Here is a 57671-nt window from a genome sequence, read left to right on the forward strand (position 1 = left end):
GTGGCACCCTTAAAACATGTTGTGATATATTACAAGCAGGCGTAAGAATCCCGAACCTCTGCGGCATGCTGCAGTGCGGAATGAACAAGACCGGCGCGAAGCGCCTGCGATGGGAGGACAGTTGTTGTGAAGATCACGTCGATCGAGACGCTGCGCACCGAGGAATTCTCCAACGTCATCTGGGTGCGCGTTCACACCGACACAGGCATGATCGGTCTCGGCGAGACTTTCTACGGCGCTGGCGCAGTCGAAGCGCAGATCCACGACACCTTTGCCGGCCGCCTGCTCGGCCGCAATCCCCTGCATATCGAGGCGATCCATCGCGACATGCTGAACCTGCCGATGGCGCAGTCGTCCACCGGCGTCGAATATCGCGCGGCCTCCGCGATCGACATCGCGCTGTGGGATCTGTTCGGCAAGGTCTGCAATCAGCCGGTGCACCAGATGCTCGGCGGCCTCTGCCGCGACAAGCAGCGCATCTACAACACCTGCGCCGGCACGCAGTACGTCCGCTCCACCAATATCAGCCCCGTGGCGAACTGGAATCTGGGCGCCAACAAGGGTCCCTATGAAGACCTCGACGGCTTCATGAACCGCGCCGATGCGCTCGCCGAAAGCCTGCTCGAAAGCGGCATCTCGGCGATGAAGATCTGGCCGTTCGATCCGGCCGCACAGGAGAACAAGGGTCTCTACATCACCGCCGCTCAGATGAAGCAGGCGATCGAGCCGTTCGAGAAGATCCGCAAAGCGGTCGGCGACAAGATGGAGATCATGGTTGAGCTCCACTCGCTGTGGAATCTGCCGACCGCAAAACAAATCGCGCGCGCGCTCGAGCCGTACAAGCCGACCTGGTACGAAGATCCGATCCGCATGAACTCGCCGCAGGCGCTGGCCGAATACGCCCGCTCGACCGACGTCTGGGTCTGCGCCAGCGAGACGCTGGGCTCGCGCTTCCCCTACAAGGACATGCTCGACCGCGATGCCATGCATGTCGTGATGGCCGACCTGTGCTGGACCGGCGGCCTCACCGAGGGCCGCAAGATCGCGGCGATGGCCGAGACCTATCACCGGCCCTTTGCGCCTCACGACTGCATCGGCCCGATCGGCTTCATCGCAGCCATCCACATGTCGTTCAGCCAGCCCAACACGCTGATCCAGGAATCGGTGCGCGCTTTCTACAAAGGCTGGTACAATGAACTCGTCACCACGATGCCTACGATCAAGGACGGTTACGTCTTCCCGATGGAAGGCCCTGGCCTCGGCGTCGATCTTCTGCCCGCCGTCTTCGAGCGCTCCGATCTGATCGTGCGCCGTTCCAACGTCTGAGGATTATTTGAGATGAGCACCGCCCTCTTCGACCTTTCCGGCCGCACCGCGCTCGTGACCGGCTCTTCCCGCGGGCTCGGCCGCGCCATCGCCGAAGGCATGGCCAAGGCCGGCGCCAGGATCATCATCAACGGCGTCGATCCCAAGCGCGTTGAGCAGGCCGTCGCCGAATTCCGCGCCGCCGGCCATCAGGCCGAGGGCGCCGCCTTCAACGTGACCGACGAGCCCGCGATCGTCGCAGCCTTCGACGACTTCGACAGACAAGGCATTGCCGTCGACATCCTCGTCAACAATGCCGGCATCCAGCATCGCAAGCCGCTGGTCGAGTTCACCACCGACGAATGGCGCAAGGTGATCGAGACCGACCTCACCAGCGCCTTTGTGATCGGCCGCGAGGCCGGCAAGCGCATGATCCCGCGCAGGCGCGGCAAGATCATCAATATCGGCTCGCTCGGCAGCGAGCTCGCCCGCCCGACCATCGCGCCTTACACCGCAGCCAAGGGCGGCATCAAGAACCTGACCCGATCGATGGCGGTGGAGTGGGCCCAGCACGGAATCCAGGCCAATGCGATCGGCCCTGGATACATGCTCACCGACATGAACGAGGCGCTGGTCAACAACGCCGACTTCAACAACTGGCTGATGGGCCGCATCCCCTCCAAGCGCTGGGGCAAGCCGGACGAGCTGGTGGGCGCGGCGATCTTCCTCGCCTCGGATGCTTCCACCTATGTCAACGGCCAGATCATCTATGTCGATGGCGGCATGATCGCCGCGATGTAATTGGGAACACCGAGGAACACCTATGCGCGCCGTCGTCATCCACGCCCCGAAAGACCTCCGGATCGACAACTACCCCGACACCGAGCCCGGCCCGGGCGCGGTCCGCGTCAAGATCGCCAACGGCGGTATCTGCGGCTCCGACCTGCACTATTACCATCACGGCGGCTTCGGCGTCGTGCGCATCCAGCAGCCGATGGCGCTGGGGCACGAGATCGCCGGCGTGGTCGCGGCGGTCGGCGACGGCGTCACCAGCGTCAAGGCCGGCACGCGCGTCGCGGTCAATCCGAGCAAGCCGTGTGGCCAGTGCCATCATTGCCAGGAAGGCATGCGCAACCAGTGCCTCGACATGCGCTTCCTCGGCAGCGCGATGCGCTTCCCCCATGTGCAAGGCGGTTTTCGCGAGTTCATCACGGTCGATGCGGCGCAGGCGGTGCCGATCTCCGACAAGCTGTCGCTGGCGGAAGCTGCGGTCGCCGAACCGCTGGCGGTGTGTCTGCATGCCGGCAAGCAGGCCGGCCCCCTGCTCGGCAAGCGCGTCCTGATCACCGGCTGCGGACCGATCGGCGCGCTGATGATCCTGGTCGCGCGCTTTGGCGGTGCTTCCGAGATCGTCGTCACTGACGTCGCCGACGCGCCGCTGGCCGTTGCCAAGAAGCTCGGCGCCACGCACGCCATCAATGTCGCGACCAATGCCACCGCGCTCGATCCCTGGCGCGCCGGCAAAGGCGTGTTCGACACGCTGTTCGAAGCCTCGGGCAATCAGGCCGCGCTGCGCACCGCGCTCGACGTGCTCCGTCCCGGCGCGACGATGGTGCAACTCGGCCTCGGCGGCGAGATGACGCTGCCGATCAATTCCATCGTCGCCAAGGAATTGCAGCTTCGCGGCACCTTCCGCTTCGACCCGGAATTCGAGCTCGCGGTGCGGCTGATGGGCGAAGGCCTGATCGACGTCAAGCCGCTGATCACGGCGACCATGCCGTTCGAGAACGCGGTCGCCGCGTTTGAATTGGCCACCGACCGCTCGCAATCGATGAAGGTGCAGCTGACGTTCTAAAGCGCGATGAGATTTGGATGAATCGTCACCGCGCTTTAGCTTGTTGTTTGCGCATGATCTTTCCGGAAAACCGCTTCGCACTTTTCCGGATCATGCTTTAGGGCGCTCTCATTCGCGCGCGATCACCTGGTCCAGCCAGGCGCAGTTCAGCGGCGGCACGCGCGGATCGGGGACGCGTACGCCGCGCGCGGCCGCATCCATCCGCATCTCGCGCAAGCGCTTGCGCTGCTCCTCCGGCATGTTGAGACGCTCGTGGCCCCACAGCGACGGACCATCGAAGGTCTCGTGCGGCTGCCAGGTCGCGGGGTCGATGATGCGCCCGCCCCAGCCATATTCGATGAAGAAGCCGGACGGCGTGTTCACATAGAACGAGGTCATGTGGTCGTTGGTGTGCCGTCCCAGCGTATAGACGATGCGGCCGTCTTCGAGCTGCGCGAGGTCGTAGCCCTGCCCGACATCGTCGAGGCTGCCGAGCTCGACCATGAAATGATGCAACGCCTTGCGCCCGGAGCCCACCATCGCAAAGGAGTGATGGCGGCCGTTGACGTGGAAGAAATAGAGCCCATACGGCTTCAGCCCGAAATCCGACACGTGAAAGCCGAGCACGTCGCGGTAGAACGGCAGCAGCGGCTCGACATCCTCGACGTTCAACACGACGTGACCCATGCCGAGCGCGCCGGTTCTGAAGCCCGAGATGGGGCGGCCTGGCTGGAACGGCTCGGTCGCAAGCTCCGGCTTGCAGAACGCCTCCAGCCGGTTGCCGGCGGGATCAGCGAACGCGATCAGCTCGCCGACATGCCGCTCATCGGCGAGCGCGCGCGAGCCGCGCGCGACCTTGACGCCGCGGCTCTCCAATCGCCCCGCGAGTTGATCCAGTTCGGCAGTCGATGGAACTTCCCAGCCCATCACCGCAAGGCCGGCATCGCTACTGCCATCGACGATCAGCCTCTGCTTGCGATCGTCCATGCGGAACGCGCGCATCTTGCCGCCGCGATCGACCTGCTGCATGCCGAGCAGCCCGGTTGCCATCCGGCTCCACTGTTCGAGCTGCGATGAATTGATGCCGACATAGCCGAGCGCGGTGATTTCCATCGAATTCCTCCCGAAGGCACCGCACTCGCCGCAGTGCGGCGAACTTGATACCGGCCGCGCGCGCTCTTACGGTGCGTTCCGCAATCGCCTCGCGTTCGCAAAGACGATAATAGCGAGACCGTCGGCCACAAGGGAGGAAATACGAGGTGTCCAAGGAGCGGACGCGGAACGGCCAGCCGCGGCAGTCGGAAGGCGTCCGCGCCTTCAAGCGCGGGCTGGACGTGCTGCAGGAGGTCAACCGCTCCGGCGGCATCCGCGCCGGCGATGTGGCCCGGGCGCTCGACCTGCCCCGCCCCACCGTCTACCGCCTGCTCGAAACGCTGGAGGAGCTCGGCTACGTCGCCCGCAGCGCCAGCGACGACCGCTTTCGCGTCACCCGGCTCGCCCTCAGCCTCGGCGATGGTTACGACCCCGGCGTGGTGATCTGCCAGGCGGCGGCGCCCTATCTCGCCGAGCTCAGCAAGGCCCTGGTCTGGCCGGTCGATCTCTCGACTTACGAGAACGCCGCCATGGTGGTGCAGGAAACCACCCATTCCCGCAGCCCGCTCTCGATCGACCGTGGCATGATCGGCAAGCGCCTCCCGATGCTGCGCACCTCGGCGGGCCGCGCCTATCTCGCCGCCTGCCCGGTGCGCGAGCGCGACCTCATCGTCAGCCATCTCCGCCGCATCGACGAGGCCGACGACCGCCCCTTCCTCGATCAGGGCCGCCTCGACCGGATGATCGCCGAGACCGCCGCGCGGGGTTACGCCATTCGCAGCGAAGGCGAATACAATCCGAAGACGGCATCGATCGCCGTGCCGATCGTGCGCGAAGGTGTTGTCTATGGCTGCATCTCCATCATCTGGATCCGCTCAGCGCTGGGCGTAGAAGAGGCCGTGGCGCAGTTCGTCGGCCCGATGCGCGAGACGTCCGAAGCGATTCCGGTCAGCCCCTAAAGCGCGATGAGATTTCCATGAATCGTCATCGCGCTTTGACTGTTGTTTGCGCATGATCTTTCCGGAAAACCGCTTCGCACTTTTACGGATCATGCTTTAGCTCACCCGCACGGGCAAGGATGTGAGCCCCCGCAACACGTTGTTGAGCGCCAGCACGGGTTCGCCGATATCGAAGTGACGGACCTTCTCGACCAGAACTTCGAGAAGCGCGGTCATCTCCAGCCGGGCCAGATGCAGGCCCGCGCACATATGGGTGCCATTGCCGAACCCGAGATGATCGCTGGCACGACGGCGCACTTCGAAGCGCTCCGGCTCCTGCCACTTCCGCTCGTCGCGATTGGCTGATGCATAGAGCAGCAGCACGCGGCTTGCTTTTGGGATGGTGACGTTCCCGATCGTCGCCTGATCGGTCAGATGGCGGGTAAATCCGCGAATAGGAGATTCAAGGCGCAATGCTTCGTTGATCGCCCCCGGAATCAGGGCGGGGTCTTTGCGCACCAAATCCCATTGATCGGGGTATTTTCCGAACAACAGGATCAGATTCGCCGTCGCAAAGATCGTGGTATCGAGGCTCGGTCCCAGATAATCGCGCATCAGAACCGGACAGCGTTCCGGTTCGACGTCTCCACGGTCCGCGGCCTCGAAAATCCGGTCGCCCCAACTGCCCGGCCGCAAGCGCTCGCGGATCGCGGAACCGCCAAGGTACTGACGCATGTCCTGCACGTCAGCCATGGCCGCGCAGCCGCGATCATTCATCGCACCGAGGACGTTGAACGTCGCCGACGCCCATCGCAGCATGCTGCCGCGTCCGTAATCCTCGAGACCCACGAGCTTGGATACGATCGTCAGCGGCAGGTGCTGCGCCAGATCTGTCACGGCGTCGAACCGCCCCCGGCTCACGAGATCCTCAACGAGGCGCCGTGCTTCGGCCCTGATCTCCGGCCCGATCTGCTCCAGGGCTCTCGGCAGCAAGGGAGCTGCTATGATCGCACGCAACCGGTCGTGCAGCGGCGCATCGCTTGCGAGTGTCGTGCCTTTCGAGATCTCGTTGACGCGATCGTTGGCGGCAACGCCTTGCGCCGAGGAAAACAGGCCGGGGTTGCGCAAGGCCGCGCGGACATCCTCGAAACGGCCGATCGCGTAGAGCCCGTTGCGCGGGAGCCAGACGGCCGCACCCAGATCGCGCAAAGCGCGATAGTGCTGATAGGGTTGGCGCAGGACGTCGTCGCCGTACAGGTCGACGTCATAGACTGGACATTCCGTTACGGGCATCGTCCCGCTCCTTCCTGCCGCTCAGCGCACTGCAATCCATTCGCCCTTGTCGAGCTTGCCGAGCATCAAGGCGCTCTGGTCCAGCCCCGTGTGGTCGTTCGGCCCGTAATTGTAGACACCGCGCGATCCCGCGACGCCCCTGAGCCCCTCGATCGCGCTTCGCAGCCCCTCTCGAAACTCCGCGGTTCCGGGCTCTCCCGCCTTCAATGCCGCAGGCACCGCACGCTCGATCAGAATCAATGCGTCATAGGCAGAACCCGCAAAGATGTTGCGGCTGCCGGGTCCGAATTTGGCCTCATAGCGCTGGATGAAGTCGAGCGCCGCTGTCTTCGCCGGATAGTCGTCCGGGAATGACGCAGCGCCCACTGCCGGGCTCAGCGGCACGAGAATGCCGTCACCCTGCGCGCCGGTCAGCTTGCGGAAATCGCCGAATGTGGCGCCGAGCGTGCCGTAAATCTGCCCCTCATATCCCTTCTCCCGCAATTGCAGCAGCGGAAGCGCGGCCGGTGCGCCCGAGGCCGCAATCAGCACCGCATCCGGCTGGGCCGCGATCACCTTGAGGATCTGGCCAACGACCGTGGTATCCGTCCGTGCATATTTCTCGTCGGCGACGAGCTCGATCCCGGCGGCCGCGCACATGTCGGCGCTGACCTTGCTCCAGGCATCGCCATAGGAGTCGCCAAAGCCGATCAGCGCAAGCTTCCTGACGCCGGTCTTCTTCATGTTCGCAAACAGCGGAGCCGCCTCGTGATCGTCGTTTGTCGTGGTCTTGAAGATCCAGCGCCGCCTGGCATCGACCGGGGCGACCAGCGCGTTGACAGGCGCAAGCGTGATCATCGGCAACTTGTACTCGACCGCCGGATCGATCGTAGCGAATGAGCCCGGCGTCGAGGTCGGTCCGACGAGGATATCGATCTTGCTCTCTTGGTAGAGCTTCCGCAGCGCGGCCACCGCTGCGGTACTGTCCGACGCCTCGTCGAGGAAGAGATAGTTGACCTTCTTCCCGGCAATCTCTTTCGGACCGAAAATCGTGCCGTTCCGCTCGGCATTGCCGATGGCTGCAGCTGGTCCGGTTGCCGAGAGGATGATCCCGACATTGATATCGGCAGCGAGCCCCTGCGCTGCGTAGAGTTGCATCGCAAGGCACACGCCCAGCATGGATCGCAGCATCGCCGTCTCCTCCGGTCGGCTGCGCACGGGCAGCCTGCACTTTATTGCCGTTGCCTTTGACTTAGCCCCAACGAGCCTGTCACGCTTAGCGCTATCATCGAATTGTCCGGCTGGTGGACAGCCCGCTAACATGCGTGCGGTCGTCCGCTGGGCGGACACTTGGCGCGGCGGCATTGATGCTGCGGCGCGGGTTGGGGGAGAGATAGCCCCATGCAAGATAAATCTGTCCCGGAAGAGTTTGACGTCGTAATCGTCGGCCGTGGCCCGGTCGGCGCCACGCTGGCCAACCTGCTCGGCCTCTGCGGCGTACGGACGCTGGTGCTGGAGCGCGAGGCGCGGACCTACCATCTGCCGCGCGCGGTGCATTTCGACGACGAATGCATGCGGGTGTTCCAGACCATTGGCCTTGCCGATGCGGTCCTACCCCGCGTCATCCTCAGTCCCGGGATGCGGTTCCTCGACGCCGACGGCAAGATGCTGCTGGACTGGTCACGGCCGCAGACGCTGACGCCGATGGGCTGGAATCTCAGCTACCGCTTTCACCAGCCGGATCTGGAGGACGTGCTGATCGGCGGCCTCGCGCGCTGGCCACACGTCACCATGCGCAATCGCTGCGACGTCTTCGCCCTCGATCAGGACGAGCATGGCGTGCGCGTCCGCTACGAAGACCTCTCCAACGGCAGGCTCAGCGAGGTCCGCGCCGGCTATGTTATCGGCTGCGATGGCGCGCGCTCTCTCGTGCGCCGCTTCATCGGCTCCGGCATGGACGACCTCGGCTTCCACGAGCGCTGGCTGGTGATCGACGTGCTGCTCAAGCGCGCGCGTGACGATCTCGGCGATTACAGCCTGCAGTATTGCGATGTCAGACGTCCCGCGACCTATGTCCGCGGCACCGGCACGCGCCGGCGCTGGGAGATCACGGTCCTCCCCAATGAGGATTCGAACGACGTCGCTCAACCCGCAAAGGTCTGGGAGCTGCTGTCGCGCTGGATCACACCTGAGGACGCCGAACTCGAGCGCGCCGCGGTCTACACTTTTCACTCCGTCATCGCCCAACAATGGCGGAACCGCCGGCTGCTGCTTGCGGGCGATTCAGCGCACCAGACCCCGCCGTTTCTCGGCCAGGGCATGTGCGCCGGCATCCGCGATGCCGCCAATCTTGCCTGGAAGCTCGCGAACGTCATTCGCGACGGCGCCGATGCCAGCCTCCTCGACACCTATCAGAGCGAACGCCAGCCGCATGTGCGCGCGTTCATCGAGCTTGCCATTCGTCTCGGCGGCGTCATCAACACCACGGCGATCGAAGCGGGTCTCGCAGCCGGCCAGGCCCGCGAGAATGCGCCGGTCAAGCTCGAGGTGAAAAAGCCCCTGCTCGGCCCGGGGCTTGCGCTCGACGACCTGCCCCTCGCCGGACATCTCGCACCGCAGTTCACGCTGAAGGACGGCAGCCGCGGCGACGACTTCGTGGGCTACAGCCATGTCCTGCTTGTCGAGAGCGCGGTGCGTCCGGCATTTTCGCCAGCGGGGATCAGGGTTCTGACCAGCGACGATGCCCAGGACATCGGCCCGTGGCTGCGTGAGCACGGCATCGCTGCCGCGCTGGTCCGCCCGGACCGTTACATCCGCGGCACCGCCCGCAACGATGCCGAGTTCGACCGCCTCATCGCCACCGTCACGTCTCCAACCCATGTGCCGTCCGCGGCCTGACTGAACACATCTCAAGGATCTCTCATGAAGTTTCTCTCGTTCATCGCCAACGGCCACGCCTCGTTCGGGGCCGTCAAGGACAACGGCGTCGTCGATGTCGGCACGCGCATGGCGCCCTGCTCCACGCTGCGGCAGTTGCTCGAAGCGGGCCGCATCGCGGAGGCGGCAAAGCTGGTCGCTTCCACCGCGCCCGATCATCGGCTCGATGCCATCAGCTTCGCGCCTGTCATCCCCGATCCCGGCAAGATCATCTGCGTCGGCCTGAATTATCGCGACCACGTCGCTGAAACCGGCCGCACCGTCACCGAGAAGCCGGCGCTGTTCGTCCGCTTCCCCTGCAGCCAGGTCGGCCATCTCCAGCCCATCGTGAAACCGAAAGTGAGCGACGATTTCGACTATGAAGGCGAACTCGCGCTTGTGATCGGCAAGCAGGGTCGCCACATTCCCGCGCGCGGCGCGCTCGATCATGTCGCCGGCTATGCCTGCTACAACGAAGGCAGCATCCGTGACTGGCAGCGCCACACCAGCCAGTTCCTCTCCGGCAAGACCTTTGCGGAGAGCGGCAGCTTTGGCCCGTGGCTGGTGACGGCGGACGAGATCCCAGACCCGTCGAAGCTCACGCTTCAGACCCGCCTCAACGGCGCCGTGGTGCAGAACACGACGACGGATCTCCTGATCACAGGCATCCCCGACCTGATCGCCTACATCTCGACGATCTGCCCACTCGACCCCGGCGACGTCATCGTGACGGGCACGCCCGGCGGCGTCGGCCTCAAGCGCACGCCGCCCCTGTGGATGCGCCCCGGTGACACCGTCGAGGTCGAGATCTCCGGCATCGGCACCCTGCGCAACAAGGTCATTGCCGAGGCAGCGTGACGTTCGCAAGGCGACGCCCGCGCTTTCAAGCGAACTGGGCACCGGTTCGCATGAAGAAAACGCGTCAAACTGAAGTCTCAGGCCAGATAGCGGGTGAGATAGCCTTCCATGGCGTAGAGCGCGCAGAGCGCAAGGCTCGACCACACGGCGGCACTGAAATAGAGGAACATCCAGGTCAGCTCGCCCTTCCAATGCGCGATGTCGTGGGTCACCACCCATCGCGTCGAGACATCGTGCAGGCCCTCGAGGAAACCGAGGAACCTGCCGCCCTCGGCATGCCCGGCCCGCCAGCGGCTGAGATACATGGGAACGTCGACGGTGACGAGGAAGGCGAGGAAGCAGGCGATGCCGACAACGCCTGACATCAGCGCCCAGCGCACCGGCCCCTGGAATTCCGGCACCAGGCGGCACAGCGCGAGTCCCGCGAGGAAGAACGTCACCGCCCAGAGCGAGTTCTCGATCGCGTTGAACAGGAAGTTGGTCGTCACCACCGCGTACCAGGAGAAGCATTCCGCGATGATGATAACAGGCACGATCACGAGCGCGATGTTCACCGCGGTCCCAGCGCCGGTCATGTTGCCGAGCTGATGCAGGATGATCGCCCATTGCGCGGCGAAGCAGACTTCGGCCACGGTCGCGACCGTGCGGCCGACGAAGACGCTCGACAGCCAGGTGTCGAACAGGCAGATGCGCTGCACGTCGGCGCGCGGTAGCACCGAGCGGAAGGCGCAGCCGAACACATACCCCGCGCAGAGCAGGAACATCAGCCCGATATCCGAGCCGCCGCCGATGCTCCCGGCCACGCTCGGATAAAACTCGCGGTACAGCATGAACCAGACGAGAATGTTCGCAGCGCTGACCAGCGTCAGGGAGCCCCACCACCACGCCAGGGGATTAGACCGTGCCTGCCACTGCAACATGAACCGCTCCGTCGTAGTCATACTGACATTCAACAGTAGCAATTCTGTCATAAATCTGTCGTTCCGTGCGACAAAAATTTGCGTGACGGCACTGTCATAATTCGCCCCGCGCGCGGTCATATTCGCGCAGGCGCCCGGTTTTTTTGGGCTTTTTTCGGGGGCGCCATTCCGTCGGCGCCCCCGAATCGCGCAGCGCCCTACTTCCTCAGCCCGCCAACATAGGCCGCGAGCTTGTCCAGCGTCTGGTAGCCGTACTCGACGGCGCCGAAGCCGATCATGCCGTCGCGCTGCTCGGTGCTTGCAGCCAGCTGGCGCATCATCAGCACGGTCTTGCCATTGGCCTGCTCGGCGAAGGTGATGGTGAAGCGGAACATGCCTGGATCCTCGTCCCGATCGTCTCCGTGGTCCATCTCCATGAAGGACGGCCGCTCGATGCGGAGGAAACGCATGCGGTTCGGATAGACGGTGCCGTCAGGGCCGATCATGTTGAAGCGCCAGACGCCGCCGACCCGAACGTCGATCTCGAAAGTCTCGATCTTGAACCCCTTCGGCCCGAACCATTGCGGCAGGTGTTTTGGATCGGACCACGCCTCGAACACCAGATCGCGCGGCGCGTCGATGACGCGCGACATCACGATCTCGCGGTCGATCGACCATTGCGACAGGGCAGCGTTGGCGGCATTCGTCATCGTCAGGCACCTTTCCGTTTGCTTGGCTTGATGGTTGTCTTCCCTGCCGTTTTGGACGGCCGCTTGGCGGCCGCCCTCTCCTTCTTGAGCTTCATCACGTAAGCCTCGAAGCGGTCGAGCCGCGCTTCCCAGATCGCGCGCTGATGCTGGAACCAGTCTTCCGCACCGACGAGCGCTTCGGGAATGAGCCGGCAGGTGCGCACGCGGCCCTCCTTCTCAGACTGCACGAGCCCACACGTCTCCAGCACGTGGATGTGCTTCATGAAGCTCGGCAGTGCCATCTCGAAGGGCTCGGCGAGCTCGCCGACCGAGGCCTCGTCGGTGCACAGCCGCATCACGATCGCCCGCCGCGTCGGATCGGCAAGCGCCGCGAAGACCTGGTCGAGCTGGGATAATTGGTTAGCCATGAAGCTAACTATAAGGCGACGCCGGCCCTGCGTCAACAATTGTTAGCCTACGGGCTAAGTTTTTCGTCGAGAGGCAAAAGTGGAAACTTGGCGGATGGCTCAAGCGAGGCCAATGCCCCGGATCGAGCGCCTCACACCGAGCGCGTCAGCCCGCCGTCGACGCGGATGTTCTGGCCGGTGATATAGGCCGCTCCGTCGGACGCAAGGAACGACACCGTCGCGGCGATCTCCTCGACCTTGCCGTAGCGCTTCAGCGGCACGCTGTCGCGGCGTGCGTCCGTCTGCGGCAGGCTGTCGATCCAGCCGGGCAGCACGTTGTTCATGCGGATGTTGTCGGCCGCATGGGTGTCGGTGAAGATCTTCGTGAAGGCGGCAAGGCCCGCGCGGAACACGGCCGAGGTCGGAAACATCGCGCTCGGCTCGAACGCCCAGGCGGTCGAGATGTTGATGATGGCACCGGCCTTCTGCGCCTGCATCACCGGCGTCACCAGCCGGGTCGGACGGATCACGTTGAGCAGATATGTATCGAGGCCGATGTGCCACTGCTCATCGGTAATCTCGGTGATGGCCGCACGCGGGCCGTGGCCTGCGCTGTTGACGAGCACGTCGATGCGACCCCATTTCGCCAGCGCGCCGTCGACGAGACGCTTCAGATCGTCATTGGACTTGTTCGAGCCCGTGACGCCGAAGCCGCCGAGCTCGGCCGCGAGCGCTTCGCCCTTGCCGGAGGACGACAGGATGGCGAGGCGAAAGCCGTCGGCCGCAAGCCGCCGCGCGGCCCCTGCTCCCATGCCGCTGCCGCCTGCGGTGACGAGTGCGACCTTCTCTGCTGCCATGATCAGATATCCCCGTGATAGCGTTGCGGCGAGCCCGAGGTTCAGTCGGGGCTCAGCCGGTCAACGGGCCTTCTACAGCCAGACAAGCCAACAGGTCCATCGTCACGAGGTCACGCCACATGAGCGATCTGCAGATCCGCAATTTGCGCATCCATCGCTCTGCGGCAGCGGCCGTTGTCCAGGCTTTGCTGGCGAGTCCCGGAAGCAACGAGATTGTGCTCGACATCCCCGCGGTGAACCGCGAAGCTATTGCGTTGGCGGAACAAGCTGGGCTTGACGCCGACATTCGAAACGGCGCGAATGTACACTGGATCGGCCCCGTCACTGCGGCTCGACCGCGTGTTCGGCCTCACCAGTTTTGAACTGGGTTAGTACCGATTTTGAGCAGGCCTGCCTGAAATTTGTAATCTGCTTCACGTTCCCGCTGCGATGCGGCGTGTATGGGTGTTCGATCCGCCGATTTTCCGGACGGCTCGAACGTGATTTTTCCGACCATCGATATTTTGATGAAGAGGGATTTATGACCGAAGCCAGAACCAAGGCTCGCTTTTCCCAGTACACGGCCGAAGAGACGCACCGCCTCGGGATCGCGGCTGCGTTGGTGCTTGCCGTTGTCACGGCCCTCGGGCTGCACACGCTCGCCTCCGCGCCCGCCATGCGGGAGGCGGCCCAGGCAGAGCTGGCACGGATCATTGCCGATGAGGATCGGGATGTGTGCGGCCAGTTCGGACTGCGTCCGGGAACGGATGCGTTTGCGGCCTGCAGCCGCGAGCTCGCCAATGTCAGGCGGAAACAATCCGACCGCGACCAGGCGGCCGCGGCGGGAATGCTCTGAAATAGAATCCGGTCATGCCAGGAGCTGCGCAGCTCAGTAGCAGCGCATGACGTTGACGGTCTGCTCGCCGCCGCCGCGGCCGGGCACCGTCACCTGTTCCGTCGGACAGCTCGGCACATAGGGCCGGTCCGACGGCACGACGTTCGGCGGGAAGCGATGCGCCCAGTCCCAGGGTACGTCGTAAGTGTAGGTATAGCGAACGTCGTTTGTGACCGGCTGCCCGGCATCGACGAACGGCTCATTATAGCCCGCGCTGTCGTTGTAGAAGGCGCCGCCACCCGGCCAATAGACCCAGGGATTGTTGAAGCGGTTGCCGCGGCCGTGGAACCGCGCGCCAGGCGCGATCGGCGGTCGCGCCGAAGCCACCATGCCGTGCGGAGCAGCGCCGCCCGGTCGTGCAAAACTGTCAGCAGCAGTCAGGAGCAGCGCGGCTGCGCTGAGCGAGGCAAGCAAAGCCCCATATGATCTGGATATCATGATACGCACCAACTCGTTTGGCTTCGCAGATAGCGGCTCCCCACCGCACGCTAGGCCGGTCCATGACCCGCCCGCAAACCTATAATTAATTATTGGTTAAGACACGGGATTAACGAGGAATCGGGTGCGGCGGAACGCCCGGAATGTCCGGGGCCGTAGCCTCTACCCCTCGCGTTGCCCGACAGGCAAAACACCCAGCTAAGGGTCATCTCGTATGTCTCGCGGCAACCTGGCCCAAGGAAGAGGGGCGTATCGCGATCGTCACGAACGCGGACCGGGCGGCGGTGGACGCAGGCCACATCGGCGCGAAGGGTTTTGCAGGGCGGGCAACCATGCGAGCTACGGAAGCGCGGCGCCACCCACATACTCCGTCATTGCGGAAGCAGCCGCGACCCCGCAATGACAAAACCGCGGATGCCGACCCTCCCCGTCACTTCTTCATGCCGATCAGTCCTTGTAACAAAACCGTCACACAGCAAAACTAAACGATTGCCGGGGGCCGCGGTTCGGCGGCCAAGCCGCCTCACCGTTAGGAGAATTTGATGCGACGTTCACTGGTGTTGCTGTCCGCCGGGCTGACAGTCCTTTCGACCGGACTCGCCTCCGCCCAGAACAACACGCCCCGCAACCTGATCCTGTTCATTCCCGACGGGCTGCGCGCGCTGAAGGTCACCCCCGCGACGGCACCCGCCATGGCCGAGGTCCGCGACAAGGGCGTCAACTTCAAGAACTCGCACTCGCTGTTCCCGACCTTCACCATGGCCAACGGTTCGGCGATGTCGACCGGTCATTATCTCGGCGACACCGGCGTGTTCTCCAACACGATCTGGACCAACTACACCTCGGCGCCCGCCGGCGACACCGTGGTCCCCTTCATCGAGAACGACGCCGTGCTCGGCGACATCGACGAGCATTTCAAGGGCGATTATCTCAACGAAGAGACCGTCTTGAAGATGGCGCGCGACAAGGGCCTCAGCACGGCGGCGATCGGCAAAGTCGGCCCGACCTACCAGTTCGACCACACCGACAAGCCCGAGAAGCCGGGCCAGCATTCGATCGTGATCGACGATGCCACCGGCGGCAAGGCCGGCGTCGCGCTGTCTGACGAGATGAAGGACGCGCTGACCAAGGCTGGTCTTGCCCTCACCGCGCCCGGCCGCGGCGACAACGGCAAGGCGGGCGATGCCAAGACGCCCGGCACGACAACGGCCAACGTCACGCAGCAGGCCTATTTCGCCGACGTCGCCACCAAAGTCGTGCTGCCGATGTTCAAGGCGCGCAACAAGCCTTTCGTGCTGGTGTTCTGGTCGCGCGATCCTGACGGCACCCAGCATAACCAGGGCGACAGCCTCAACCAGATCATGCCGGGCATCAACGGCCCGAGCACGATGGCGAGCATCAAGAACGTCGACAACAACCTCGCCCAAATCCGCAAGGCGCTGGACGAGCTCGGGCTTGCCGCGAGCACCAACATCATGATCCAGGCTGACCACGGCTTCTCGACCATCTCCAAGGAGAGCAAGACCAGTCCCTCGGCCAAGGTCAGCTATGACGACACGCCGAAGGACTTTTTGCCGATGGGCTTCCTGGCGATCGACCTTGCCAAGGCGCTCGACCTGCCGCTGTTCGACCCCAACGACAAGAACGCGGCCATCACCGGCAATGCCCATCCGAAGGCCGGCAACGGCGTGCTCGGCAAGGACCCGACCAAACCCGACCTCGTCGTCGCCACCAACGGCGGCTCAGACCTGATCTATCTGCCGAACAAGGACAAGAAGCTCGCAGCCAAGACGATCAGCGCCCTGATGGAGCAGGACTACATCTCCGGCCTGTTCGTCGACGACTCCCTCGGCCGCTTCCCCGGCACCCTGCCCCTGTCGAGCATCAACCTGCGCGGCAAAGCCGCGACGCCGACGCCGGCGATCGTGGTCAATTTCCGTTCCTATGCCAGCGAATGCGGCGAGGCGCCGACCAACTGCTCAGTGCAGGTGGCCGACACCGTGCTGCGTCAGGGCCAGGGCATGCATGGCAGCTTCAGCCGCGGCGACACCTACAACTTCATGGCCGCGATTGGTCCGGACTTCAAAGCGGGCTATGTCGACGAGCTGCCGGTCAGCAATGCCGACGTCGGCATGACTGCGGCCCAGCTCCTCGGCCTGCGCGGTTCGGAGAATGGCGGCCTGGTCGGCCGCGTGATGTCGGAGGCACTGCCCAACGGCATCGTGCCGAAGGCATTCAAGGCCGTCGAGAAGTCGAAGAAGAAGTCGGAGAACGGCCTCGAGACCGTGCTCAACGTCCAGCGCGTCGGCAGCCAGCGCTATTTCGACGCCGCCGGATTCCCCGGTCGCACGCTAGGTCTCGAACCGGAGGCCGGCAAACAAAAAACGGCGGGGAAATAGCCCCGCCGCTTCATTCGCGCCCTCAATGAGGGCGCGAAATCTCCTGGTTACATGCCGATGTCGAAAACAGCAGGCAATTGGCCCGCCAGAGGCAGCGCGGTGGCGCCCAGGAAGGTCGCCACCATCGCCATCAGGCGACGGTTGTTGTGGCGCTTGCCGCGCATCTGGCCGGCGATCCACTCCAGCATCTCGCTCTTGACCTTCGAGGCATAGGACGGCGCCCAGCTCTCGATGTCGGTGTCCTGCGCCAGCGCGACGCTGCGTGAGGGAACCTTCAGGCCCGAGGCGCTCGCGGCGTAGTGCGCGACGGCCTTGGCCAGCAGATCGTCGAACCGGCCACCATCTGCACGCTCGGTTGCGGCTTCGTTGATCTCGAACAACGCCTCGGCTTCGGCGCGGCTGACCGGCTGATCGTTGACGGCCACGGCCGTCAGGATCCGCACACACCAGGCGGTGTCATCAGCATCGAGGGAGCGAGAGAAGTGCACCCGGCCCTTCGTGGTCGGGCCTTCGCCCGTGATCACGCCGTCGCGCACGATGGTGAGGGCGTGGGCCGCAGTATCGCGGCAGGACGGTTCGAGGGACGGCGACTCAATGGATTTTTCAGCGGACTTGGGCAACGCGGCAGACATAGGTCACTTCCAGATTTCTACTGATCGACCAGCATTTTCATGCCGGCGTAAAGGGGTGGTTAACGATTCGATATGGGGATCGCGACTTTTCTCAATGGTTGCCGATTGGTCGCTATGAGGACCGTTTCGGTTCCAGGGAGCGTCGGGCGAGCGTGATGCGGGTCATAAAAGGCTTTATCGGGGCAAACCAGCCCGCAAAGTCCCTGTGGAGATGTTTCGCCGCACGTGCCCGCGTAACAAAAATGTGCTGAGAAATCAGCCCTTCAGAGGAAGAATTCACATTTTACTTCAAGCAGTTCAGCGGGCGTTCACTTGGCTTCGCCATGCGCCTATACTGACGGCGACGACCAGACAGAAATTCACACGCAAATTCAATATGATGAGGTCAAACCATGACACTTCCGATCGGCGCCACCGCCCCTGATTTCGAAGCCGAGACCACCGAAGGCAAGATCAAGTTCCACGATTGGCTCGGCAGCAGCTGGGCGCTGCTGTTTTCGCACCCCAAGGACTTCACTCCGGTTTGTACGACCGAGCTCGGCGCCCTCGCAAAGCTGAAACCGGAATTCGACAAGCGCGGCGTGAAGCTGATGGGCCTCTCGGTCGACCCGGTCGACCGCCACGCGAAATGGTCGGAAGACATCAAGGAGACCCAAGGCGCCGCTCCGAACTACCCGATGATCGGCGACACCGATTTCAACGTCTCGAAGCTCTACGGCATGTTGCCGGCCTCGACCTCGGGCGATCCCCTCACCCGCACGCCGGCCGACAACCAGACCGTCCGCAACGTGTTCATCATCGGGCCGGACAAGAAGATCAAACTGGTGCTGGTCTATCCGATGACCACCGGCCGGAATTTCCAGGAAATCCTGCGCGTGATCGACTCGCTGCAGTTGACCGCCAAGCATCGCGTCGCAACCCCGGCCGACTGGTCGCAGGGCGATGACGTCATTATCGCGGGCTCGGTGTCGAATGACGAGGCCAAGACGATCTACCCGCAGGGCTGGAAAGAGCCGAAGCCCTACATCCGCATCGTGCCGCAGCCGAAATAACGAGCCGCGATTGTGACCAGAAGCGGCTGATCGTCCTCCCCGGCCGCGCGCAGCGTGAACCCGGACTATCGAGATTCCGGGGGCGGTGCTCCGCACCGCCCCGGAATGACATCATCAAGTGAAACGATCCGCCACCAACAGACCCGCGGTCGACGAGACCGCGGTCACCACCGCGCCCCAGCTGATGTCGAGAACAACGACGGGCCATGTCCAGTGCTTGAGCAATGACAGCGCCGTCAGCTCGAACGTCGCGTAGCAGAACAAGCCGAACAGCGCGCCGTAGATCAGCGTCGATTGCCAGGTCGCGCCCGAGCCGCCGCTGACGAAGACCAGCACACCAACCACATACAGCAGATAGAAAAGCACAGCCGGTACGGGCTTGATTTCGCCCATCATGTCACCGACCTGCGCGGCGAAAAAGCTCTTGGCGATCAAGCCGAGGAACAGCAAATCCAGCCCAAGCAGCACGAACAGGGTTGCGATATACAGCACGGCGATACGGTTCACTGGCGGTCTCCCTGCCCCGCGTGACGCGGGCAGTTACATCATGCCGTCAGCTACGTCAGAGCAGGCCGACGGTTTCAACCCGCCACGTCGAGATCAGGCCGCCTGCACGCGATCGAGGAAGCTGTCGACCTCGGCCTTCAGATGCAGGCTCTCGCCCGACAGCGCCTGGGCGGAGGCAAACATCCGGCTCGACGTCTCGCCGGTCTCGCTCGCGCCCTCGGCCGCATGTCGGATATTGACGGCGACGTCAGCGGTGCCCGAGGCCGCGGCGCGAACGCTGGCCGCGATGTTGTGGGTGGCGCTGCGCTGCTGCTCGACGGCCGCCGAGATCGAGGCCGCGATGCCGCTGATGCGCTCGATGGTTTCGGTGATCGCCTTGATGGCCGTCACCGACTCCGCTGTCGCAAGCTGCATGCTTGCGATCTGGGTCGATATCTCGTCGGTTGCCTTTGCGGTCTGGCCGGCGAGCGTCTTGACCTCCTGGGCCACCACCGCAAAGCCACGCCCGGCATCACCCGCGCGCGCCGCTTCGATGGTGGCATTCAATGCCAGGAGGTTGGTCTGCTCGGCGATCGAGGTGATCAGCTTGACCACGTCGCCAATGCGGGAGCCTGCTTCCGACAGCTGCGCGATGCGCTGGTCGGTGGCCTCGGCCTGCTGCACCGCCTCGGCGGAAATCGCGTTGGATTCCTGCACCCTGCGGGTGATCTCGGAGATCGACTGCGACAGTTCGTCCGAGGCTGACGCCGCCGAACGGACGTGGTCGGAGGCCAGCTCGGACGCGCCGGCCGACTTTGCCGACAGTTCGGCGGTGGAGCGCGCGGCCTCGGTCAATTGCCGGGCCACGCGTTCGAATTCGCCCGAGGACCGAAGCACCTTGTCGAGGATGCCGCCAACGCTGCCGCGGAATTCGCCGACGAAGTTGCGCAGATCCACCTTACGCTGCTCGATCGCCGCAGCAGCCGCTTCCGCCTGCTCGCTGCGCATGCGCGCCCGTTCCAGCGAATTGCTCTTGAACACCGCAACCGTGCGCGCGATCTCGCCGATCTCGTCGGCACGATCCTCGCAATCGATCGCGACATCGCTCTGGCCGTTGGCAAGCGCCGTCAGCGAGCGCGTGACCGAAGTCAGCGGCCGGGTGACGCGGCGGACCACCAGCATGGTGAGCACAAGGACCAGCAACGCGGCGATTCCGGCTGCAATAGCCGTGCTCCAGATCGCCTGGGCCAGCATGCTCTCATACTGCGCCATCGGGATGCCGACATAGAGAATTCCGACAACCTTGCCGGTCGCCTCCGCGATCGGGAAATAAGCCGTCATGAAGGACTTGCCGAACAGCGTGGCCGGCCCCTTATAAGCCTCGCCGCGACGCAATACGGCCTGCGCCGGATGGTCGGCGGCAAGCTGGGTACCGACGGCGCGTTCGCCGTTTTCCTTCTTCACATTGGTCGAACGGCGGACGAACTGCCCGCTCGCATCGTCAAACACGAAAAGGGTCGCATTGCCCCCGACGTAGGACACCGCACGATCAACGATGGCGTGATCTTTGAAGTCGGGCATCTTGGCGATCTCGGCGCGCGCTACCGCGCTATCCCGTATCGTGATCTTCGCGTCAGGAACGACCTCGGCGAAGGCCAGCGCGAGGGTGCGCAGGCTGACCTCGATGTCGCGCAGGGCGCGGTCGTTGAAGGCGGAGGTGAGCGACCAATAGCCGGCGCCGACCACCAACGCGGTGTTCATCGCGATGAGCAGAACCGCGCACAGGACGGCTTTGGTGCCCAGCTTGAACTGCGGCAGGAATTTCGCCGTTAACAGGTTGGTCATGAATGGAACTCCCCCCGGAATTCTTGCATATTCATGCAATCCGCTTACGACCCTATTAACGACGGTTCACAGCGCCCCACGCGGCATGCTTTCCAAGATGTAAACGAGGACGACCCCTGCCCCCGCCAAGCCCCCGGCCTGTCATCGTCTGGTTCCGCGACGATCTCCGCCTGTCCGACCACCCGGCTCTGCACGCCGCCGCCAAATCCGGCGTGCCGGTGATCTGCCTTTATGTGCTCGACGATGCAGCGGGTCGGGCACCGGGTGGCGCAGCGCGCTGGTGGCTGGCGCAGTCGCTACTGGCCCTCGGCGCCGATATCGCCGCGCGCGGCGGATCCCTTGCCTTGCGTAAGGGACCCGCGGCTCAAGTGATCCCTGAGGTGGCGCGCGAGGCCGGCGCTGGCGCGGTCTATTGGAATACGATCGCTCAGGCCCCGCATCAGGCCGTCGAGAGACAGCTCGAAGCGTCATTGGCTAAGCTCGGCGTGGACTGGCAAAGTTTCCCCGGCGACCTGCTCGTTCCGCCCTCGGCGGTCCGCAACAAGGAAGGCCGGGGCCTGCGCGTGTTCACGCCGTTCTGGCGGCGGGTGCTGTCGCTCGGCGATCCGCCCAAACCGCTGCCTGCACCGAAGGAGCTGCGTCCGGCCGCGAAGATCGCCAGCGACACGTTGGAGAGCTGGAAGCTCAAGCCGACCAAGCCGGACTGGGCCGGCGGCCTACGCGAGAGCTGGACGCCGGGTGAAGCCTCCGCCCGTGCCCGCTTGCGCGACTTCCTCAAGCACACCGTGCGCGGCTATGCCGGCGACCGCGACCGTCCGGATCGCGAAGGCACCTCAGGCCTGTCGCCGCATCTGCGTTTCGGCGAGCTCAGTCCGCGCCAGGTCTTTCACGCGGCGCGCTTCGCCGCGGAGGAGAATCCCGCGATCGGATCCGGCATCGACAAGTTCCTGAGCGAGCTCGGCTGGCGCGAGTTCTGCCGCCATCTGCTCCACGACCATCCGGACCTCGCCACCGAGAACCTCCAGGGCAATTTCGACGACTTCCCCTGGAAGACCGACAAGACGGCCCTCGCCGCCTGGCAGCGCGGCCGCACCGGTTATCCGATCGTGGATGCCGGAATGCGCGAGCTCTGGCACACCGGCGTGATGCACAACCGCGTCCGGATGGTGGTCGCCTCGTTCCTGGTCAAGCACCTGCTGATCGACTGGCGCGATGGTGAAGCCTGGTTCTGGGACACGCTGGTCGATGCGGATGCCGGCAGCAATCCGGCCAACTGGCAATGGGTCGCCGGCTGCGGCGCCGACGCCGCACCCTATTTCCGCGTGTTCAACCCGATACTCCAGGGCGAGAAGTTCGACCCTGATGGAACCTATGTCCGGCGCTGGGTGCCGGAGCTGAAGGACATGCCGGCGAAGTTGATCCACCAGCCCTGGCAGGCGACGCCGATCGAGCTTGCGAGCGCAGGTATCACGCTCGGCAAGACCTATCCGCATCCGATCGTCGATCACGCGGCGGGACGCGAACGTGCGCTCGCGGCCTACGCAAAGATCCGCAAAGGTTGAGCGTTGCTTTGACACAATTATGAAACCCGCTATCGTCATCGCTCCATGCAAACCGTGGGGGACACGATATGGACGACGATAAGCCGATCACCGAGCAGGCGATGGAGACGATCACCACCGCCGTGGAAGCGACCAAGGACGCCGCCGTCACCGCCGTGAAGAAGGTGAAGAAGGCGGCCAAGAAGGTCGCCAAGAAGGTCGCGCCGAAGAAGGCAAAGAAGGCTTCGAAAAAGAAGGCCAAGAAGGCCGCGAAGAAGTCTTCGAAGAAAGCCGCCAAGAAGTCGGTGAAGAAGACCGCCAAGAAAATGGCAAAGAAGGCCACCAAGAAGAAAAAGAAGGCGAAGCGCTGATCGCAGCGCGAGGACAAGCCTCCGGATGCGGGCACGCCCGGAGGCTTTTTCCCTACCCTCGCGGTTTGGCGGCGCGCCGGCCCGGGTGATGCTGCCCCTTCGGATCACGAAACTCGCTGCGATGGCCGCGCCGGTCCTCGGCATTGAAGCGCCGCCGCTTCGCAGGTGAGCCGAACGCCTTGATCACCTTCCGCCCGTTGACCTTCTTGATGACGTAGCCGCCCTCGGTCATCGAGAATGGCGCCGTCAGCGTTCCCTTGTGGTCGAACTTCGTGCCGCGCGGATGTTTGAAGGGCTCGAACCAGGACGGATAGACGAAGTTCGACATCGCAAAGCCGCTGACATTGAAGGAATCCTCCTCCACGGCGTCGCAGACCTCATAGGCGAATTGCGTATTCCTGTTCTGGTCGGCCCACAGATTGGCCATGGGGTCGATCACCATCTCGAACAGCTCGTGCGAGGCCGCTACGCTGACTGGCTCGTCGCCTAGCGCCTTCACGAAGATCTTCGAGATCGGTTGGCCGCGATGGGTCAGCTCGTGGCGCCCGAGCATGTTCTTGTGGGAGGCGTCGTCGAAATAGACGAGCTGCCAATCGGTCCGCTTCGGCTTGCGCGTCACGTAGAGATCAACCGGATAGCCCCAGACCGGCAGGAAGTGCTGGTCGTAGCATTTCTGCAGCGCTGCGGTGAGCTCCCTCATATCGCGATCGTCGATCGCCGCCTCGGCATAGTTGATGCAGGCAATTCGGACCGGCTTCATGGACCTGCCGAGCAGTGCGCGCTTCGCTTTCTTCATGGAAATCACCGTGTGAAAGGGGGCCGCTGTAATGCAGTCAGCCTATCACGACGCAGTCTGCACGTCAGGGATGTATTCCGGCAAGCCTGCCTAGGTGACGAAACGCCGGTTGACGACGAACACCGCGGCCGCACACATCGCCATGCCCGCGATCGCCAGTGCGTCGAGCTTCTCACCGAACAGCAGATAGGCCATCAGCGCCGTGACGGCCGGCACCAGATAGAACAGGCTCGCAACCGAGGTCGCCGCGGCATGCCGGATCAGCCAGTACAACAGCCCGATCGATCCGATCGAGAGCGCGACCGCAAGCCACCCGAGCGCGAGCACAAACTCCCGCGTCCAGTGCACCACACGATCCTCGAACAGGAAGGCGCCGGCGGTGAAGAAGATAGTCACCGCCACATATTGCACGAGATTGCCGGCACGCCAGTCGATCTGATTGCAGTAGCGGCGCTGGTAGAGCGTACCGAGCGTGATGCTGATCAGCGAGACCACGGAGGCCAGCCAGCCGAGTCCGGCCTCTCCCGTCATGGGGCGATTGTGCAGGATCAGCGCCACGCCGCCGAGGCCGAGCAGCAGGCCGCCCCATTGCACGGGCGTCACCTTCTCGCCGAGCCAGCGGTTGGCGATGGTCGAGGTCAGGATCGGCTGCAGGCCTGGAATGAGCGCGGAGAGCCCCGCCGGAATTGAGTGCGCGATCGCGATCGCGGTGCCGCCGAGATAGAAACCGTGGACCAGAATGCCGGCCACCGCGCTATGCGCGATGCCGGTACGATCAGGCCATTTCGGCCGCGTGATCGCCGCGATGATTGCCATCAGGCAGACCACCACGGCCATGCGAATGGCAAGATAGGTCAAGGGATCGGCGTTGTTGATCACGTATTTCGTGCCGATGAAGCCGGTGCTCCAGAGCAGCACGAACAGGACCGGTGCCGCCCGCGCGGCCATATGCTCTCGATCATGATTCATTGCGTCCTCCTTGCCCGAGCAAGGTACGGCGCGGCAAGGTGAATTTCTGATGCTGCGCTGCGACGGACGCGGCGCCTCAGATCAGCCGATCACCATTCGTCCGGACAGGGATCGATGATCTTCCAGAGATCGACCCCGTTCTTGATCTTCTTCATGTCCGTGGTGAGCCCGCCATTGCGGCGGATCCAGTCCTTCACTGTGTCAGGATAGTAGGACATCAGGTCGGACGTCCCTTCCGAGCTCGTGACCTTGATGCCGAAGGTGAAGGCCTTGTCGTAATAGGCCTGGTGGAAGCCGAGGCTCGCCTTCGGCGTCACGCAGATCTTGTTCAGCGGCACGATGCCGAGCACGAGCGTGCAGGCCGAGTTGCAGATGCCGTCGATGATCACGCGCTCACCGGTGTCGCGGACGCGCTTGTACTTGGCCTTGTACTCCTCGACATAGCCGCCATGGTCGCGAGTGATATGCAGTTCGGCGCGCGCTGGCGTGGCAGCAGCGAGGAAGAGCAACAGCAGGCTGAGGAGCGTGATGCGCATGGCGGCTTGACGACAAAACCTTGAAGGAACGAACCGGCCCCGAAAGAGCACCCAATGAAACCCCAAAGGCGCCAGCAGGAGGAATCTTTGACCGGATTCTCTTTGGCCATACTTGTGTGGGGAATTCGTTAAGCATCCCGAAAAGGCCAAAAATGGGCAGGCTCCGCCCCCTTTCCGGCAATTCTGTCACACCCAGCTGGGAATCTGTGGGACTGAACCCAATTTCCCCGCCCCGGACGGGTGCCCCTGCGACCCGAAATGGCTATAGATGGCTGAGCTATTCGCGCAGGTTCCGGAGAATCGAGATGAGCAAGTTGAAGCTTGTAGCCGCGGTTGCTGCCCTGTCGGCCGCAATCCTAGCCTCCAGCCTGGCGGAGGCGCGGGTGCATCACCGGTACCACGGCTACTACGCCAACCCACTGCCCTATCCGATCAGCTATCTGCACAATTACGGCCCGGGCATTGACCCCGGTACCTTCGCCTTCTACGACGGCCCATCGACCAACCACTGCTACCGGAGCGCGGCCGCCTATGTCGGCCAGGATCGCCGGCGGCACCCCTGCTACTGAGGCGGCGCGGCGGTCCGCCAATCCTATCCGGGATTCGAATTAAGGGCGTTGGCCGTCAATGCTGAGCTCGGACGGCTTGCCGGTGCGCAATCAGGCCTGAGGCGGGCCAGCTGAAGCCTGTTCATCAGCATTACATTTCGGTTCTGCCACAATTTGATCAGAACGACTTCGATATCCTGTGTTGGTCAAGCGGAGGAAGAAACATCATGAATCCAAAGATTGGCCTCGTCGCCGTATCGTTGTTCGGTGCGCTCGCGGCACCGTCGGCGGCGTCGGCCATGCCTGTTGCGCCGGTGCCCGCGACGCCGCAAGTCTCCGGCATCGAGCAGGTCCGCATGGTCTGCAATGCCTGGGGACGGTGCTGGTGGCAGCCCAACGTGTATTACGGTTACGGCCCCGGATATTATGGGCCGCCGCGCTATTACGGCCCGCGCTATTATGGCCCGCGCTACTATGGCTATTACGGCTATCGCCGCTGGTGATATTCGAAGGGGCCCCAGGGCCCCTTCGCTTTTGCGAGATGGCGCGCTCCGTCCGCGCTGCCGTAGTGCTTGAAAACTGATTTAGATCAAGGATGAAATCCGTCGAGCCGTCATGCTGCACCGATGGCCGATTTGATCGTATTCCGATGCCCTCAGACGGGCATGAACGTGCAAACGCATCTTGAGAAGCAGGAGACTCGGGAAGGACGAAATTTTGAGTCCTTCGCCTGCCCAGCGTGCACGCGAATCCACTTCATCGACCTCGCCTCCGGCAAGCCGATGAACCGGGGTCGTTGACGGCAGCATCGATCCGAGTTCGTGGAATGATGTCCGCAATATTACGGCACTGAATCATGTTTACTGAATCGGCAAGTTTCGCCATTGATGGCCATGTACCGACGTTCATTTCAATGTCACATTGCAGCATCCGGCCAGACGCATGTTCTTTGACGCTCTCGCCCCGTCTTCCGCGCTCCAGTTGACCCGGTTTACCGATATCGACGCGTTTCGGCCGGCCGAGTCGCTGGAGGATTCCCGGAGCATTCCCCTCGACGTCGCCAATTTCGCCGCGGCGCGAGCGATCGTGAACCTGCCGGCGTGTCGCATCATTGTGGCAAGGTCGTTTGCACGCATCCTAGAGACGACCTACCGCGCACCGGGCGGCATGGTGATCCTTCCGATGAGCGACGATCTGTGCGCCAGTTCGAACGGAGTGGAGCTCGACGCGCGTTTCTTCGTCGCGTTGCGGGGCAATCATCACTGCCATTTCGTAGAGCCCAAGGTCAATCATCACGCTCTGATCATGTTCTCGCCCGCGCTCAGGGATCGCGGCTGGTTCGATCGCGCCGATGCATTGTGGGTTCGCATCGCCGACCCCGCCACTCATCTCCACGCACGGCAGCTTGTGCAGGACATCCTGCGAACCGCGTCGGTGCAGCCGCATATGTTCGAGACGACCGAGGTCGCCGCCCATCTCCAGGAGGGGCTGCTACTCGCTTTCGACGACCTGTTTCGAATGACTCCGCTTCCCGATCGCGGGGCCCCTAGCGCGGGAGCGCGCTCGGCCAGGCTTGTGCAGCAGATCGACGAGTACGTCAGAGCCTATCCGACCGCTCCGATCTATACGGCCGATCTCGCAGATGAATTCGGCGTCTCGATCCGGACCCTCGGCGGCGCGGTGGCCAAGGTGCGTGGGATGAGCCTGCATCAATACATCCGCCTGAAGCGGCTGTGGGCTACACGCACGCAACTCCTCAGGAGCGGCGGCGCATCGGTCGCCTCGTGTGCGCGTGCCCATGGCTTCCATCACCTCGGCGAGTTTGCGGCGGCCTACCGTGCGACATTTCACGAGGCGCCCTCGGATACGCTGGCGCGGGCCCGGCAAACTGGTTGTCCCGGCCGCCTAGCGTAACACCGATATAACGTTAGAATAACAGATGACCCGGTATCGAACCCGCCGCACAACGGTTTGCGAGCGCTGCCGATAGATGCACCAATCCAAGCACGTCCCCTGCAAGGCGAACTCGAGAACGGGCAAGGACTGCTACCGATTAGTTGGAGGACAACAGTTTGCGCAGGCGTGCGACCTCGATCCGCGTCTCCAAGATCACGCGCATCAAAAGCGCATTCTCATGCTCAAGATCCGTGATGCGACGCCGCCGGCTGCTCTCATCCTGCTTCAAAGCAAGATCGTATACATTTGAGTTTGCGTTCGCCTGCGGCGGCGCCTTGCCAAAGCCCGATTTTTTTATCGGATTTGTTGTTCCAGGCACCTCAACCCCCAATACTGGCAAACAACAGACACACCAATCAATCTCGCGAGCAACCCCACTCGCGAGGCCAAGCCTGTTTCAGCCTCTTCTAGTTATGTTTCTTATCGTTGCTGTGACTGATCTTAAACAAGGAGTCAGATTTCTGGCCGAATGTGGGAAATTCGTTGCTCAAATTTCGCCAAGTTGCCAGCTAACTTTGTCCTGTCGCTGAACTGTAATCTCCACAGATGCATCCATCGCCGCGATTGCCGCAGCCGAGCCTCGCGATGCCATGAAATTGTTCTACCAGGCGCCCGGCAGGGTCATCTGCAACAACCAACCGACCCAGATCGCCGGAGCGAAGAACAGGCCGAATGGCATACGACTGGTCAGCCGCAGCCGTTGACGCAGTAACAAATAGCGTAGAGCGTAGGTTGCAAGAGCTGAAAGCGCGGCGATTTCGATTGCAATCGGCAAGATCGACCAGTCAAGCCACGCCCCGGCGACCGCAGCGAGCTTGACGTCACCAAGTCCCAGGCCATGCCGACCGCGCAGGCGAGCGTAGGCCAAGCGTACTGCCAAAAAAGCGCCGGCAACGATGATGGCGCGCAACAGGGCAATCAACAGTGCCGACAGGTCACCCTGCGCCACCACCATCGCATTGACCAAGCCCAGGACCAGCCCGGCAACGTTCAAGGCATCGGGTATCAGAAGATATCTCGCATCGATGATGGCTATTGTCAGCATGACAAGCGCCAACCCCGCGCCCGCCACGCCTAAAGCCCCATGGGCAACCGTCAGGCTCGTTACGACCGAAAAGAGACCGGCCAAGCCAGCGACAACGTATGACCAAAAGCGATGGTCAACGATGGTTTCGGCCGAAACCGGCACATCCGCCTTGTCATTTCGCATCTATGGGCGCGCCATTGCAGGCATCGCTGCCCTCGTAAGTCCACTTTCCCTGCTTTTCTTTGCCACAAACCATGACTGCTTTGGAGGCAAAACAGAATGCTGCACCTTCGCTGAAGACACGGCTGCCCCAAATGCACGCACTGGGCGGAACGGGAAATGGAACAAGAAGCACGGGCGGCTGACCCGGTGTCAGCGCAGGTAGCGGTTGCGCTGAGGCCGCAGCGCCAAACAGGAGCCCAAATGTCACAATGACGCGCCTGGCCATCATATTGTGTTCTCAAGCACCAAGTGAACTGGAAGATGATCGAATTTCAGGACCAAGTAGTCAATCCGGCAGGCCTCGGCGACAGGCTCAGCACAAACTCTTTTGTCCTGCAAATCCGGCTCTAGGCGCGCCGCTGCGGTGCTCGCATGGAGCCCCTCGCATCAATAGGCGTTGCGCGGCCTGATCAACTCGAAGGCCGTCCTGAACATGATGGAGATGTCCAAGGCCAGACTCCAGTTATCGATGTACCAAAGATCCAGCTTGACCCTCTTCTCCATCAGCTCAAGCTGCGGAGTACCGCCGCGACACCCCTGCACCTGCGCCCACCCCGTGATCCCGGGCTTCACGTGGTGCCGGAAAGCATAATTGGCGATCATTTTGCCGTATTCGTAATCATGGGCCAGTGCATGCGGCCGTGGCCCGACCATGGACATGTTACCCTGCAGCACGTTCAACAATTGCGGCAGTTCGTCGATGCTGGTCTCACGGAGAAAGCGGCCCACCCGGGTGACGCGCGGGTCCTGCTTCGTCGCCTGCACGACGGCAGCACCATCTTCAAGCACTTTCATGCTGCGCAATTTGTAAATGACGAAGGGCTGGCCGTTGAAACCATGGCGGCGCTGCCGGAAGATGATGGGGCCATGCGATTCAAGCTTGACGGCAAGTGCAGCCAGCACCAACACCGGAGAGAGCAGAAACAGCGAGGTGGCAGCCACCGTCACGTCCAGGACTCGCTTGGACAGACGTTCAAGGTTGGTCAACGGCGCACGTTGCAGCTCGACCATGTACGACCGCTGTGGCGTTGAGGTCTGACGGCGTAAAATGGTCGACACTGCGCAATCGGGCAGCAGGCGAACTGGAAGGGGGATTGCCCTCAGCCGATCGAGAACCAGTTCGATATCCTCGGCCCGCGCCCACGACAAGGCGAGAACGATCTCCTCCGCGGGCGTGCCCCGCACGCGCTGCTGCGCCGTTTCGACGTGCAGTTTGTGCAGCTCCGAGGACGGGTCGCCTCCCCCGTCGCGGGGCAGCACGACGCGCTCAATTTCGTCCAGGCCAAACCTGACCAGCAAGTCGCGCCGGGCGAACTGCGCCATCTCGCTCTGTGTTCCGATCACGATCGCGCGTCGGCCGCGGATCGCTCCCGTCATAAGGGCCGAACTCAGGCAACGGCGTGCCATGCGCCGGGTCGCCACGAGGCCGAATCCCCCCAAAACGAAGAAGCAAACGACGGAGCCGCGCGAGGTCTGGCCTGCGGATTTCAGCAGAAACAGGACAATTGCAAGGACAAGTATTGCGAGGCACCAGCTCGCCCAGACGCGCCCATGGTCGCGCTCCCGCTCGAGCAGCTCGTTCATCCGGTAAAGACCGAAATGGTACGCCGCAAGCACGTATGTGGAGCTGGCCACCAAGCCCAGGCCGGCATAGACACCAGCATCGCCGAAACTGGCGCTGATTGCGCGCTGGTAGAGGACTCCACCCAAGATGCCGGCCACGACGATCACCAGGGCGTCAGCAAGCGCGAAAAGCGGCTCAATAACCTCGAACCGGACCCCGATACGGGGCCGTCTGGCACGCTCCTCGACGGCTGTCGACGAACGGTCGAGATCGGTTATGTCAGTCATGCTGCACCTGCGTCGGTAGACCGCCGCATAGCACGTTATATATCACATTATGATGATATTTACTTAACGTTTACCAGGTCTGTTGCAGCTCAAATCGACCCGCGCGGTCCGGAGCCGCAACGCTCAAAAATCGCAGCAGGAATACCGGCCGCGCGGGCCCGGACAAGGATCGGGCCGCGCTCGCTTTTTTCTGGTGGCTCGGCCCGGACCTCACATGCTATCGCGCTGGCACCGCGGCGGACTTTGGGTCCAGCAATTTCGATAGCGCGATTTCGTTGACGACGGGCGGGGTCTGCTTGAGAAGCTCGGCAACATAGGCCCGGCGATTGGCTTCGACGCGCTCAGCCCTGATGCGTTGCACCAGTGCATCCCTGACCTCAACCAGCGGCCGCGTGTGCGAGGCCTCGGTGTCGAGCAACTTCAGGATGTGCCAGCCATCGTCGAGCCGGATCGGATCGGTGAGGCCCGCCTTTGGCAGACCTGTCACCTGGCCGCGAATCTCGGTTCGCAGATCCGGTTCACCCAACCAGCCGATCTCCCCGTCCCGCTCTGCGGTCGGCGCATCGTCCGATAGACTGCGAGCAACCTGACCAAATTCCGCGTTGGGCTGCTTCAACTTGCTCACGACATCGTCAAGCTTCTTGCGCGCGGCATCCTGGGCGGTCTTGTCGGCGTCTTTCGCGACAGCCACCAGGATCTGGGCCAGACGGAACCGGCGAGGAACGAGAAACGCGCTGGCGTTCGACTCATAGACGCTCTTGATCTCGGCTTCGCTCGGGAAGCTATCAGGCGGCAACGTGACCGATTGCAGATAAGTCTCGACGATCACATTTTCCCTCGCGCGCGCGAGCTGGGCGACGATGGCAGGCTGCTGGTCCCATTTCTTGGTCATCGCCTCCTTGAGCACCAGGCGATTGGCCAGGATCGCCCGCACGGTCTGGCTCAGCGCGGCGGGATCACGCGTCATGGCCGCTTGCTGACGGGCGTCGAGGAGCTGGATCGTCGCGCGAATTTCCTCGGCCGTGACGTCGCTGTCCCCGACCCTGGCGACGATTTCGCCGCCTTTGACGGCCGCATTGTCTGCCGCAGCGGGCGCCGGTTGAGCTGGCGCCGCCGCCTGGCCTGACGTGGCCGGCGCGGGCTGGCCGCGGGCGGGAGCGGCCGGCGCTGGGTTACGGGCTTGGGCTGCGACCTGCGAAGAAGCCGCGAACACCAGCGCTAGAGCGATCGCACCGGACGTCAAAGTCTTGTTCATGGCTTGGCCTTCTGTTCGAGAATCTTGTCGCGGAAGTCCTGGGCGGCGTTTTGATGTTCGACGCGCTTCAGTCCGAACACGGGATCATGATCGAGCACCTTCTCGAGCGGATCCATTGCCTCGTATTGACGAACGACATCGTCGGCGATCTTCGCCAGGCGAACGTTCTTGGCCTCGCAGGCCTTTGTGCTGGCCTTGAATGCCGTCGCGTCCGCTTCAAACTTGGCGCGCTCGGCGTCCTTCGTGCGTGCCACGGCGGCCGCCTCTCCGTATGCGCTTTTCCATTTCTCGAGCGAGTCGTCGCGTTCGGCGATACGATCGTTGAAATCCTTGACGGCCTGGCGGTAGGCCTGTTCGGCTTCCTTGACCTGGGCCCGATAGGCATCACTCTGCTTACGGAGGCGATCGCGCTCCTGCTCGGTCGCGGTCAGCTTGGCCTGCAGTGCCGCGCGCTGATCTTCCGCCGCACGTGCCTGCGCGGTGGCGCTGCGCAGCGCCTCGCGCAGCCGATCGCTTTCCTGGTCCGCGCGCGCGGTCGAGACGACCATCAGCGTCAATATGGCCACGGATGAAAGACGCAACAGCCGCATGGTCAGAACCTCGCATTGAGATCGAGCTGGACGATATCGACCTTGTAAGGCAGGCCGGCGATGTTGTTGGCGCTCATCCAGCGCACCGAGCCCCAGATGTTCTCGCCAAGGCCCACATTGCCGCCGATGAAATAGCCCTTGAGGTTGGTGCCGCCGAGGCCGAAGTCGGAATCGACGAACGCATCCACCATCGCGTCGGACTGCAGATATTTGTAGCCGACATGCGCGTTCCAGTCCCAGAGGTGCTTGATCTCCTTGTCGCCGACGGTCATGCGCGCGAGCCAGCCCTGGTTGCCTCCGTTGTAGGGGCCAAACACTCCTGGAGTTGACGAAGGGGCGGTGTTATTCGGACCGACAACAACCGCGGCGATGGCCGCGCGGTCAAACGCCGTGTTCCAGATATATTCGGCGTCGAGAATGATATGGACGGGGTTGAACTGCGCAAAATCGAGCTGGCCACTCGCGACAACTGGACGGAATTCGCTGGCGAGGCCGTAGTACTGGAACCCTGTCGTCGTCACTGGTGTGACAATGACCGGAATGTTGCGCAGTCGCATGTACGTGTTGCCCTTTTGCGCGAAGGACGGACGCAACAGATCGGTATCACAGACATCAACCGCGGTGATGACGAAGCACGTGCTGGATAGCTTACCTCTGACGTTGGTGAAATCGTAGTAGGCAAACGCCAGAGTGAGGTTTGTTTCCGTATCCAGTTTTGCACCGAACCCTCCTTGTGCGCCGAACAACCATTTGTCCCGGCTCGGCGTGAAGGTCGGTCCCGCTATCGTTTGACTATTGAGGCCTGCATTGAGATCGGTGTTGAAGACCGGAAAAGCACCGCCGACGAAGAAGGGCGTGAACCCCTCTGCAATCTCGTTTTTGGCCTGAATTGCAAGACCGTCAAAGCCAATATCCTTGTACCAGACCAGATCCGTCGGCGACCAGAACGGGTTGTCGAACCGCCCGACGGAGGCGACGACATCCTGTACCGGCTGATACTTGATGAAGGCACGGTCGAGCCAAAGCGCATACTTCGAGAAATTGCCGCCGTTGCCGCCGAACGTCTGGTTGGTCGAGACCGGGGAACTGCTGTCGCCTGTCGCAATTCTCAGGCCCGCGCTGAATCCGTCAAAAAGGTCCACGTCGGCGCCGAGTCGCGCGCGGAAGCGGAAGCGGTTACGATCCTGCGTCGTGTTGTAAAACGGAGCGAAATAGGGGTTTAGCGCGGCATCTTCATTGAACGGAGAACCGGTGTTGATCGCGTTGAAATTCTCCAGCGGCCCGCTTCCAGACGGGAAATGATCGCCCTCATACCGCGCGCGGATGTCGCCATAGAACCGGATGCGCTGCGCCCACTCAGGATACTTGCCCGGCGAGGCCCAGTTCTCCTTTTCCGCCTTCGCCATGACTTCGGCGCGAATTTCATCGCGCAGCTGCTTCTTGACGATCTCGGGGACATAGGTGACGCGCTTGGTACCGGCGGGCGAAACCGCGTCCGTCGCGGTCGCCGCCGCCTTCTCGGCACCTTCCGCCTTGGTGGTGGCATCGCGCGTCGCCTGGCGGGCGACATAGGCCTCGTCATCCGCCTGCTTGATCAGCGCCGCGGCCTGCTCCTCGCTCAGCGTGCCCTGCTTCACCAGCAGGTTGATCAGGTTGACGGTCGCGTTCGACGACGGCGGCGCATCGCGCGACACCGTCGGGCGCTTGCCCGGCTGCGTGTCATCCTGGGCCAACGCCGGAGCGGAAAGCGCAAGCAGAATAGCCGCGGAGCCCGCCAGCTGTCGCTTCGTCATTTCTGCACACCACATCACATCAACCCTTCTTCCAGTCTCATCACTCATTCCGAACGGCCTGCGCCGTTCCGTCTTCACTTCAACTCGGGCTGCGCGCCGTCACCTGCATCACGATCGGCATCGGCATTTCCTTCGGCGGCGGTTCTCGCAACGTCATGCCGCCGAGAATCTGGTCGCGGATCACCGCGTCGAGCTCGCCATTGCCCGTCGAAGACACCAATTGCACGCGGCTGACGCGGCCGGTCGCGTCGGACCACAACTTGACCTTGACCTGCATGACGGCGTGGCGTGTCTTTTCGTTTTTGCCCAAGGCGGCCTCGATTTGCGTCTGCACAAGGCTGGCGTACCAGCCAAATTTGCTTCCGCCGCCGCCACCGCCTCCGCCGCGCCCCTTGCCCTGCGAAAGACCGCCGCTGCCCGGCCCGTTGCCGAGGCCAAGATCCGGCGGGCCCGGCGTCGGATCCGGCCCCGCGTCGGGCGGCGCGTCCTTCGGGATGTCGACCGGCTTCTCCTCGACGACATCCTTGACCTGCGGCTGCTCCATCACTTTCTGCTCGGGCTGTTGTTCCGGCTGCTGCTCGGGTGGAGGCGGCGGTGGTGGCGGTGGCGGCGGCGGCGGAACGATCATCGTCACCTGAAGTTCGTTCACCTTGCGGGGCGGGTTCTTGTCGCCGCTCATGAGAACCAAGATGCCGCCGACCATCAGAGCGACCACCAGGAGACCGCCGCCAGCCAGCAGCAGATAACGCCGCCACGCCGGTCCTTCGTTCTCCTCGTTGGTGTCGCGCTGATCCATCGGTGTCACATGCAGCCCGCTTCACCGAGCCACCGGCTTGGTCGCCATGCCGACCTGCGTGAAGTTGAGGCGGCCGAGCATGTCGAGCACGTCGACCACGTTCTGATACTGGGTCTGGGCGTCCCCGCGCACGACGATCGGAAATTCGGGCGTCAGCGCGCGCTGCTGCACCAGCCGCTGCTCGAGCTCGGCCAGCGTCACGGGGATCGTGTCGAGGAACAGCTTGCCATCATTGGCGACCGTAATCGCCTTCGTGGTTTGCTGGGCAAGGCTCGGCGCCGCGCTCGCCTTCGGCAGGTTAACCTTCATGCCCTGCACGGTCGCCGTGGTCATGATGATGAAGATCACCAGCAGAACATAGGCGAGATCGAGCATCGGCGTGATGTTGATATCGTCGTATGGCTTGCTTTCGGACTGGACTTGCATGGGTTCACTCCGCCGCCTGCTTCACCGGTTCGTCCGGCACGTCGTAGGATTCAGCGATCCGTGTGATGAACTCGTCGACGAAGACCTGCATCTCGCTGCTCACGTCCTTGATGCGGATCGTGAGGTAGTTGTAGGCAAACAGCGCTGGGATCGCGACGCCGAGACCGGCGACGGTCGCGACCAGCGCGGCCGCGATGCCCGGCGCGATCGCGTTGACGTTGACATCGCCGGAGGCCGCGATCGCCGCGAAGGTGATCATGACGCCGACCACCGTGCCGAGCAGGCCGAGGAACGGGCCGCCCGAGATCGCGATGGTCAGCATCACCATCAGCCGGTTGAGGCGCTGGCTTTCGCGAACGAAACCGCTGTCGAGCACGGCGCGGATCGACTGAATGGCCTGCGGCGACAGTCGGCGATAACCGCCGCCGGCAAAGCGCTTGCGGATTTCCTGCGCGCCGGCCGCGAACAAGCGATAGAGCGGTGCGGCATGGATCGCCTTGCGCTGCTTCTTGCCGAGCTCGCCGCCGAAGCTCGGGTCGTTTTCGCTGTCGAGCTGAAGCAGCCCGCCGATATCGGTCGAGGTCTGACGGAAATGTCCGAGGAAGAGCTCGTTGCCGCGCGAGACCCGGTTCAGATACGAGATGCGATCGACCATGACGTACCAGCTGATGAGCGCCATGATCGCCAGGAGGCCGATGACGACCCAGCCATCGAGCGTCACCGAGCGCAGGATTACGCCGAAATAGCCGCCGCTGAACCAACCCGCGTTTTCTTCATCGACGCTGAACGACATCAGTTTCGCCTGATCGGGTCCCTGCCCGATTGCAGACAGCTTGATGAAGCCGGGCGGGCGCGCGACCTTCGCAATCTCGAATTCGTCGACGTCGCCCGCAAATCCCGCCACCGTTCCTGCCGGTGCGGCCGCGGGGGCCGGAGTTTGGGCCGCATCTGCCGCGGGCGCGGCCTGGGTCGCATCCGCGGTCGGAGTCGCAGCCGGAGCTGCCGCAGGCGCTGCCGATCCAAGCTGCGCCACGCCGGTCATGGTCGGCAGGCTGGCCGCCAATGTGGCGACCTGGCTGCCGTCGACAAAGAGCGTGATCTGGCCGCCCTTGGCCGTGAAGGCGATCTGATGCCAGCCTGCAGCCGCGATAGCCGCACCGCCGGCGCTGCGCTGCTTGTTGCCGCCGTTCGCGACTTCGACGAACGCGACACCGTTGTCCAGCCCGACGGTGAGTCCGTTCGCGCCCTCAGTGCGCGAAAACAGCACGGCACCCGGCTGCGGTGCGGTCATCTTGACCCAGAGCGACCAGGTCAGCTCACCGCCTTCGGCAAGCACGAGCGACGGAGAGCCGGGAAGCGAAATCGCGGTCTGTCCATCGAGACGCGCGCCCTGCCCGATGATGGCGCCGTCGGCCGCAGGCACCGCATTCTGCGCGGAATTGGCCCAGGCCGTGACATCCTGGGCAGGCGTTCCACGATCGTTGAAATGATAAACCAGCAGCGTATCGGGATCGTAAGTCCCCTTGGCGTCGACCGCGGTCGGCGCCTTCTGGTTTCCGTAGTAGAGCCAGATATCGTTCTTCGTGCCCGGCTTCAGATCCGGAACGCTGACCCACACCAGTGCCTCGCCAAGCAGGGAGTCATATTTCTCGACGTGATGCTTGAGCGGCGTCTTGTCGTCTGCCGCGATAAAGCGGAGATCGCCGCCGTCGTCCTTGGCGGCGCCGAAGCGGAAATTGCCGACATGCAGCCGCACCAGGATCGGCGCCGTGCCGATCGCGTCACTGATCCCGGCGCCGGACTGACCGGTGTCGATCGTAACCTTCTTGCGCAACGTCCACTGGTCGTTCCACCACGCTGACGCAGCTTTCGGCCACAACACGGCCGCGAGGACGAGAAACAGCATCAACGGTGCACTCAGCCCGTTTCCGCGGCGCGACTTGAAGCGAAGGAGCGACATCTAGAATTCTCCCCAGACCCGAAAGCTGAACCGTGGATGATTGGCGACGGTGACCTGCTGGGTGGTCAGCGGCATTCCGACGAACACGATGCTGTTGAGGTAACGCAGGCTCTTCATGCGCATGCCGAGTCCGTAGCTGGCGAGATCGAAATGCGATTGCTGATCGGTCAGCGGCTCGTGGATCCTGGCATTGCCGCCGTCGACGAAGGCGAAGAAACGCCACTCGTCGAATGCGTTGTACTTGATGGCATCTCCGAGCGGATTGGGTAGTTTCTGCTCGAGATATTGCGCCAGATTTGGCGTCCGCAGCTCGAGCGTACCGGCGACGCCGTAGTCGCCGAGCACCTCGGATTCGAGATAGCCGCGCACCGTGTCATGGCCGCCGAGGCTGAACTGCTCGCTGGACACCAGCGGCTGGTCGGCCACCTGTCCCTGGAGTTTGGCGTAGAGCTGGAACCCGCCGGCAAAATCCTGGGTATGCGAGATGTCGGCGCGCAGCGTGATGAAGCTTGCTGTCGCGTCGAAGCGCTTGGCGTCGAATTCATCGCGGCTGGAGCCAATTCCACGCAGGCCGGTGGTGATCGTGGCGTTGAGCTGCGTGAGGTGGCCATCGCCCTGCCATGTGGCTCCGTAGGTCCCGACGAGCGGCACGTATGTCACCGGAGAGTCGAACGCATCGGTGCCCAGTCGAAGCGACTGCTTGAAGTCCTTGTAGTCGACGCCGAGCGACAATGTCTGGAACAGGTCGCCCCTGGACGGCAGCGTCAGAACAGCACGCCCGCCGACCACCTGGCCTGGGCCGACGACGTTGGCACCGCCAACGGTCGCGACCGAGCTGTCCGAGACCAGGCCATAGACGAGAACGCTCAGCCAATCGATCTCCGTCCGCGCCAGGTAGGAGCCGGAGACGACCATCGCATCTTTCGGATTCAACGGCGCGACCTGGTAGGTCCAGGTCATGGAATGGCCCAGCTGCCAGAGGTTGTCATAGTGCATCGAGACGCTGGTCCGTAGTGGCGTGGTGCTCGGGCTCTGCTTGTTGTTGAGCTCGACGCTGCCGTGCAGCGGATAGGTGTCGTCGACGTTGAGATCGACGTCGACCGTTCCGGGCGCCACGCCCGCGCGCAGCGCCGGGGTGATGCGCCGGTCGGCCCAGCGATTGAGCGCGACGATGTCCTTCGTCACGTTCTGCAAATTCGGCAACGTTCCCTCCTTCAGCGAGGGAGCGTTATCCTTGATGTTCTTGAGGTCGAAGTATCGCGAGCCCTTGACGCGGAGCTGTCCGACCCGGTTCTCGGTGACCTTGAGCACGACGAAGCCGCGTTGCGCATCCTGCTGCGGAACTGCGACGCTGACCGTCTGGAGACCTTTGTCGTGATAGGCCTTCTCCACCGCGGCGCGGGCCTTCTCGACGTCCTCTTCGCTCTTGTTCGGACCCAGGAATGGATAGACCGCCGCCTCGACCTCGATCTGCGGCAGGTTGTCCGCCCCCTCGACGCGAAACTCGTCGATATCGAAATGAGCTTTCGGAGCCGCCGGCTTGGCGGCGTCTGCAGCGTTCTTCGCCGGCGTGGTTTCCGCAGGCTTGGTTTCCGCAGGCTTGGGCTGGTCCGGCTTGGCGGCGCCGGCTCCGGGCCTCGCAACCGCCGGGCTGATACATATTGCGCAGATCAAGAGACCGCAGAAGACGAACTGCACGGTCCACGCTGAAGCCGACCCGCTTCTCCGCACGGTGCGCAACGGAAGCTGCGCATGGCGGCGCGCGCTCCTCTCATACAGACCACGCGAATTCACCTGAGCCTCTATATCATGCTCGCATTGCGGCCGGATCGTCGCGACCGCAGTGATCTTTCGGACAGCCCGAACCGACCGGAACACGCCGGTCTGCCTGGCCTTATCCGATAGACGTCACGCTCACGGCCCGTGCGAAAAGATTCTCGCAAGCCGCGTCAGGAGCGATCGATGATGTGATGATTTCGCGCAACATAACACGACTATCGCGATACATGCGTTACTCTCCAACAATTCGTCACATTATCGTTGTGCGCCCTCTCTACCGTCCGACCAAAATTCGGGGTTTAATAAGTGGGGCGTAACATGACTATCGACGTCATCTCCAACCTGCGCAGCTTGCTGCTCGCCGAGTATGTCGACTTCGATCGGCGACTGACGCGCCGCCTCGGCTCGCCGGACCTCGCCTCCGAAGCGCTCAATGAGACCTATCTCCGTCTCGCCGGCATGCGGGAGATCGGGACAGTGCGCAGCCCCAAGGCCTATCTGTTTCGGATCGCCCTCAACATCGCCACCGATCGCCGCCGCGCAGAGAAGCGCCGCCTCACCTCCGACGAGGTCGACGCCATGCTGGAGATCCCGGACGATCAGCCCGACGCAGCGCGCGTGATCGAGGATCGTTCGGACGTCGAGCAGCTCAAGCGCGCGATCGCCGAGCTTCCGGAACGCCGTCGCCGCGTCCTGATGCTTTCGCGCATCGAGGGCTTGCCTAACCGCGAGATCGCCGCGCTGCTCGGGGTCACTGTACGGACCGTCGAGACCGACCTGAAGCAGGCGGTCGAGCACTGCGCCGAGCGCCTCAAAAGACCCGTACGCGACAAATTCGGTTTTCAGCGCGTCGCATCGTCTCAGTTAAAGAGATATGTCGATCGGGGCCATCCGCTCATGACCGGCATGGGCGGGAAAGCGCTGGGCCGTGACGAAGCGAAACCATCAGGTCGATCACTTAGATCCGCTAATCCGTGAGGCGTTGTCGTGGATCATGCGCCTCAAATCGGGTGAGGCGACGATCGCGGATGCCGAACAACTGATGGACTGGCGCGGCAAAAGTTCCGCTCATGAGCGAGCCTTCCGCGATGCCGTAAAATGCTGGCGCGCGATCGGCGAGGCACTGGCGACCGGCCGCCCGGCGCCTGCGGTGCGACGCAGGCGTCAAACGGGCAGCAAGAAGCGGGCATGATCCGGCAGGCCAGCCGCCAGGCCGCCGATTGAATCTCAGCTTGAATTGGATCAGCGTAGATCGGACGGCGATTTTCGCTCGACCGCGCCGCGCAGGCGCGTGTTGAGCTCGGCAAAGTTGACCGTGCTCCCGATGGCGGTCCGGACGCGGCCGCCGCGCGGGGCGGCACCACCACCACCACCGCCACCACCGGGCCTGCCGAACGTCGGCTGCGGGACGGAGCCGGTGACGGCAACCCCGTTGGCTGCCAGGTGCGCGCGGACGCGCGCGCAATATTCGACCGACAGATAGGAAAACCGGGTTTCGCCGTGACCGGCGCGATATTTCATCGTCGCCGTGCAGAGATCCTCATGGGCGAGACGCCAGGCGCCGGCAAGATAGCGGACGCCGTAATGCACGTTGACGTCGGGCGTAGCCAGTTCGGCAGGTGTCCCGGTAAAACCCATCATCCTTGCGGTCGGCAGCATGACCTGCATCAGGCCGACCTCGCCATCCATCCCGACGACGGCCGCATTGTATCGGCTCTCGACCGCCATGACCGCATCCACGAGCGCAGGCGGAAGGCCGGAGGCAAGCGATTCACGCTCGATCAGCTGCCGGTATTGCGCGCGCCCGGCGCGCCAGTCGCGGCCGAACATTGCGCTCGTCCGGTAAGAGTAGGTGAAGAGAAGCGGATTGGCAGGGGGAAAATCGGCGGCCGTGAGCGGTTTCGGCGCGAACGGTTCGAGCTTCAGAGGCTCGGGCGCGGTATCGTCCGCATCTGTCGACGATACTGCGGTGTTGCTGGTGTCGGCCGTGCGGCCGACCTCATCGTCTTGCGCCCTTGCCGTGCCGTTCAGGACAATCAACAGGCACAACGCGGCCGATGGCCACAATCGGCGTTCGGCTCCGACGGTCTTGGCTCTTGCAAGGGATCGCGACATCAGCGGTGCGGCAGCACGTTGGGAATGGCGGGAGGACGGAACGGAGTGGCCGAACGACCGTAGTTGGAACCATATTGCTGGCGGATGGCCGCCTCGTTGGGATTGCCCACGCGCACATCGGACGAACGTGCATCGATCGGCGGCAGATTGAGCGTTGGATTGACCTTGTCCACCTCTCGCCGAAGCTGTTCGTTCAAACAGCCGAACGCGCTATCGCTGCCGATCTGCACATCGACGCAACGCTGTACCGTCGAGCCGGTCGGCCTGCCGCCGATGATCGTGCCCTCACGCTGCTGGGCGGTTGGATTGGCCGAGCCAGGGGCCTGGGCCATGACTGGCGATGCGATGATCGCGATCAGACAGGCCGCAAGGCCATCACGACGAACAAATCCGTGTCTCGACAGAGCGGCGCCCATGCTGCGAGCCTCCAATGACCAGCGCGCTTAGATCCGGCTGCCCCGCGGGAATGATACCATTGCCGGCCGCCTGATACGATACGAGATTCTCATGCTCTCGCAATTACCGAATGAGACCCGTTCCCGATTCGAGACATCGAAGCTGCTTCGTACGTACATGCCTTCACCTAGAGCCTCGTTCGAAGCCCCTTCACATCATTGACCAGAAGCGCCGCGTCATCGGCCGTTGTGACCGCCGTATTGATAAAGTTAAGCACCTTGGTGATGTCCACCTGCGGCGCGTTGGCAGCATAGAGCACGTCGAAAGGACGCATCTTCATCTTGGTCGAGATGAAATAACCCGCCGGATCCTGGAAGCTGACATTGAAGATGATCGGCACGGTATCGCCGTTGAATTTCGAGCAATCGACCCCGAGTTGCTGCGCCACCTCGCGCGGTTCGCGGCGATAGAGAAACACCGATCCCGGATCGGCCTGCAGGTCGAGCAGGCCCCCTGCCTTGGCGACCGCCTGCGTCAGATTGATCCGCCACGCATCGAAATTGAACTCGCCCTGCTGGCCCGTCGCGCCAAAGGCCGTGAACTTCATCGGCTCCCGGTACAGATAGATTCGATCTCCCGGCTGTACGAAGATGTTGCTCGCGGGCCAATAGACCAGATTGCCGAAAGGCACCGTTGCCCGCTTGCCGTTGCGTTCGAGGACAACCCACGTCTCCCAGCCGGCGCCGCTGATGCCGCCCGCGCGCGTGATCGCGTCGGTAATTCGATCCTGCGCGCCAGCCGACGGCATGGGAAACCGCACCGGCGTCCGGACTTCGCCGAAGACGCTGACGAGCGACGAACGCTGCTGGCTCGCCGTCACGATGACCTGCGGGTCGATCGCGCGCTTCCTGATGTGTTGGAGGATGTCGTCCTGGATTTCCCCGTTGGTGCGACCTGCCGCACGAATTCTGCCGGCATAGGGCACGGTGATATTGCCGTCGTTGTCGACGGACTGATCCGGAAGGCTCACGTAATTGCCCGGACGCACGCCGGCCTCCAGGGGAACATAGAGCCCGCCTGCGGATGCTTCGAAGATCGTCACACTGACGATGTCGCCAATACCGAAGCGGATGCTGCTCGGAGGCTTGCTATCCGCCAGACTTCCTGGAATTCCATTGGGCTCGAACTTCTCGAGTATCTGGACGATCTCGGGAGTAAGCTTCACGAGGGCGTAGGGCAAAGTCGTGGTGTTTTCGCTCCTCACGTCCAGGCTCGCCGGCCCCGACATGGAAATGAAGCCGCAGCCGCCCAAGCAGGTCGACCAGATCAGGCAGCACGCGATGACCGGGATATTTCTTAATCGCATGACGCTTCATTCGCACCGAGCTAACACACCTCAGCAAGCCGGCGCGACGCCGTTCGCGCGAGGCCGCCTCCCGCCCGGCGGGCGTGCGCCAACGTGCGGTTCTGCTCATTAGACGATGCTGCTGCGGGGATTGCGAAAACAGGACGGAGCAACGGGAGACGAATGCACTCCACGCTCTCACGGCCGGAGCAGCTCGCGGAGCGCCGCTTGGCCTTCTATGTCAGGCCTCAGGTCGTTGCGTGAGTTGCTTTTCCGATGCGCGGGGATATCAGGAGCGCCCATACTGCCCGTAAGGCTGGCTCCAATAGAGGCCACCGTAACCGTGGTCGTGGCGATCAAGCATCTTTGGATCGGCCTTGTTGAGGACGACGCCCAAGAGGCGGTCATGGACCTCAGGCGCGGAGTCCAGGCAACGTTGGACCAGGTTGACGCGCAGGCGGCCCCACTCCACCACGAAAATGAAGGAGTCCACGCTCTGCGTTGCCGCGCGGACATCGACGATGGGACCGAGTGGCGGAAGATCCAGGATAACGTAGTCGTATTGCTCGCGCAGTTGCTCCAGCAGGTCTCTGAACGCGTCGGACGAAACGACTTCATCGGTATGCGCGAGACTCGCATCGCCAATCGACGGGAGCATTGCAAGACCGGTCTCGGCATCGAACCGTACCACCTGCGACAGATCGGCCTTGCCCTCGAGCAGCTCAAGCCATCCCACTGCCGGCTTCGGCTCGAGGTTATCCACGAGCGTCGGCTTTCGCAGATCGGCGTCGATAAGGATCACGCGCTTACCCGCATCGGCCATCAGCTCTGCCAGATTGCAGGCAAGGGTCGATTTGCCTTCGCCGGGCAGCGTCGACGTTATGCCGATCACCTTGTTCTTTTCATAGGCCGCTTGAAGCTCTGCAGCAATCTTGATGGATCGCACGCCCTCGGCGAGCGGTGAAAACGGCTCTTCCACGACTTGCCGCATCAAGGTGTTGGTAAGCGTCACGACTTGGTCCTGCGGCAGCCGTCTGGCGACGGAATGCCTTCCACGGACAGCTCTCGCGCCTGGCTCCTGCGCGCCTTCTTGCCGCGCCGGCCGCGGCAGTGCGTTCGCCGCAGTCACGAGCGGCAGCACCGCAAGACACGACGTCCGCAGCGCCTCCTCGACCTGTCGAGCGGTACGGAACACCAGATCGAGCGACTCCTTCAGCGCTCCGACGCCCAGACCTGCGATGAGGCCGAATAGTCCCGAGACCAAGAGAACGATCGAAGCGATCGGACTGCTCTTTTGTTCGGGCGGCAGCGCCGGATTAGCCACGCGCGCTTCAGTAATCGGAAATGACTCCTGCTGAAGAGCTTCGGTGTAGCGCTGCAAGAATGTATCGTAAATCGTGTGATTGGCCCTTGCATTGCTCTCGAGTTCGTTCAGTCCCAGCCGGTCGCGATTGGTGGACTGCCCCTCCGTGACGAGGCTTGCCACCTTCCGTTGCAGACTTTCCTCCCGCGCCTTTGCGATCTCGTAGTCGCTGTTGTAGCTCGCGGCTATGCGGCCGAGTTCTTCCCTGATGGATCGGCGCAACTCCTCGATCTGATCGCGAAGGTGCAACACGGCCTGATGGTCGGCGCCGTAGCGCTTCGTCCAGTCGGCCTCACGCGCGGTCAAATCGAAATATTGGTTGCGCATGCGGGTAATGACTTCGTTATGCAACGAATCCGCGGTCGCCGCATCCGGGCTGTCCTGCTTGAGAACGTCGTTGATTCGCTGCACCCGCGCCTTGGCTTCACCCGTGGCAACGCGCGCGTTGATCAGCTGCGTATTGAATTCGGCGAGTTGTTGCTCCCCGATCAGACGCCCCGAGACGGTGGACCCTGCCCCACCGTCCATGGACACGATGTTGTTCTTCTCCTTGTACTCGACGACCGCTCTATCCGCCGTCAATGCCCTGTTCTGGAGCTCCTTGATGCGATCCTGCAGCCAGTCACTGGCAAGCCGCGTCGTCTGATATTTCGACTGGAGCAGATCCAGAATATAGGCTTGACCAATCCCATTGGCGACAGCGGCGGCGCTCGCAGGATTGCTCGACGTAAACCCGATCTCGATAGCGTAGGTCCTTCCGACGCGCGTGATCGTCCGACGTGCCAGGAACGTTCGCGTCGCAGCGCGGACAAGCTCCGTTTCCGAAGGCGGCGTTGAATTGCCAAGCCCGATGCGATGAAGCAATCCACCTCCTCGGCCGACGAATTCCGGGTCTTCGGTCAGGTGCAATTCCTTGATCACGGCATGTGCGAATTTCTCAGACTTGAGAACTTCGACCTGCGTTTCGACCTGTGCGGTGTCGAGCGGAGCGTCGCCCAACGCTTGTTGCTGAGGCTGAAGAACCCGGACCTTGCTGCTATCGATCAATATCATCGCCTTGGCGGTGTATTGCGGCGGCGTGAGGACGAGATACAAGAGTCCAAACCCGAACGAGCACAGCGTTGCGATCGCGATGACAAGATATTGCCGGCGAAGAAACCCTCTGCACCAATCGAGGAAGTCGGAAACGCGATCGGATTGCACCAACCCGCTTCCCTGGAGTTGGGGCGAGACATTCCTAGGTCGTAACGCTGTATCCATTTGTCGATCTAAAACCTGGTTCCGCAACGACATCTCAACCCGCGTCCGCCCGACGCGGCATCCGCATTTTCCGAGCCCGTGATATCAAACCGCCTCACTGCGCACCGTTGCCCTGGTTGTCCTTCTTGCCGTTGCCGTCCCCGCCGGTACCCGTCGCGTCCTGCCCTTCGCCATAGCTGAGCACCTGGACGACGAACACCGAGGCCGTGCCCTCCGACTTCGAGCCGGTCGGCGGCTCCGTCGATTTGTTCTGCTGACCGGCGGTGTTCGACGCGGCGGTCAACGCGCCGACATTCGGAGCAGCGACGGTCGGAATGCCGATCGCGGTTCCGCCGACGTGGGCATTGTCCGCGTTGCTGATCACGGGCGCGACGACGACGAGGTTACCGGAGGCGCGGACACCGGCGCTGCCGAAGTTGATGATGCCGCGCGGCGCGAGCAGATACAGGTTGGAGGCCGTGCTGTTGCCGGTGGTCTGAAGCACGCCGATGCCGGCGCCGGTGACGAGACCTGCGGGATCGATGATCTGGTAATCATCTGCGTCGAAGAAAACCTGCAAAGGCGGCTGCGATGCAGTCGTCTTGGCGCCGCGACCTGCGTCGAGATTAGCGTTGGAGCTCCACATCGAGATGTCGCCACCCTGCTCGGTGAAGATACGGCTGGTGTTCACCAGCACGTTGCCGTCGGTGAAGGTGTTGATGTCGCCGCCGGAGAGCGTCAGGATGCCCAGGTTGTTGAGCTTCAGGTTGGGGTTGGGCTCGACGGCCAGCGATCCGACAAGCACGTTGCCGCCCGGGCCGAGCAGCGAGACGTTGCCGCCGAGACCGGTTTGGATGGTGGCGTGCAGCAGATTGAGGTCTCCGGTCTGAACTAGCGGTGGGACCTCCTTGGCGAAATTGGCGGCGGCGCCGTTGAGGTCGACGGTCTGGATCAGACGCAGCACGTTGACCGCGTACTTGCCCGAGGTGTTGGCCTGACCGAGCGCGGTCGTCAGGCCATCGCCCACCGGTTTCAGCGAGCCACCCAGATTGTTGGTGTAGCCACTCGCTGTCGGGAACAGCGTGTTGATCATGATGTAGCCGTCGAGAAGAGCGGCCTTCTGGGTCTGGTTATAGAGCGTCGAATTGCCTTGATAGTACTGATAAAGGCTGCTGCCGGTGTTGCCGATGCCCTTCAACTCGGCCGTGAACACTTGGTCGACGAAGACGTGCTGCAGCGCAGTCGGCTCGCTCAGGAATTTCGCGAACACGTCGGTGCCGGCAGGCGGGACGCCCCCCGAGCAGGTCAAGGCACCGGTGGTGCAGAGGAAGCTCGTGAGCTCACCGATATAATTGTGTGCGACGTTGGCGGCATTGGCCGGATCGATATAGGTGTCGATCACGGCCTGGTAGTTGACCTTGTTGCCGACGCCGAACAGCGCGATAATATCCGCGCCGGTGGTGGGCAGCAGCGGATTGCGGTTCTTGACGGCCGCGGAGAATGGGCCAAGCAAGGCCGGGTTGTACATGCCGGGCGAGCCTTGAACCCACTGGTTGCCGACCGGGATGCTGCTGGCGTTGCCCACCGACGTGATGCCTTCCTGCACCGTTGCGGACGCCGCCGTGTCGAAGTTCACCGGGAGGAAGGGACCAAGGTTTCGCCCGGCTTCGACCAGGAAGAAGCCCGGGCCGGCGACCTGCATGCCACCGAGATTGTGGTAACCAGTGTAATCGATGTCCCGGCCGGCGATGACGCTGCTGACATCGCTGGCAGCGATGTTCTCGACCGTCAGGTTAAGATCGACGATGTCCAACCCGGCCTGGACCCTGGTTGGCCGGTTGATATTGATCTGCCCGGCGCCGGTGATGCTTCCATTCACCGCGTATATCTTGGCGGTCGAGGCATTGGTGGCTTGTGCCAGGTTCGCCTGGCTGGAGGCGCCGGTGGCGCCGTTGTTGGGCTGGTAGGGATCGAAGGCCTGGTCGAGCAACGACGGACCAGCCGAGAGGGTTGGGAAACTTTGCGGAAGGGCAAGCGCGCCGCTCGGCAATGTCGGGCTTACGCCGCCTGTCAGATCGATGCTGCCCTCGGCCAGCAATTGGAATGTGCCGTTCGGCGATCCGTTGAGCACGATGCCGTTGTTTTTTGAACCGGTCAGTCCGTTGGTGGTGATGTCGCCGTTCAGGGCAACCGCGCTGAAGCTCGCCGGAAAATTGGTCTCGAAGATGGAGCCTTGACCCGCGATCTTCTGAGATATTGTCGCGGTCTGACTGAGTGCGATGTTGATGTTGCCTGCGATGGCGACGACGTTGACCGCGCTGTCAGGACCATAGGTGTCCATGAAGATGGGCGCAGTCGTCGCGCTTGAGTTGGCAGGATTTGCGTAGGACGTTGTCTGAGAGTGCAACTCGGCCGGGTTGATCACCCCGCCAATCGAGACCGATCCTCCAGCCGTCAGCGTGATCTGGCCGGAATCGACGGCGAGCACCGGCAGGTCCTGCAACGTGCCGGTCTTGGTGGTCAGGTTGCCATTGGGACCAACCGAGCCGCCGGCGACGATCGTCGCCGTGCCCGAGCCCTCGTAGAACGATCCGCCGAGGATGTTGCGGCCCGCCTGCACGATCATGTTGCCGCTGCCGTTGACGGTCATCACTGGCGTGTTCAGCACGCCGCTGCCGACCGAAGCGAGGCCGCCGCTGGCATAGCCAGTGGTCGGCAACGACACCGAGACGTCGATCAGGTCCCGTCCCGCCGTGACCGACACGTTGCCGCCGGCGCTCAGGATGCCCTGCTGGAAGCTGCCGTACTGGATCCACCATGCGGATTGCGACGCAATAGCGGTTCCGAATGGGGCAAACACGCCCGCGCCGAGCAGACTGACATTCGGCGCGTCATTCGCGGAGCCGATCGGCGTGATCGCCGCATCGGCGAGCAGCCACGGGAAAAAGTACTGATAATCCGAGACTGTCTTGGTCCCGCTGTTGGTTGCGGTAACGCTGGTGGTCGGATTGCCGACCCGAATGATGTCGCGCTGCGCCACCAGCGTGACGTCGCCTCCCTCGGTCGGGAAAGCCGCTGCAGTCGGGGGCCCGTAAACCGCAGCATAACCGTTGCTCACCGCCCTGATGTTGCTGTTCAGGTCGTAGGCCAAGACTTGAGGCGCGAGGAAACCGTTGGGGTTCGCTGCAACGACATTGCCGGAGCCATCCAGATAATATCCGGGAGACGCCGGCAGCGCGGTGTTGACGCCGGCGGAGTAGATCACGCCGGGGGCGGTCTGGTCCGACAGCAGGATGTCGCGCGCCGCCGACACCGCGATGCTGCCGGTGCCGGTGCGGATCATGGTGGGTAGCGCAACGGTGGTTGTGGCGTTCGGATTGCCCGCAGAATAGAGCTGTTGGGTATAGCTCGTGTGACCGGCGACGACGACATCGCCGCTCCCTGGGAAATGACCCGCATCGATCGACGCAAGCGGGACCACGGCGTTCGGATTGGCGCTGATGGCAACGGCGCCGTTGGTGTATCGTGCCGCGGCGCCTGCCGTCATCGTGTAGGACCAGGAACCGGGATTGGTGACCTGGACGATCTTAACGTCAGCGTCGGCTTTGACCGGGGGACTGGACGCGATCGCGCCATTGCAGTTGACGCACACGTTCAACTGATGCGGAAACAGATCCGCGCCGGCCAATTGCTGTGAGGTCGGGCTCGAGATATTCGCAGTGGAATCGTAGGGAGCGACTGGAACGGCGGCGTAACCGTTCAGATAGTAAAGATATGCGGTGGTGTTGGGAATAGAGCTGCTGGTATCAATGCCGCGTTGGCTGGTCTGATTTTTCAGATAATTGGCTACATTCCCGACGTAAGTCGGGTCATTGTAGTTTCCGAACTGAAAGAAACCATCGGAGATCGAGGCGTTGACGTTGATATTGCCCGCGGCCCTCAGCGTCAGCACGCCCGGCTCAATCCTGTACTGAGGCAGTGACTGGGTGCCGAAATTGGCGACATAGCGGTACTCGAAATTCACTCCACTGGTGGCAGGATCGTATGTCTGTGTTTTGCCACTACCCTGGAGCCTCACTGCATTGCCGGCCGCCAGATTCCAGTTGCTGGCAATGGTGATGTTGCCGGAATTGACCGCGGTGCTCGTATTGACCAGCTCGACGCCGGGGAGAAACTCGACCGCGGCTTTATTCGGGAGATCGGGATTCTGGAGATCAGCAAAGATCTTGGACTGCGTGAGCTGGGCGACCGCACCATTGAAGCCGTAGCTCACGACGTTGCCCGCCGAGTCCAGCCCGGTTAGAGTGCCCTGCACGAATTGCGCGATGGCGTTCGTGAAGGCCGAGTTGTTGGCGGGATCGAGGACGCCGTTCCAGCTCACATTCGGCAACCCAACGCCGCTCTCGGTCGAGACCGTGCCGTAGTCCTCGAGACTGAACTTGCGGGCGCCGGTAATGGTGGCGTCAAGACCCAGGATCTTCACGGTGCCTTCTTGATATGCGTGACCGGTCACCAGCGGGGCGCGCAGGTACACGGTCCCGCCGTTCCCGGCGCCCGACACATCCATCTTCGCGCCGGACTGCAGGTCGATATAGCCTTGCGCGTTCCACCCGATGCCCAGCTTGACGTCGCCGCCGACCTGGCCGGCCTGCTTGGTCGAAGCGACGATCGAGGCGGTGCTCTGCAGCACCACTGCATTGCTGCCGTAGAGCCCAACCTGGCCGCCGGTCTGGCCGTTGCAGTAGGTCACCGTACAGCCGGCCTCGATCACGCCGCCGATGATGACCTGCCCGTTCTGGACCGATGTGTTCCAGGTGATGTCGTCTGCGGTGAGCGTGACGGTGTTGGCCCTCAGCGTGTGACCTGCCGAAAGCTGGAGGTTGCCCGTCTGCGTGCGAACCGAGATCGCGCCGGTGACGCCACCGGCAAAGAGCAGATCGGCGAGAGGATCGAGTGCGATCGCTCCATTGGAAAACAGGTTGAAGCTGCCGCCACGGCTTGCCGTCTTCATGTCACCGGCATAGCCGGCCGCAAGCATCTGGCCACGCAGGTCGGCGGAGCCGGCCGTCGCCGTCACGTTGATCACGCCACCATAGCCCTGGCCTCCAGCGGGCTGGGACACGTCAATCGTGCTGCCGGCCATGGTCACGACATTGCCGAGATCGGCCTGAAGCGACACTTTGCCGCCCGCGACATACTGAGTGGCGTCGATCAGCGTTTTTGCGTAACCGCCCGCCGCGATCCAGGCGCCGTTATCGAGCCTGACGTCGCCCGAGGTCGCCTCGAGCCCCAGCGTCCCGGCCTGGGCCTGGATGGTGCCGGACACGTCGATGCTCGCGGCCTTCAGCACGAAGTTGCCGCCGATCTGGCTGCTCGCACCAGGATCGGCGGACGCTCCTGCCGGGCGCGCGATGCCTACATTGCCAAGCGTCGTCAGGATGAACTGCGACCCGGTGCCGCTCGCGGTCGCGCTGCCGACCAGCAGGTCCGGCGTAGTGATGGAGAGATTGACTGGCACGGCGCCCGAGCTACCCAGAGTCATCGCGCCGGAGCCCGCGAGCAAGATCTGTTTGCTGGCGCTCCAGTTCACCTGCGAGAATCCGCCGATAGTCTGAGCGCCGCCACCGAGATCGATTTCAGCGGCCTCGATGGTCAGCGCACCACCTGTCGTCGGCACATTCGTCGGCGCAGCCACCGCGCTGGTGTTGACGAGAGTGACGCTGGCGCCGGTCCCGATGTTGACGTCGGAGCCGCTACCGAGCAGGGCCGGCGCGTCGAGCGTCAGGTTCTGCAGCTTTGGTGCAAACGCAACGCCGCTGGTGAACGTGATGTTGCCGTTGTAGGCCTTCAGCGACAGCCCCTGCACCGACGCGAGCGTGGTCTGGAGGGTATCGGCCGACAACGCCAGCGCACCGGTCGCGCCGTTGCCGAGGCCGATACTTTGAGCGGTCAGGTTGAGCTGCTTGGCCTGGATCACGGCGGCGGCGGCGCCATTGACCGGCCTGTTCAGCGCGATCGCGTTCGTCGGCCCCGATGCCTGCAGGCTCAGCGTCGTGGTGGAAACGCGCGTGCCGGCTTCGATGGTGACGTTGCTGGTGTTGCCGGCGGGAAGTGTCAGCGAGCCGATCACCGGCGTCCCTGGACCGATGTCGGCGAAGTCGATGGTGAGCGTGGGTGTCGACGTGCCGGTCGGGCCCGTGATGGTGTTCTTCGGATTGCTGGTCGCCATGAACACCGCGCCGAGGCCGCCGCTGTACAGCGGCAACGAGACGTTTGTGAGGGGCACGCCCTGGCCGGTAAAGAACGAAAACACGTTCGCGCCGGTGATGTGCGTCCCGGTCGAATCCAGCGTGCCGCCGAGCGCTGTCGCGATCGCCCGCGCCGAGGTGGCAGTGGCGGACGCCGGGTTCGCGTAGACATAGTTGCGACCGTAAGTGCTCTGCACACCGCTGACCGTGTCGATCACACTGCCGGACTTGACGACGACCTGCCCTCCGCTCGTCGTGCTCACCTGGAAGTTGGTGGTAAAGGTACCGCCCGCGATCGACAGCGATTGATTGATGGTCTGGGTTTGCGGCGGCGTCGCTCCCGCCACCAGCAGGATTTCGGGCGCAGTAAAAGCGACACCGCCGGTGTCGATCACCACGCTCGATGCTGCCGGCGTGATCGTGGTGGTGCCGTTGGCCTGGTCGGTGCGCTGGCCGCCGATCAGGATGCTCTCGAAATTGAACGCATTGAGCTCGTTGACGTCGAGACCGACATAGCCGGCCGGCGCATTGCCGGCACCGTTGACCACCGCCACCTGGCTGCCCGAAACGTCGAGCTGGCCGCCGCGGCCGACATTGCCGCTGCTGTCCGTCCCTGGCTGGGTCGCCACCGTGCCGGACAGCAGGATTTGCTGCTGCGCCACGACGGCCAGCCGGCCCGCGTCGATCGGCAGCGGTGACGGCGTCGTAGTGCTGCTGTGCTTGGGGAAATAGCTGTTGCCGCTGGTGACCGTATACTCGCTGTACTGCCGCCAGACCGTCCCGGTCTGGATCGCGAACAACTCGCTGCCGGCCGAACGCTTGGCCGTATTGGTGGATTGGGTATAGTTGCCCGCGACGAGGACGGTGCCGTCCTGCAACGTGGTCCCGGACGCGATATTCCTGCCGAGATTGCTGCCATAGTCGACGACGCGCAGCGCGCCGGGCAGGATCGCGTAATGGCCGGGATAGAGCGTGTAGGTGCCGGCCGGAATGCCGCCGCCGCCGCTGATGGTGATCTGCGTTCCCGCGAGCGGATACGGATCGCCTGCCTGGCTGGCGCTCTGCGCAGCCGTGAAATTGATGTCGAGCGCCGCGACCGGGTCGTTGCGCGACGGCAGCAGCGCGTAAACGGTCGGCTGGCCGCTGACGGTTGCAAGCGTGTCCCTTGACCCGCCGGTGCCGGCGACGAACTCACCCGCAACCACATCGCCGCCGCCGCTCAAATTGGTGGTCGACCCCACACCCACGCTGACATTGGTGCCGCTCAGCGTCACGGCCTTGCCCGGAAGCTGTGCCAGCGGCGCGAGCGCGTTGTTGTAATACCAGTTGATGCCGTCCTGGGTGGTGCCATAAGGCACAATTGTGTTGTCCAGCGAGACCGACGTGAGGCTGCCTGCGCCGAGAGTGACCTGCTGGGTGCCGCTGCCGCCGAGCGTGATGGTGCCGAGCGGCGCAAACAAATTGCCGTCCTGCACGATGTTCGGCGCCACGACGTTGACGCTGCCGCCGGCTGACAGAGGCGTTTGAGGCGCGCTGCCGGCCGGCGCGGTGAAGGTCACCGTGCCCGGCGCCTGGATGGTGAAGTTGACGGCGGAGACCGGGTAGATCCGCTCGGCCGAAAGCGTCAGATTGCCGCTCGCCGCAAGGCTGCCCGAGAACGTCGAGGGATAGACCAGCACCTCACCTGCTGTGGTAGCCTTGCTAATCCCATTCGAGACCTTGGGCGTGCTCAGGCGAATGTCCGCGGTGGTGTAGCGGTTGGCACTGCCCGGATTCGGCGAACCACCAAGCGTGATCTGAGCGAAGTTTGAGAACGCAGCGCCTTCGACATCGATGTTCATCGCATCGACGACAAGGCTGCTGGCCGGATTGGTCGCGGCGGTCGATGTTCCCCCGCCCCCTGTGAGCATCACATAAGGCGCCGACAGCACCGTGCTGCTGCCGGGGGTGTTGCCGTCCAGCGAGATGGAGCTGGCGGCGATGTGCAGCCGGTTGGCCACGTTCCAGTCGAGCGCGCCGGAAATGGTGAGATTGCGGAAGGTGGGTGCGTTGAAGCCGAAGGTCTTGTCGGTGAGGTCCGTGAAGATATGGCCGGGACCACCGGCTGAGTAACCGCTGTACAAGAAGACGTTGTCGAACGCCCCTAAGCGGTCCACCGTGGCCACGATTTGATTGGTGAAAGGCGCGAGTTGACCGCTGCCAAGCGCCGCCAGCGAGGTGAGATCGCCCGCGCTCGCCGGCGCCGCGAGCGATGCGAGTGCTGTCGTCACGTTGGCCGAGCCTTGCTGGAGCGTGACGTTCGACCCGCCCAGCATCAACGTTCCGCCATTGGCCGACGGATTGGCCTGCCCCGTGACGGGCGAGCGGCCACCGACCGCGGTGAATGTGCCGCCCCATACGAAGGCGCCGACATCGACGCTGACCGTGCCGGCATCGCTCCACATCGATACCGGGCTCGCGCCGCGCCCGGTGGCGTCCTTGGCCTGGATCGTGGCCGAGATGCCGGACACGTCGACCACGGCGCCCTGCTGCGCAACCAGATAACCTGTCGGCGCAGTCGACGAACCAGCTCCAATCGACTCCTGCGGAAGCGCTTCAACCGTGAATGTGCCGCCGGCCAGCAGCGCGGCGCTGACGCCGCTGGAGACGCCGTTGTTGCCGAAGCTCGAATTCGCGATGACAGTTCCTGACAGATCGATGAGCGAATTCGGCCCGAGCCAGGTCTGCCGCGAATAAACCGACACCGTGCCGCCGTGGTCGACGATCTGGCCCAGCAGCAGGACGCTTTGGGCCGTGGTTTGCGTCGTCGTGTCGACGCCGGACGACGATGACACGTTGGGTGTACCATAGAAGGTAACGCTCGCACGCGCGTCCGTGACGATCGAGGCACCGGCGCCAAGCGTGATGTTGTTCGAGGCAAGAGTGAGATTGACCGGCGTGCGCAGATCGTCCGCCAGCGTCTCCAGCGGAAACAGCGGCGCGAACCCGCTCCCATTTGCACCCGATGCGATCTTCGTGCCTGTCGGCACCGACACGTAACTTGCGACGCTGGAGAGGTTCTGCTGCTCCAGGCGCATCGACGTTCCCGCGGCAATCGCGATGCTATCGGTGACGCCGGCACGGCCCGAACTGGCGGATTCGATGACATAGGCGCCGAAACCGCCGTTGTTGAAGAACGAGGCGGGCAAGAACAGGCCGCCGCCGGTTGGTTGCCCGTTGGAGTCCGGCTGCCCGCCGATCTGGATGGCCTGCGGCGCGGCAATTTTCAGGATGCCGTTGCTCTGGAAACCATAGGCGCGCAGCGATCCGTTAAGCTGAAGGACCGAGATTGCGCCGCTGTTAGGATTGGTTAGACCACCGACGGAGGTCGTTGGATCCGGACCTCCCCATGAAGCACCTTGATAGAGTTCAAGCGAAATGCTGCCGGCGCTGCCAGCCATTACGCCCGGCGACGCCGTCTGGGCTTTGCCCTGCGGGGAAATGTAGCCACCGCTCGAAACGTCGAGCAGGCTCGCTGCCGCCAGTACAATGCTGCCGGTCGTGTCGACAATAGCGCCACGATTATCTGAACTGTTGTTGGTCGCGATCGAGATGCTGCCGCCGTTGATGAAGCCCGGGCCGACCACACCGGAATCGAGCTGACCGGAATCGTTGACCCAACGGCCGCTGGCATCCAGCGTGCCCTCGACGAAAATATCGGCTTTGCCCGAGGCGGTCCGCGGCGTACTAAGCCATTTGCCAAATTTGCCCGCCCCACTCGTGAAGCCAAAGCGATCAGTTACCAAGCTGATATTGCCGCCGGCCGCTGACACCGTCCCTGCAATATCGATCGCACCCGGCACCACCGCCGAGAAGCTGCCGCCAGCAGCAAGATTCAGCGTGCTGTCGGACGTCACGAACAGATCATTGGCGGTGATGGAAAGGCCGCTCAGGCCGTAGGACGAGAGCTGGTCCGCTGACAGCGTCATCGGGCTGAGCGGGCTGGTCGAAGTGAAATTAGCCGAAGACGTGTTCCCGCCTGGTCCCGTCACCACCACGCTCGCCGGGGTGGTGATCGAGAGCGTGCCCTGCGAGGGCGCGGTCCCGGCGCCGGCCTGCAGCGCGCCGGTGACCGAACCAAAGATCAGCCTGGCGGCCTGGAACTCGGGGTCGATGGTCGAAAAGGAGATGCTGCCAGCATCGGATCCCTGCAGATAGCCCGCCTGCACGGAGTGCGTCTGGAAGGTGGTCCAGGTCTCGGTCACGCCCCAATGCGGGTGATTGACGGTGAACTGCCCGGCGATGCCGATGTAGGTCAGGTCCGGGCTGGCCTTGGCGATATCGTAGCGGCGGCCGTCCGATCCGATCAGCACGGTGGTCGGCACGAGGCCGGCCAGAAACTCCTCGTAGCCGCCGGCAACGTTGACCACCGAGCCCGACTGGAGCGTGACGGCCGTGGGGGCCGCCGAGGTGAGGTCGGTCTTGAAGCTGACGCTGCCGCCCTTTGTCATGAGCTGGTCGATGCTTCTGGAGACGGTGTCCGTGTAGCCGCAGGCGTTTGCAACCGGCGTCCCGCACCAGGTCGTGCCGTTGCTGTTCTTTCCCGTGGCACGGATGTCGATCCACAGCGTCTTGCCGTAGAGCACGCCACTGCGCTGGAGCGGCTCGTCGGCGAAATCGATGCCGCGCGGCTGGATCGAGATGAAATTATAGCTCGCCGGCAGCTGCACATCCTGCAAACCCGCGACGTCGATCGTGGCGCCGGGCTCGGCGATCCCGTCGACGGTCCCGGCCCCCGACATCACGATGCTTGGCGAACCGCTGAGGCTGGCCGAAATGGTATCGTCGGGTCTGCCCGCATAGGCCGGGTTTGAGGCAAAAGCGTTGAGCGACACCACGGCGGAGGGCGCCGAAACCAGCGCCCCCGGTCCGAGCGTGACGCTGAGCTGCCCGCTCATCTCGACGAAAGCCGGCGTGAAGTTCTGGACGGAGCTGCCTGAGGAGCCGCCGGACAGCGTTTCCCCGTTTTCGTAGGGCGGGATGTAGATGGTTCCGTTCATGGTCACGCTGGTGGCCGCATCCATCAGGACCATGCTGTTGCGGGAGATGCTGGTGGGTGCATAGATGACGCCGCCCACACGATTGCCCGTGGTCGGATCGAGCACGACGTTGCCGGCGGCATCATGGAGGGCATCCATCGAGATCCGGTCGCCCATCATGACCACGGCGGCCTGCGGCGCTACGATCAATCCGTCGTTGCTGACTTGCCCTGTCCCGGGTCGAAATGGGCCGCTCGGCTTGCCCAGGACGTATGTGCTGGCATATTGCTGGATCTGGAAACCGGTACCCCGGAAGCCAGCATCGGTCAGGACCGATTTCGGAATGGTACCGCTGATATAACTTCCCTTGGTTGCCGTGATCTCCTGCCCCGAGACCAGTGCGACTTCATTGCCGGGCGCAATGATGCTGCCGTGGTTGGCGACGTTGACGCCGAACAGATAGACGAAGCCGGGCGTGGGATTGGGATTGGTCGCAATCGTCGCGCCGGCATCGACGCGGACGCCAATTCCGGTCGGGACGGCGTCCTCCGGCAAGGTCGTGGAGAAGCTCTGTGTCGTCGTGTTGGCGATGCCGATACTGTTGAAGAAATCGTCGCGATTTTTTCGGGGTGAGCCGCGCGTGCCGAGATCGAGATCGGAGGCGACGAGCGAACCGATATTGATCTGCGAGCTGCCGCCGAAAATGATGCCGTTGGCATTGATGATGTAGACGCCGCC

Annotated in this window: 45 protein-coding genes and 1 pseudogene (1 of these 46 only partly in view); 17 read left to right on the forward strand and 29 right to left on the reverse strand. The window is 63.2% G+C overall.

The genetic code is table 11. From position 1 onward, the window contains the following. The first annotated feature begins 126 nt into the window (after window positions 1–126). The 3 genes from JQ621_RS17110 to JQ621_RS17120 are packed head-to-tail and all read left to right on the forward strand — an operon-like array spanning window position 127 to window position 3160. Window positions 127–1326, forward strand: a complete 1200-nt coding sequence (locus JQ621_RS17110; RefSeq protein WP_212235851.1) for a mandelate racemase/muconate lactonizing enzyme family protein — start codon at window positions 127–129, stop codon at window positions 1324–1326. 12 nt (window positions 1327–1338) lie between these two features. Then, a complete protein-coding gene (locus JQ621_RS17115) occupies window positions 1339–2106 on the forward strand; it encodes an SDR family oxidoreductase (protein WP_212235852.1) in 768 nt (255 codons plus the stop codon). 22 nt (window positions 2107–2128) lie between these two features. Continuing rightward, the gene (locus JQ621_RS17120) at window positions 2129–3160 is read left to right on the forward strand and encodes an L-idonate 5-dehydrogenase (RefSeq protein WP_212235853.1); all 1032 of its coding nucleotides are present in this window, start codon (window positions 2129–2131) and stop codon (window positions 3158–3160) included. 108 nt (window positions 3161–3268) lie between these two features. Here the strand turns inward: JQ621_RS17120 and JQ621_RS17125 are convergent, their stop codons facing one another. Beyond that, window positions 3269–4252, reverse strand: coding sequence for a VOC family protein (locus JQ621_RS17125; RefSeq protein WP_212235854.1), 984 nt, complete (start codon window positions 4250–4252; stop codon window positions 3269–3271). Window positions 4253–4398: 146 nt separating this feature from the next. On the opposite strand from JQ621_RS17125, the gene JQ621_RS17130 reads away from it, so the two are divergent. Continuing rightward, window positions 4399–5190: a DNA-binding transcriptional regulator gene (locus JQ621_RS17130; RefSeq protein ID WP_212235855.1), complete on the forward strand. Its 792-nt coding sequence runs from the start codon at window positions 4399–4401 to the stop codon at window positions 5188–5190. A gap of 96 nt (window positions 5191–5286) precedes the next feature. Here the strand turns inward: JQ621_RS17130 and JQ621_RS17135 are convergent, their stop codons facing one another. Then, window positions 5287–6297 carry a cytochrome P450 gene (locus tag JQ621_RS17135; protein ID WP_249125349.1) on the reverse strand — a complete coding sequence of 337 codons (1011 nt, stop codon included), beginning with the start codon at window positions 6295–6297 and terminating at the stop codon, window positions 5287–5289. 186 nt (window positions 6298–6483) lie between these two features. Beyond that, entirely contained in the window at window positions 6484–7632 is a 1149-nt protein-coding gene (locus JQ621_RS17140; RefSeq protein ID WP_212235857.1) for an ABC transporter substrate-binding protein, read from the reverse strand. A gap of 210 nt (window positions 7633–7842) precedes the next feature. Between JQ621_RS17140 and mhpA the strand changes: the two genes are divergently transcribed. After that, complete coding sequence (gene mhpA / locus JQ621_RS17145) at window positions 7843–9339, forward strand: bifunctional 3-(3-hydroxy-phenyl)propionate/3-hydroxycinnamic acid hydroxylase MhpA (protein ID WP_212235858.1); 1497 nt, start codon at window positions 7843–7845, stop codon at window positions 9337–9339. 24 nt (window positions 9340–9363) lie between these two features. Beyond that, window positions 9364–10215: a fumarylacetoacetate hydrolase family protein gene (locus JQ621_RS17150; protein ID WP_212235859.1), complete on the forward strand. Its 852-nt coding sequence runs from the start codon at window positions 9364–9366 to the stop codon at window positions 10213–10215. A 77-nt stretch (window positions 10216–10292) separates the two neighbouring features. Here JQ621_RS17150 and JQ621_RS17155 read toward each other — a convergent pair whose 3' ends face one another. The 4 genes from JQ621_RS17155 to JQ621_RS17170 all read right to left on the reverse strand — a co-directional run bounded on the left by JQ621_RS17155 (window position 10293) and on the right by JQ621_RS17170 (window position 13067). After that, window positions 10293–11135 (reverse strand): hypothetical protein, encoded by an 843-nt coding sequence (locus tag JQ621_RS17155; RefSeq protein WP_212235860.1) that lies wholly within the window; start codon window positions 11133–11135, stop codon window positions 10293–10295. A 197-nt stretch (window positions 11136–11332) separates the two neighbouring features. Beyond that, window positions 11333–11824, reverse strand: coding sequence for an SRPBCC family protein (locus JQ621_RS17160; RefSeq protein ID WP_212235861.1), 492 nt, complete (start codon window positions 11822–11824; stop codon window positions 11333–11335). Window positions 11825–11826: 2 nt separating this feature from the next. Further along, window positions 11827–12231: an ArsR/SmtB family transcription factor gene (locus JQ621_RS17165; RefSeq protein WP_212235862.1), complete on the reverse strand. Its 405-nt coding sequence runs from the start codon at window positions 12229–12231 to the stop codon at window positions 11827–11829. Between the two features lie 131 nt (window positions 12232–12362). Beyond that, window positions 12363–13067 (reverse strand): SDR family oxidoreductase, encoded by a 705-nt coding sequence (locus tag JQ621_RS17170; protein WP_212235863.1) that lies wholly within the window; start codon window positions 13065–13067, stop codon window positions 12363–12365. 155 nt (window positions 13068–13222) lie between these two features. On the opposite strand from JQ621_RS17170, the pseudogene JQ621_RS17175 reads away from it, so the two are divergent. Together JQ621_RS17175 and JQ621_RS17180 are read left to right on the forward strand one after the other, a co-directional pair. Further along, window positions 13223–13439: pseudogene (locus tag JQ621_RS17175) on the forward strand (GNAT family N-acetyltransferase); the annotation flags it as partial. Continuing rightward, window positions 13426–13902 carry a hypothetical protein gene (locus tag JQ621_RS17180; protein ID WP_212235864.1) on the forward strand — a complete coding sequence of 159 codons (477 nt, stop codon included), beginning with the start codon at window positions 13426–13428 and terminating at the stop codon, window positions 13900–13902. The pseudogene JQ621_RS17175 and the gene JQ621_RS17180, both read left to right, overlap by 14 nt. 33 nt (window positions 13903–13935) lie before the next feature. Here the strand turns inward: JQ621_RS17180 and JQ621_RS17185 are convergent, their stop codons facing one another. Then, window positions 13936–14379: a hypothetical protein gene (locus JQ621_RS17185; RefSeq protein ID WP_212235865.1), complete on the reverse strand. Its 444-nt coding sequence runs from the start codon at window positions 14377–14379 to the stop codon at window positions 13936–13938. Between the two features lie 542 nt (window positions 14380–14921). Here JQ621_RS17185 and JQ621_RS17190 point away from each other — a divergent pair. Further along, window positions 14922–16778, forward strand: a complete 1857-nt coding sequence (locus JQ621_RS17190) for an alkaline phosphatase family protein (RefSeq protein WP_212235866.1) — start codon at window positions 14922–14924, stop codon at window positions 16776–16778. A gap of 47 nt (window positions 16779–16825) precedes the next feature. On the opposite strand, the gene JQ621_RS17195 is transcribed toward JQ621_RS17190, so the two are convergent. Continuing rightward, window positions 16826–17410, reverse strand: a complete 585-nt coding sequence (locus JQ621_RS17195) for a hypothetical protein (RefSeq protein ID WP_212235867.1) — start codon at window positions 17408–17410, stop codon at window positions 16826–16828. Window positions 17411–17802: 392 nt separating this feature from the next. Between JQ621_RS17195 and JQ621_RS17200 the strand changes: the two genes are divergently transcribed. Next, window positions 17803–18462: a peroxiredoxin gene (locus JQ621_RS17200; protein ID WP_212235868.1), complete on the forward strand. Its 660-nt coding sequence runs from the start codon at window positions 17803–17805 to the stop codon at window positions 18460–18462. 114 nt (window positions 18463–18576) lie between these two features. On the opposite strand, the gene JQ621_RS17205 is transcribed toward JQ621_RS17200, so the two are convergent. Both JQ621_RS17205 and JQ621_RS17210 read right to left on the reverse strand, forming a co-directional pair. Further along, entirely contained in the window at window positions 18577–18969 is a 393-nt protein-coding gene (locus tag JQ621_RS17205; protein ID WP_212235869.1) for a DUF2177 family protein, read from the reverse strand. 93 nt (window positions 18970–19062) lie between these two features. After that, window positions 19063–20793: a methyl-accepting chemotaxis protein gene (locus JQ621_RS17210; protein WP_212235870.1), complete on the reverse strand. Its 1731-nt coding sequence runs from the start codon at window positions 20791–20793 to the stop codon at window positions 19063–19065. 170 nt (window positions 20794–20963) lie between these two features. Between JQ621_RS17210 and JQ621_RS17215 the strand changes: the two genes are divergently transcribed. Further along, window positions 20964–22355 (forward strand): cryptochrome/photolyase family protein, encoded by a 1392-nt coding sequence (locus JQ621_RS17215; protein ID WP_249125366.1) that lies wholly within the window; start codon window positions 20964–20966, stop codon window positions 22353–22355. 68 nt (window positions 22356–22423) lie between these two features. Further along, window positions 22424–22705 carry a histone gene (locus tag JQ621_RS17220; RefSeq protein ID WP_212235871.1) on the forward strand — a complete coding sequence of 94 codons (282 nt, stop codon included), beginning with the start codon at window positions 22424–22426 and terminating at the stop codon, window positions 22703–22705. 52 nt (window positions 22706–22757) lie between these two features. Here JQ621_RS17220 and JQ621_RS17225 read toward each other — a convergent pair whose 3' ends face one another. The 3 genes from JQ621_RS17225 to JQ621_RS17235 all read right to left on the reverse strand — a co-directional run bounded on the left by JQ621_RS17225 (window position 22758) and on the right by JQ621_RS17235 (window position 25006). Further along, entirely contained in the window at window positions 22758–23501 is a 744-nt protein-coding gene (locus JQ621_RS17225; RefSeq protein ID WP_212235872.1) for a hypothetical protein, read from the reverse strand. Between the two features lie 90 nt (window positions 23502–23591). Beyond that, window positions 23592–24470, reverse strand: coding sequence for a DMT family transporter (locus JQ621_RS17230; protein ID WP_212235873.1), 879 nt, complete (start codon window positions 24468–24470; stop codon window positions 23592–23594). 89 nt (window positions 24471–24559) lie between these two features. Next, window positions 24560–25006, reverse strand: coding sequence for a hypothetical protein (locus JQ621_RS17235; RefSeq protein ID WP_212235874.1), 447 nt, complete (start codon window positions 25004–25006; stop codon window positions 24560–24562). A 305-nt stretch (window positions 25007–25311) separates the two neighbouring features. Between JQ621_RS17235 and JQ621_RS17240 the strand changes: the two genes are divergently transcribed. The 3 genes from JQ621_RS17240 to JQ621_RS17250 all read left to right on the forward strand — a co-directional run bounded on the left by JQ621_RS17240 (window position 25312) and on the right by JQ621_RS17250 (window position 27468). Then, window positions 25312–25575, forward strand: a complete 264-nt coding sequence (locus JQ621_RS17240; protein WP_212235875.1) for a hypothetical protein — start codon at window positions 25312–25314, stop codon at window positions 25573–25575. Window positions 25576–25781: 206 nt separating this feature from the next. Continuing rightward, window positions 25782–26057, forward strand: a complete 276-nt coding sequence (locus tag JQ621_RS17245) for a hypothetical protein (protein WP_212235876.1) — start codon at window positions 25782–25784, stop codon at window positions 26055–26057. 439 nt (window positions 26058–26496) lie between these two features. Further along, the gene (locus JQ621_RS17250) at window positions 26497–27468 is read left to right on the forward strand and encodes an AraC family transcriptional regulator (RefSeq protein ID WP_212236027.1); all 972 of its coding nucleotides are present in this window, start codon (window positions 26497–26499) and stop codon (window positions 27466–27468) included. A gap of 139 nt (window positions 27469–27607) precedes the next feature. Here the strand turns inward: JQ621_RS17250 and JQ621_RS17255 are convergent, their stop codons facing one another. The 10 genes from JQ621_RS17255 to JQ621_RS17300 all read right to left on the reverse strand — a co-directional run bounded on the left by JQ621_RS17255 (window position 27608) and on the right by JQ621_RS17300 (window position 39128). Further along, window positions 27608–27829 carry a hypothetical protein gene (locus tag JQ621_RS17255; protein WP_212235877.1) on the reverse strand — a complete coding sequence of 74 codons (222 nt, stop codon included), beginning with the start codon at window positions 27827–27829 and terminating at the stop codon, window positions 27608–27610. Window positions 27830–28111: 282 nt separating this feature from the next. Further along, window positions 28112–28720, reverse strand: a complete 609-nt coding sequence (locus tag JQ621_RS17260; protein ID WP_212235878.1) for a prepilin peptidase — start codon at window positions 28718–28720, stop codon at window positions 28112–28114. Window positions 28721–29146: 426 nt separating this feature from the next. Next, entirely contained in the window at window positions 29147–30610 is a 1464-nt protein-coding gene (locus tag JQ621_RS17265; RefSeq protein ID WP_212235879.1) for an undecaprenyl-phosphate glucose phosphotransferase, read from the reverse strand. Window positions 30611–30827: 217 nt separating this feature from the next. Next, complete coding sequence (locus JQ621_RS17270) at window positions 30828–31865, reverse strand: peptidylprolyl isomerase (RefSeq protein WP_212235880.1); 1038 nt, start codon at window positions 31863–31865, stop codon at window positions 30828–30830. After that, complete coding sequence (locus JQ621_RS17275) at window positions 31862–32455, reverse strand: hypothetical protein (protein WP_249125351.1); 594 nt, start codon at window positions 32453–32455, stop codon at window positions 31862–31864. The genes JQ621_RS17270 and JQ621_RS17275 overlap by 4 nt, the downstream gene beginning before the upstream one ends. 2 nt (window positions 32456–32457) lie before the next feature. Then, a complete protein-coding gene (locus JQ621_RS17280) occupies window positions 32458–34248 on the reverse strand; it encodes a putative porin (protein ID WP_249125352.1) in 1791 nt (596 codons plus the stop codon). 79 nt (window positions 34249–34327) lie between these two features. Further along, on the reverse strand, window positions 34328–35044 hold the full coding sequence (locus JQ621_RS17285; protein WP_212235882.1) for a TonB C-terminal domain-containing protein: 717 nt from the start codon (window positions 35042–35044) through the stop codon (window positions 34328–34330). Window positions 35045–35065: 21 nt separating this feature from the next. Further along, window positions 35066–35470, reverse strand: coding sequence for an ExbD/TolR family protein (locus tag JQ621_RS17290; protein ID WP_212235883.1), 405 nt, complete (start codon window positions 35468–35470; stop codon window positions 35066–35068). Between the two features lie 4 nt (window positions 35471–35474). Continuing rightward, window positions 35475–37430: a DUF2341 domain-containing protein gene (locus JQ621_RS17295; protein ID WP_212235884.1), complete on the reverse strand. Its 1956-nt coding sequence runs from the start codon at window positions 37428–37430 to the stop codon at window positions 35475–35477. After that, window positions 37431–39128, reverse strand: a complete 1698-nt coding sequence (locus JQ621_RS17300) for a ShlB/FhaC/HecB family hemolysin secretion/activation protein (protein ID WP_212235885.1) — start codon at window positions 39126–39128, stop codon at window positions 37431–37433. Between the two features lie 399 nt (window positions 39129–39527). Here JQ621_RS17300 and JQ621_RS17305 point away from each other — a divergent pair, with 399 nt between their 5' ends. After that, the gene (locus JQ621_RS17305) at window positions 39528–40187 is read left to right on the forward strand and encodes an RNA polymerase sigma factor (RefSeq protein ID WP_212235886.1); all 660 of its coding nucleotides are present in this window, start codon (window positions 39528–39530) and stop codon (window positions 40185–40187) included. Next, window positions 40138–40401 carry a FecR/PupR family sigma factor regulator gene (locus tag JQ621_RS17310; RefSeq protein ID WP_212235887.1) on the forward strand — a complete coding sequence of 88 codons (264 nt, stop codon included), beginning with the start codon at window positions 40138–40140 and terminating at the stop codon, window positions 40399–40401. Before JQ621_RS17305 ends, JQ621_RS17310 begins: the two co-directional genes overlap by 50 nt. Before the next feature lie 50 nt (window positions 40402–40451). Here JQ621_RS17310 and JQ621_RS17315 read toward each other — a convergent pair whose 3' ends face one another. The 5 genes from JQ621_RS17315 to JQ621_RS17335 all read right to left on the reverse strand — a co-directional run. After that, window positions 40452–41324 (reverse strand): lytic transglycosylase domain-containing protein, encoded by an 873-nt coding sequence (locus JQ621_RS17315; protein WP_212235888.1) that lies wholly within the window; start codon window positions 41322–41324, stop codon window positions 40452–40454. Beyond that, window positions 41324–41740 (reverse strand): hypothetical protein, encoded by a 417-nt coding sequence (locus JQ621_RS35465; protein WP_249125353.1) that lies wholly within the window; start codon window positions 41738–41740, stop codon window positions 41324–41326. Before JQ621_RS35465 ends, JQ621_RS17315 begins: the two co-directional genes overlap by 1 nt. 167 nt (window positions 41741–41907) lie before the next feature. After that, window positions 41908–43086 (reverse strand): polysaccharide biosynthesis/export family protein, encoded by a 1179-nt coding sequence (locus JQ621_RS17325; protein ID WP_249125354.1) that lies wholly within the window; start codon window positions 43084–43086, stop codon window positions 41908–41910. Between the two features lie 268 nt (window positions 43087–43354). Beyond that, a complete protein-coding gene (locus JQ621_RS17330; RefSeq protein ID WP_212235889.1) occupies window positions 43355–45631 on the reverse strand; it encodes a polysaccharide biosynthesis tyrosine autokinase in 2277 nt (758 codons plus the stop codon). Between the two features lie 151 nt (window positions 45632–45782). Then, window positions 45783–57671 carry the 3' portion of a filamentous haemagglutinin family protein gene (locus JQ621_RS17335; protein ID WP_212235890.1) on the reverse strand. Its footprint extends 636 nt past the window's final position, so only the last 11889 of its 12525 coding nucleotides appear in the window; its start codon lies off the right edge, out of view; the stop codon is at window positions 45783–45785.

This window comes from Bradyrhizobium manausense (genome assembly GCF_018129685.1).
GTDB lineage: Bacteria > Pseudomonadota > Alphaproteobacteria > Rhizobiales > Xanthobacteraceae > Bradyrhizobium > Bradyrhizobium manausense_D.

Bases quoted from the DNA above. Each gene is read 5' to 3' on its own strand.
- JQ621_RS17250 (WP_212236027.1), top strand. From the start codon at position 26,497: ATGTTCTTTGACGCTCTCGCCCCGTCTTCCGCGCTCCAGTTGACCCGG.
- JQ621_RS17240 (WP_212235875.1), top strand. From the start codon at position 25,312: ATGAGCAAGTTGAAGCTTGTAGCCGCGGTTGCTGCCCTGTCGGCCGCA.
- JQ621_RS17295 (WP_212235884.1), bottom strand. From the start codon at position 37,430: ATGTCGCTCCTTCGCTTCAAGTCGCGCCGCGGAAACGGGCTGAGTGCA.
- JQ621_RS17235 (WP_212235874.1), bottom strand. From the start codon at position 25,006: ATGCGCATCACGCTCCTCAGCCTGCTGTTGCTCTTCCTCGCTGCTGCC.
- JQ621_RS17265 (WP_212235879.1), bottom strand. From the start codon at position 30,610: ATGACTGACATAACCGATCTCGACCGTTCGTCGACAGCCGTCGAGGAG.
- JQ621_RS35465 (WP_249125353.1), bottom strand. From the start codon at position 41,740: ATGGGCGCCGCTCTGTCGAGACACGGATTTGTTCGTCGTGATGGCCTT.
- JQ621_RS17290 (WP_212235883.1), bottom strand. From the start codon at position 35,470: ATGCAAGTCCAGTCCGAAAGCAAGCCATACGACGATATCAACATCACG.
- JQ621_RS17170 (WP_212235863.1), bottom strand. From the start codon at position 13,067: ATGGCAGCAGAGAAGGTCGCACTCGTCACCGCAGGCGGCAGCGGCATG.
- JQ621_RS17275 (WP_249125351.1), bottom strand. From the start codon at position 32,455: ATGCGGCTGTTGCGTCTTTCATCCGTGGCCATATTGACGCTGATGGTC.
- mhpA (WP_212235858.1), top strand. From the start codon at position 7,843: ATGCAAGATAAATCTGTCCCGGAAGAGTTTGACGTCGTAATCGTCGGC.
- JQ621_RS17220 (WP_212235871.1), top strand. From the start codon at position 22,424: ATGGACGACGATAAGCCGATCACCGAGCAGGCGATGGAGACGATCACC.
- JQ621_RS17230 (WP_212235873.1), bottom strand. From the start codon at position 24,470: ATGAATCATGATCGAGAGCATATGGCCGCGCGGGCGGCACCGGTCCTG.
- JQ621_RS17115 (WP_212235852.1), top strand. From the start codon at position 1,339: ATGAGCACCGCCCTCTTCGACCTTTCCGGCCGCACCGCGCTCGTGACC.
- JQ621_RS17260 (WP_212235878.1), bottom strand. From the start codon at position 28,720: ATGCGAAATGACAAGGCGGATGTGCCGGTTTCGGCCGAAACCATCGTT.
- JQ621_RS17210 (WP_212235870.1), bottom strand. From the start codon at position 20,793: ATGACCAACCTGTTAACGGCGAAATTCCTGCCGCAGTTCAAGCTGGGC.
- JQ621_RS17190 (WP_212235866.1), top strand. From the start codon at position 14,922: ATGCGACGTTCACTGGTGTTGCTGTCCGCCGGGCTGACAGTCCTTTCG.
- JQ621_RS17125 (WP_212235854.1), bottom strand. From the start codon at position 4,252: ATGGAAATCACCGCGCTCGGCTATGTCGGCATCAATTCATCGCAGCTC.
- JQ621_RS17185 (WP_212235865.1), bottom strand. From the start codon at position 14,379: ATGATATCCAGATCATATGGGGCTTTGCTTGCCTCGCTCAGCGCAGCC.
- JQ621_RS17195 (WP_212235867.1), bottom strand. From the start codon at position 17,410: ATGTCTGCCGCGTTGCCCAAGTCCGCTGAAAAATCCATTGAGTCGCCG.
- JQ621_RS17280 (WP_249125352.1), bottom strand. From the start codon at position 34,248: ATGACGAAGCGACAGCTGGCGGGCTCCGCGGCTATTCTGCTTGCGCTT.
- JQ621_RS17245 (WP_212235876.1), top strand. From the start codon at position 25,782: ATGAATCCAAAGATTGGCCTCGTCGCCGTATCGTTGTTCGGTGCGCTC.
- JQ621_RS17325 (WP_249125354.1), bottom strand. From the start codon at position 43,086: ATGCGATTAAGAAATATCCCGGTCATCGCGTGCTGCCTGATCTGGTCG.
- JQ621_RS17270 (WP_212235880.1), bottom strand. From the start codon at position 31,865: ATGAACAAGACTTTGACGTCCGGTGCGATCGCTCTAGCGCTGGTGTTC.
- JQ621_RS17200 (WP_212235868.1), top strand. From the start codon at position 17,803: ATGACACTTCCGATCGGCGCCACCGCCCCTGATTTCGAAGCCGAGACC.
- JQ621_RS17305 (WP_212235886.1), top strand. From the start codon at position 39,528: ATGACTATCGACGTCATCTCCAACCTGCGCAGCTTGCTGCTCGCCGAG.
- JQ621_RS17285 (WP_212235882.1), bottom strand. From the start codon at position 35,044: ATGGATCAGCGCGACACCAACGAGGAGAACGAAGGACCGGCGTGGCGG.
- JQ621_RS17315 (WP_212235888.1), bottom strand. From the start codon at position 41,324: ATGTCGCGATCCCTTGCAAGAGCCAAGACCGTCGGAGCCGAACGCCGA.
- JQ621_RS17140 (WP_212235857.1), bottom strand. From the start codon at position 7,632: ATGCTGCGATCCATGCTGGGCGTGTGCCTTGCGATGCAACTCTACGCA.
- JQ621_RS17165 (WP_212235862.1), bottom strand. From the start codon at position 12,231: ATGGCTAACCAATTATCCCAGCTCGACCAGGTCTTCGCGGCGCTTGCC.
- JQ621_RS17225 (WP_212235872.1), bottom strand. From the start codon at position 23,501: ATGAAGAAAGCGAAGCGCGCACTGCTCGGCAGGTCCATGAAGCCGGTC.
- JQ621_RS17155 (WP_212235860.1), bottom strand. From the start codon at position 11,135: ATGTTGCAGTGGCAGGCACGGTCTAATCCCCTGGCGTGGTGGTGGGGC.
- JQ621_RS17160 (WP_212235861.1), bottom strand. From the start codon at position 11,824: ATGACGAATGCCGCCAACGCTGCCCTGTCGCAATGGTCGATCGACCGC.
- JQ621_RS17150 (WP_212235859.1), top strand. From the start codon at position 9,364: ATGAAGTTTCTCTCGTTCATCGCCAACGGCCACGCCTCGTTCGGGGCC.
- JQ621_RS17120 (WP_212235853.1), top strand. From the start codon at position 2,129: ATGCGCGCCGTCGTCATCCACGCCCCGAAAGACCTCCGGATCGACAAC.